Source organism: Rhizobium sp. B230/85 (genome assembly GCF_019355735.1).
Classification (GTDB): domain Bacteria; phylum Pseudomonadota; class Alphaproteobacteria; order Rhizobiales; family Rhizobiaceae; genus Rhizobium; species Rhizobium rhododendri.
Map to the genome: position 1 here is coordinate 591,895 of NZ_CP072156.1, position 56,756 is coordinate 648,650.

A 56,756-nucleotide genomic window follows, 5' to 3' on the forward strand; every position below is an offset into this window, starting at 1 on the left:
AGCGACGCGCCTGCTTCGCTCATCATCAACCGGCATGAAGCTAACGTCGATCCTGCCGGTTTCGAGGGCTTGCGTACAATCACCGGAGTTTGCAAATCCGGTGATCTCCAACGGGCTGTGCATTTGCCGGGCGAGTTCGGTGACGAGATCCACCGTAACACCCTTATATATTCGGCTAGCCTCGTCGAGTGTCACGAACAGTGCCGATGGCGCAGGTGCTGCTACGACGCCGGCCCTGAGGGTGCCGGTGGGAAGAAGTTCGCGCCTTCCGGCATCGTCGGCGCTGCCGTATGTTCTCGAGCCTTCCAAAATCTAGGACCTGATGACGCGCGATGGCGCTTGCCGGTCTTCCAGCGCCGCCTGCGCCGCCGCGTCTATCACAGCAAATTTTTCGGCCTGATAATTCCAGTATTCTGCCACGAAACTGCGCGACAGCCAGAAGCTGCTCTTGCCGGGCGCCCCGGCCCAGCCGACGCTTCCCATGCCGGCGGCCTGTTTCAGAAGGCGTTTGAGGTGCGCATTTGAAATCATGAACTGCTGGTGGATATCGCGCATGGAAATAGGGCCGATCAGGATCTGGTCCGTATCTCCCTCCATCGTCTGTATACGGGAGATCAGGTAATCCATCACCACGCCACCGGAGTTGACCCAGTTGAAGAGCGCGAAACTCGGTCCGGGATTGCGGACCGCATCGCTGTTGATGATTTGCCTGGCAATCATCGGCTGCATGACCGCAATTGCGTCCGGATTGGCCATCATCTGTTCGATCCGCGAGCCACCGTCGAGACTATCGAGGATGAAGAGGTGCGTCTGCAGCCATCGGCCGAGATAGTCGACAGCGGTTGGTGTTGGCTCCAGCAGTCGTGTCCGCCGGTCTGCGCGGTCGGGAACAGCGGCCAGAAATCGGTAGGCCAGCATCTCCTGGAGAAAGGCGACGGCGGTGTTGCGACTGGCAATCTGATGCTTCAGCACGAGATCGACATAACGCGCCGCATAGAGGCCCGATCCGGGCTCGTCACGGTATCCGTAATGAAGCGCGAAACCCGCATGGGCAAGAAGCCAGCGTTGCTGCGCAGCGAAAATAGAAGCAATGCGTGGATTTTCACGATAGATTGCAATAAGCTCGGCGGCACAGCGAAGGATTGCGGTCAGAAAATGCTGGTTAGCGCTAAGGTCTTTGGCTTTAAACGTCATGAATTTTGCCTAAGTAATAAAGTGCCGGTGCGCCGCAACCGGATGCGTTTGCCTATCGTCTCGTTGGTCCCCTGAGCTCCGACTGAACAAAGAGCTTCGAGATTCTCAGTTTATTTTTATCGTCTCGCATCCAAAAGCCTATCGATGCGTTTTAATTCTATTACAAGGAGAACGTTATGATAAATGCTTCGACAATAAAAGAACACGCAGAAGTTATTGGCGCCGATGGCGTCCACGTCGGCACCGTCGACCATGTCGTCGGCAGCCGCATCAAGCTGACCAAGAAGGACAGCGGTGAAGGTTCGCACAAAGGCCATCACCACTTCATCGACCTGAGCCTCGTTGCCGAAGTCGAAGGCGAACGCGTGCGCCTGTCGGCAAACGCCGATGTCGCTGTGACATTCGAGGAAGAAGAAGGCGGCCAGCAGGCCTGATCCTTCACAGCTTCACAATCGGAGCCCCGCTAAATGCGGGGCTTTTTTGTGAGTTATAAACTCTAGCGCCAGATCAGCAGCCGAGCGCGATGCCGTCCTTGCGATGGTCGGAACCACCGAGCAATATGCCCCGCTCATAGTCGATGAGGATTGCTTGGGCGCCGCCGATCGGCTCGTCGGCCCACTCCGTGACGTGCCCTCGTCGATCGAGATCGGCCTTGACCTCTGGCGAAATGGTCGGCTCTAGCGACAGGGTGCCACCGAAATAAAAGCTGCGCGGCTGGTCGCTGGCCTGCTGCGGATCGAGATCTCGGTCGAGGATTTGGCTCAGCAGATGCGCGTGCCCGCAGGCCTGATATTGGCCGCCCATTACGCCGAAACTCATGCGCGGCCGTCCGCTTTCCATCAGCATGCCCGGAATAATGGTATGGAAAGGTAATTTGTTCGGACCGATTGCATTCGAGTGGCCCTCCGTCAGCACGAAACCAGCACCGCGATTTTGCAGCAATACGCCGCTGCGCGGGGCGTAGATGCCGCTGCCGAAGGGGAAGAAGACAGAGTTTATCAGCGAAACCGCATTGCCGTCGCGGTCGACCACCGAGACGTAGACGGTATCCTTGTGGGTCGGCCCTTCCCACGTGGAGGCAGCAGACGCACGATCGAGACTGATCTCGCGGCGCATGGCATCCACAGAACGATCCGACAGCAGTTCGTCGATATCGAATGTCAGGTGGTCGGGGTCGCTGATCAGTTGATCGCGGCGGGCATAGCCGGCCTTCGTTGCTTCGGCGAGCAGATGGATGCGGTCGGCCTCCGTCAGCTTCGGGTCGCGCAGGTCGAAGCCGTCGAGGATGCGGGTAATCAGCAGCGCTGCCAATCCCTGGCCGTTAGGCGGGCATTCCAGCAGGTCGAGCCCCCGGTATCGGCCCGAGATTGGCTTGGTCTCGAAGGCCTTGTAGTTCGCGAAATCGCTTTCTTCATGCAGTCCGCCAAGCGATTGCAGCAGCGTGGCGATCTCCTCAGCGACAGCATCCCGGTAAAACCCGTCGCGACCGCTCTTGGCTATCGCACGAAGGGTTGCTCCGAGTGCGGGATTGGTCATCCGCTCACCGGTTCGCGGCGCCCGGCCATTGCGCAGGAAGTAAGCGGCTGAGTCTGGAAATTTGGCAACGCGATCTGCGTAGCGCGTCCAGTCCAGTTCGACCCGGGGCGTGATGACATAGCCGCCTTCTGCTGCCGCGATAGCCGGCGCCAGCACGCGATCTAACCCGAAGGCTCCGTACCGCTCGATCAACTGGCACCAGGCATCGACCGCGCCCGGAATGGTTACCGCATGCGGGCTGTCGTCGGGAATGCTTGTCAGGCCCTTCTCGAGCAGGTGGCCAAGGTTTGCCTTCTGCGGCGAGCGGCCGGATCCATTGAGGGCAACAGGCGTTCCGCCGGCAGGGCAATACAGCGCGAAGCAATCGCCGCCGATGCCCGTCATCAGCGGATCGATGACCGATTGCAGTGCGACAGCGGCAACCGCGGCATCGACGGCACTGCCGCCAGCACGCAGGATATCGACGGCAGCAAGGCTTGCCTGCGGGTGCGATGTCGCCGCCATGCCACGGTCCGAAATTGCCACCGAACGGCCTGGCTTGAAGAAATCACGGGATTGCATGCTGTTTTCCTTATGCTTTACGGCAGTTTGCTGAAAATCATCGGCTATTGATGCGCGACAAGGGCGGCGCGATCAAGCCCCGCCGCTTCCCAGCCGTGTCAGCAGCATCGCCCAGGCGGTCAGCCCGATGCGGAAGTTTGCAAGCCGGAAGAACTCGTTCGGGGCATGATAATCCTCATCCGATGTCGAGAACGAGAAGAAGATCGCTTCCCGGTCCAGATGCTTGCGGAACGAGGCGCCAATCGGGATCGTGGCGCCCATCGCAACGCGCAGGGGCTTCTGGCCCAGCAGTTCCTCGAGCACGCCCTCGGCCACCGCCAGTGCGGGCAATTCGGGATCGACGAAGAATGCTTCGCTCCCGGGCCCGTGCCGGTGAATGTCGAGGATAAAGCCCGGCGGTAGCCGCGCCTGCAGATGCCGCGATACCGCCGAGAGGACGTGGTCCGGCTTCTGCCCGGCAATCAGCCGGCAGGTGATCTTGGCGCTCGCCGATGCGGGAATGACGGTTTTCGTGCCCTGGCCCTGGTACCCTCCGGAAATTCCGTTGAATTCCAGCGTCGGCTCTAGCCACTGGCGGATCAGCAGATCCCGGCCGTCGGCGATCGGCGCCTGTCCCTGAACCCCGATGTCGCGATAATATCCGCCGGCGTCGAAGTCTGCTGCTTCGATGGCGGCGATAATCGTCGGATCAGCCGGCGTGGTGCCGTCGAGAAAGCCGTCGACGGACACTCGCCCGTCATCCCCGTGCAGCGACGCAAGCAGGATGGCGAGCGCCCGGATCGGATTGGGAGCGCTGCCTCCGTGCCGGCCGGAATGTAGATCCTTCGAGGCGCCGGTGACGGAGATATCCATGGCCACCAGACCACGACTGGCAACGGTCATCGACGGCCGGTCGGGCCGCCACATCGCACCATCGGCCGAAATGACCAGATCGCAATCGAGCCTGTCGCGGTAAGTCTGCAACGTCGCTTCGAAATTCGGACTGCCTGACTCCTCCTCGCCCTCGATCAGCACCTTGAGATTGACCGGCAGGCGGCCCGCAGTCTTCATGAAAGCTTCGGCGACAAGGATGGGGATCAGCAGAGGCCCCTTGTCGTCGGAGACGCCCCGCGCATAGAGCCGCCCGTCTCGTTCGCTCGGCTCGAAGGGCGGTGTCTGCCACTTTTCCAGCGGATCCGGCGGCTGCACGTCGTAATGGCCATAGACCAGGAATGTCGGGAGCGAGGGATCGCTGATCAGTTCTCCGTAGACTGCCGGATGGCCGCCGGTTTCGAGCAGTTCGACGGCAGCAAAGCCGGCCTGCGTCATGCGTCCGGCAACGAACCGGGCCGCCTCGGCGATACCATAGGCATAGGCCGGATCGGTGCTGACGCTCGGGATACGGCAGAAGGCCTTGAGGTCTTCCAGCGCCTCAGCAAAATGCGCGTCGAGGTAGCTCTCCATTTCGCTCATTTGCCACCATCCACGCTGATGACCTGTCCGCTAATCCAGTTGGCAAAATCCGAAGCGAAAAACATGACCATCGCGGCGATGTCATCCGGCACGCCGAGCCGTTTGAGGGCGATGTTCTGCAGGAGCTTGGCTTGCCCCTCGTCGCCCATCGCATCCCATTGTCGTTCCGTCGTCGGATTGGAGCGCACGAAGCCGGGCGCCACATTGTTGACGGTGATACCCCACGCTCCGAGCTCGTGGGCAAGCTGTCGCGTCAGGCCGATCTGGCCGGCCTTGGCGCTGGCATAGGCCTGGATACCGGTCAGCGATATGCCGAGGCCAGCACCACTGGAGATGTTGACGATCCGGCCGTAGTTCTGCCTCTTCATGCCGGGCGCCACGGCCTGTGCCATGAAGAAGGCGCCGGAGAGGTTCACGTCGAAGATCGATTGCCAGTCCTGTTCGGAAATCTCCTCGATCGGCCGTCCAGTCTGGCCACGCACGCCGCCGGCGTTGTTGACGAGGATATCCACCGTCGCACCGTCTGTTTCGATGGCGGCGATCAGCCGCTGGCAAGCACTGCGGTCGCCGACATCGAGCCGGTGGGTCCTGACGGCGTCGCTGAGCGCAGCCGTGTCCGCAAGCCCGGCTTCGTTGACATCGCATGCGTGGACGATGGCTCCCCGGCTGGCGAAGGCCAAGGCGATCGCCCGGCCAAAGCCATGGGCGGCACCCGTGACGACAACGGTCTTTCCGGCAAAGTCGATATTCACGCCACGCTCTCCAGTTCGTCGAGATTTCTCAGCGAAAGAGGACGCTTGCCATCCTCGATCTCGTGGATCATTTCCACCAGCCGCGTGGCGATCGGGGTCGGGACGCCGAGCGAGCGACCGACATCGACCACCGGCTGGACCTGTGCGTCCACCTCGGTCTTGCGCTTGCGCACCGCCAGGTCCCGCCAGATGCCGGAGTGGGACTTCAGCGAGGTGCGGTTATGCGCAACCATCTCGTCGAACGACCGCTCGGTGTCGGCAGCGGTTGCCGTCGGCGAGAAGGCGGCGGGATCGAAGCCATTGAAAGCCTCTGGCTTGATGTTGTTGGCGCTGGCGACACGGCCGACTTCCAGCGCCAGCTTGGTCAGCACGGGCCGGTAGCGCGGATTGGCCAGCACATCGACGATGCTGTCGTCAGTCAGCGCCGTGCCGAACAGCAGCGCGCCGTAGACCAGCTTGCCCCACAGGAAGCCCCAGATATTGTCGGTAAGGATAGCCTTGGAATCGAATTCGTGCAGCAGACGGTGGATTGTTTCGATTCGCTCTGTCGTCTTGCCATCGAGTTCCCCGACCACGACCGCGCCGCGCCCGCTGTAGTGCACCACGCTCGGCGACAGATAATCGGCACCGAAATTGACGAAGCAGCCGATCACCCGCTGGATGCCGACGACCGGCGCGATGACCTGTTCGTTGAGGCCGTTCTGTGCCGAAACGACGTAACCGTCGGAGGCGAGATGATCCACAAGCGCATGGCTCGCCGCCTCGGTGTGGTGGGCCTTGACGCAAAGATAGATGCGCTCGTAGACGCCCTCCAGTTGCTCCGGGAGGTAGGCCTTTGCCTTGACGGTATCCTCAAAAATCGGCCCTTCGATCGTCAAGCCCCTGTCGTTTATGGCGGACACATGGTCTGCGGCATTGTCGACGAAAATGACCTCATGGCCGGCGCGGATGAAAGCGGCGCCCAAGGTTCCCCCGATGGCGCCGGCGCCCCAGATGACAATAGGCGTGCTCATGCCCAGCCTCCTTCGAGAAGCTCACGTGTTTCCGTCACCGCCACATCCCAGATCGCCTGCATTTCCTCATCCGGCCGCTCGTAGTAGCCGCCGAAGTTGCCGTCGCCGAGCAGGGCTTTGACACCTGCGGGGTTCATCGCTCGCATGTGGGCGAGATCGACCATCGGCTTCTGTTGGGTCGATTGGACGACGCCCGGCAGGCGCGTCCAGGGAAAATTCTCCATCCACGACGCATGCGAGGCGACGGTGTCGATCTCCTGCACCTTGGCAAAGGTCTTGGGTGCGTTCCACCAGTTGTGGAACTTGACCGATGTGTCGGGATTGTCGGCCATCCATTCGACCGCCAGGCTGCCTGCCGGCTGGTTGCCGCCATGGCCGTTGACGATGAGGATGCGCCGAAAACCCTGCAAGCGCAGTCCATCGAGGATATCGCGGACGATGCGGATGTAGGTCTCCTGGCGCAGGCTGATCGTACCGGGATAGGCCAGAAAATAAGGTGTAATGCCGTAGGCAAGCACCGGAAACACCGGAATACCCAGCGGCTCGGCCGCATCGAGGGCAGTTTTCTCGGCCAGGATCGAGTCGACCGACAGCGACAGATGAGCATGCTGCTCGGTGCTGCCAAGCGGCAGGATCGCCCGGTCGTCGGTCTTCAGGTAGGCCTCGATCTGCTGCCAGTTGGTGTCGGAGATCTTCATGGTTATTCCTCTTTAGCTCTGAACGATCGGCGCCGGTGCGATGACGGGGGCTGGCGGGACTTCTGTCGGCGGCTGCGCGACGCCTGCGGTACGGATGATGGGCACGATGACCCGCTCGATATCAGCGGTATCGGGTGCATGGCGGTATTCGATTGCCTGTATGCCGCCCGGCGCGCGGCCGACGACACCCTCGGCACCAGAGGCGTAGATCACAACGCTGGAACGGCCAAGGAGCTCATCGAGCCCCGTCGTTTCCAGTGTCGCCGCAGCGATTTCTCCGACATGGGGCGCAAAGCGCTGCACGCCGCTCTTCATGATCGGCAGGAAATCGGGAAAACGGGAGACCACGGCAACCGATGCCAGCGAATCCAGCGCGGCGAGGGAGAGGCGCGTCTCCTCTGATGGCGTGAAGCTGATCGAAACCACCTTGGTGTTCGGCAAGAGGCCTGCGACTTCCCGATGTCGGTTGGCAAAGGTGATGGCGAGATCGGCAGAATTGGCGCGTGCCTTGGCACCCGTCTCCCGCTCGATGGCAGAAATGGTGAGCGGCTCGACAGTCACGCCGCGCCCCAGCCGCGCTGCGATGAAACGTGCATAGCTCGCCGTCGCCTCCGGAAAAAGCCCGACCATGACGATGCGCATCCGAGGGCCGATACTGTCTCGGTAGAAGATGCGCGAACTGATCATCGACACGAGTTCCGTCGCCCTGATGCCCAGCGAGTGGCTTTCGTCGATCAGCTGTTCGATCTGGCGATGCAGGTTGGCTGTGTCGTTGCGGCCTGCAAGACGCGACTGGCGGCTTTCAGTGACAAAGGTGCCCGAGCCCGGTCGCGCGTCGATCAGACCGGCGACCTTCAGGTCGGCGTACACCTGGCTCACCGTCATCGGCGCAACGCCGATTTTCTCTGCAAGCTCGCGCACGGACGGCAAGGTCTCTCCAGGCGTCAGCTCGCCACAGGCAATGCCATATTCGATAAGGCCGTGGAGTTGCGTCCTCAGCGGGACGGGCAACTCGCGATCGATGAAGAACTCCATGTCAAGGCACAATCTGGCTGTTATAGTGAACTATGACGATTATCCTGCTCCGGCGAAATTGCTGTGTCAACCGGCTGCTTTGCAATAGTTGAACCCTATAAGAAAGCGATTGACTCCGCAGAAAACGCATGAAATCGTTATACCCTATAAGAACACTTCATGCGTTTATCAGAGCAAGGGGAATTCAATGAAAACGATCGCCAAGGCGGCCCTCGCCGCCGGACTTCTTCTGGGCACCAGCTTGTCGGCCCATGCCGTCGAGCGCGGCGGCACCCTGAACTATGGCCGTTATGCCGACAGCCTTTTCCTGGAACCCGTGCTCAACGACGCCAATGTCGATATCTGGGTCCTGTCCAATCTCTATGACACGCTGCTGTTGCCGACCGACGACGGCAAGGGCGTTCAGGCCGGTCTTGCGTCCACCTGGAAGCTTGCCGATGACGGCCTCAGCGTCACACTGACGCTGCGCGACGGGATCAAGTTTTCCGATGGCACGCCGATCACCCCCCAGGACGTGGCCTGGTCGCTGAAGCGCGCCGCCAAGCCTGACAATGGCGAGTGGACCTTCATCGTCGGCTCCATCGGCGACGTGACGACGGAGGGCGACAAGACAGTTGTCATCAAGCTGAAGAACACCGATCCGGCGATCCTGACGGCGCTGACCGTCTTCAACACAGGCATCATGCCGCAAAAGGCATTCGAAGCCGCTGCCGGCACGACTGAGGCAGAAAAGGCGAAGGCCTTTGCCGAGCATCCGATCGGTTCCGGCCCGTTCATGCTGAAGTCCTGGGATCGCGGCTCGACCATGAAGCTGGTGCGAAACCCTTATTACTGGGGCATGGGCGAAGACGGTAAGCCGCTGCCTTATCTCGACGGCATCAACTTCGAAGTCATCCCGGACGATGCGACCCGCATCCTCAAGCTCAGCTCCGGCGAACTTGATGGCGCCGAGTTCATTCCCTATTCGCGTGTTGACGAGCTGAAGTCCGCCGGCAACCTGAACATGGAACTCTACCCTTCGACCCGCGTCGAGTACATCACGCTGAACACGCGGCCGCAGTTGAATGGTAAAGACAACCCGTTGTCGAACGCCAAGGTGCGCGAGGCAATGAACTATGCCGCCAACAAGGAAGCGATCATCCAGATCGTTACCCACGGCGTCGGCAAGCCGATGACTTCCTACATGTCATCAGCGACGCCGCTGCACACCGGCGACAAGCCGCTGTTCCCCTACGACATCGACAAGGCCAAGAGCCTGATGAAGGAAGCCGGCTTCGAAAGCGGCTTCTCGACGAGCCTGCTGGTTCTGGCCGGTAACCAGGATGAAATCGGCATCGCCACGGCCCTGCAGCAGATGTGGGCGCAGATCGGCATCAAGCTCGAGCTGCAGCAGGTCGACAATGCCAGCCGCACGGCGCAGTACCGGGCCGGCACGTTCGCCATGCGTGAATCCGCCTGGACCGACGATATCGCCGATCCGAACGAGATCACCTCCTACTTCGTCTACTCTCCGAATATTGGCGCGCTGCACACCGGCTGGAAGAGCGAAGAGGCCGACAAGCTGTTCGAGACTTCGCAGAAGGAAATCGACGTGACCAAGCGTGCGGCCGACTATGCCCGCATCCAGGCGATCTACAATGCCGAAGGTCCGATTGTGCCGCTCTACGAGACGCCTTATCCGGTGGCGCTCAGCAAGAAGGTCCATGGCTTCCTGCAGATCCCGCTGGGCAACAACATCTTCACCAAGACCTGGCTCGATAAGTGAGATTGCGATTGTCGCAGACTGCCCCGGCAGTCTGCGACATCCCTGATGTCACCTGGAATACGAGGGCGGCTCTTTGCCACTGTTCAGTTATATAGTCCGTCGCATTCTACAGATGATCCCGACCGTCGTGTTCATTCTGATCGTGACCTTCGTGTTGATCCGCCTCTTGCCCGGTGATCCCGCCAGCGCCATGCTCGGCGACCGCGCCCGGGATGCCGATGTCCTGCGCATCAATGCCAGCCTCGGCCTCGACAAGCCGGTTGTCGTTCAATTTTTCTACTTCGTCCGCCGCGTTTTCACAGGTGACCTCGGTGACTCCATCACGTTGAAGACGCCGGTGGTCGACCTGATCGCGCAGCGAATGCCCGTCACGCTGATGCTGATCGGCATGGCTGCGGTCATCGCACTGCTGCTCGCCGTACCGCTTGCCTTCGTCGCCGCCCTTCGCCGCGAGAAGACCGCCGATACCGTCATCCGCGGCACCTTCCAGGTCGGCCTCTCCATGCCGGTCTTCTATATCGGCATTCTGCTGCTGACGCTGTTTGCCGCAAATCTCAAATGGTTTCCGGTCGGCGGCTATGGCGACACGCTCAGTAGCAAGCTCTATCATCTTTTCCTGCCTGCCCTGACGCTGGCCCTGAGCTTCGCCGCCGTGCTGATGCGCAACCTGCGCACGGCGATCATCGGCGTCATCAATGCCGAGTATGTCGATTTTGCCCGCTCCAAGGGTCTAAGATCGCGCGTCATCCTCATCCGTCACGTGCTGCGCAACGCGCTGATCTCGACAATCACACTGTTCGGCCTGCAGATCGGCTCGCTGCTTGGCGGCGGCGTCATCACCGAGACGGTGTTTGCGGTTCCGGGTGCGGGACGCCTGATGATCGACAGCATCTACGGCCGCGATTATCCGGTGCTGCAAGGCCTCACCATCGCGCTCGCCGTGCTGGTGTCGCTGACCTTCCTGGTGACCGATATCGTCCAGGCCTGGCTCGATCCGAGGGTGGCCCAATGAGTGCCGTCACCGATGCCCCGCGCGCAAAGTGGCGATTGAAACCCCGCGCATGGCCGAAGACGCTGGTTTTTGGCGGCCTGATCCTGCTGATCAGCCTGCTTCTCGCATTCTTCCCATCGTGGTTCGCGCCCTACGATCCCATTGCATTCGACTACAACGCGCTGCTGAAAGGCCCGAGCTGGGCTAATCCCTTCGGCACCGACAGTTTCGGCCGCGATGTGCTGTCGCGCGTTATCCATGCCTATACGATCGACATGCAGATCGCCGTCTTTGCTACCACCGGCCCCTTCATCTTCGGGACCCTAGTCGGCGCCTTCGTAGGCTATGCCGGCGGGATAACCGAGATCATCTTCGGACGCATCGTCGATGCCGTCCTGACATTTCCGTTTCTGGTTCTGGTCATTGCCGTGGTTTCTGTCCTGGGGCCGGGGCTCGGCAACATGTATGTGGCGATCGGCGTCGTTGGCTGGGTGTTCTATGCCCGCATCGTCGCTGCCGAGGTCAAGGTTCAGAAGCGGCTGGATTACGCCGATGCCGGCCGGGTCATGGGCTACACGCCGACGCGCATCGTCTTCCGCCACCTGCTGCCGAACGCCATCACGCCGGCCATCGTCTACTGGATGACAGACATGGCGCTCGCCATCCTGCTCGGCTCCAGCCTCGGATATCTCGGTCTTGGTGCGCAGCCGCCGGCCTCCGAATGGGGCGTGCAGATCGCCGATGGCAAGAACTACATGACGACGGCCTGGTGGATCTCTGTTTTCCCGGGTGTTTCCATCGTCCTGACCGGCCTGGGATTCAGCCTCGCAGGCGATGGCGTCGCCGAACTTTTGAGGATACGCCGATGATGCCGGCAAGCGACAACAGCGGCCTGGTCGTCCGTGGACTGACCACCACATTCGACACCGCGCGTGGCACGGCAATCGCGGCAGCCGATGTCGATTTCGATGTCGCTCCCGGCGAGGTCGTCGGTCTGGTCGGCGAATCCGGCTCAGGAAAGAGCGTGACGCTCCGCTCCGTCATGCGGCTGATCCGTGAGCCGGGCAAGGTGACGGGACGCGTCGAATGGGGCGGTCGCGACCTGATGGCTATGTCCGACGAAGATCTGCGACGGGTTCGCGGCAGCGAAATTGCCATGATTTTCCAGGAGCCAATGACCGCGCTCAATCCGGTGCTGCCGGTCGGCCTGCAGATCGAGGAGAACCTGAGCGCTCATACCGGCCTCGACCGCCGCGCGCGGCGTGCCCGGGCGCTGGAGTTGATGACCATCGTCGGCATCCCAGACGCCGAACGGCGGCTGAACGAATATCCCCATCAATTCTCCGGCGGCATGCGCCAGCGAGCGATGATTGCTATTGCGCTCGCCTGTTCGCCGAAGCTGCTCCTGGCCGATGAGCCGACGACGGCGCTTGATGTGACGATCCAGGACCAGATCCTGAAACTGCTTCTCGACCTGCGCGACCGGCTCGCCATGAGCGTCGTGCTGGTTACCCACGACCTCGGCGTCGTGGCAGCCACTTGTGACCGGATGGCTGTCATGTATGCCGGACGGATCGTCGAAACCGGCACCGTTGTGGATGTGTTTGCCCAGCCGCGCCATCCCTATACCCGCGGCCTCCTCGGCTCCGTCCCACGCGGCCGTGCGGTGCGCACCATGCTGTCTTCCATCGATGGTACGCCGCCGAGCCTCACGGACCTGCCCGACGGCTGTGCCTTTCATCCACGCTGCAGCTTCGCCACGGAACAATGTCGACGCGAGCGTCCGCCTTTGGCACCGGTCGCGCCCGGCAGAATGGCCGCCTGCTTCCACCATGACCGGGTCGCAGCCTCGGAGGCCATCCTATGAACACGGCTAGGCCGATCATATCCATCGATGGCGTCACCAAGCGCTTTGCAGGCCCCCATTCGCTCGCGCGTCGACTGGCGGGCAAGCCGGCGCTTGCGGTTCATGCTCTCAGCGATGTGAACCTCGAGGTCAACAGCGGCGAGACGCTGGGGATCGTCGGCGAATCCGGCTGCGGAAAGTCGACGCTGGCGCGCTGCATGGTGCGCCTGCTCGATCCGGACGGCGGCGCTATCCGCTTCGAGGGCAAGGATATTGCTGACCTGAAACCGTCGGAACGGCGTGGTTTTAACCGCCGCGTCCAGATGATCTTTCAGGATCCCTACAGCTCCCTCAACCCGCGCATGACCGTCGCCCAGATCATCGGCGAGGCGCTCGGGGTTCACAAGATGCGGCCGAAGGCTGACATACCGGGTCGTATTGCCGAATTGCTCGAACTTGTGCGTCTACCGCAAGACGCCGCCGGGCGTTATCCGCACGAATTCTCCGGCGGACAACGCCAGCGCATCGGCATTGCCCGCGCGCTCGCGGTCGAGCCCGAGGTCATCGTTGCCGACGAGCTGGTCTCGGCTCTCGACGTCTCCGTCCAGGCGCAGGTGGTCAACCTCTTGCTGCAACTGCAGGAACAGCTGCAGCTCACCGTGGTTTTCGTGGCCCACGACCTGAGGCTTGTGCGTCACATCTCGCATCGCGTCGCCGTCATGTACCTCGGTCAGGTCATGGAGGTGAGCCCGTCTGAGGCGCTGTTCACCTCGCCTCGCCACCCCTATTCCAAGGCCTTGCTGGATGCGGCGCCCGAGCTAGACCCGACCCGCCGTACGCGTACGGCTGCCACCCGTGGCGAACTGCCGAGCCCGATGAACCTGCCTGTCGGCTGCCCCTTTGCCGGCCGCTGTCCCCATGTCTTCGAGCGCTGCCTCGTCGAGCGACCCGTGCTGACGCCTCGCGGCAACGGCCAGTATGCCGCCTGCCACCTGACCGGGTTCGGGGCTCCCCAAACGCTATCCAACGCCTAGAGGCATTCCCATGAGCTTTGCTGTCTTCGAGACCGAAATTGCCAGGATCAACGATATCCTCTGCGCCGTGAACCTGCTCACCTGGGATTCCCGCACGATGATGCCGGCCGGTGGCGTGGAAGCGCGCGGCCGGCAGATCGCCACGCTGGTTGGACTTGCGCGCGATATGGCGACAGGCGACGGTCTGCAGCGCGCCATCGAGACGGCGCGCGCGGAGCTGAGAGGTGCCTCATCCGATGACTTGCGACTCGTCGCTGTCGAGCAGGCGGCAGCCTCTATCGCCAAGCTGTCGCGCATTCCGGCAAAGCTCGTGGCTGCCTCGACGACCCTGAAGACGCAGGCCCAGGCGGCCTGGGTCAAGGCCCGTGCCGCCAACGATTTTGCAGGCTTCGCGCCCGTCCTCGAGCGCACCATGGAAATGCAACGAGAGATCGCCGGCGCCCTTGGCTACGAGGAGCATCCGTATGACGCTCTCGTCGATACCTACGAGCCCGGCATGCGCTGGTCGAAGCTGCAGACGCTTTACGGCCAGCTTCAGCAATCGCTGATACCGCTGCTGGCACAGGCGAAAGAGGCGCGGGTGCGCAGCGAAATCCTGGATAGATCCTATCCTGTCGAGACGCAGCGCCAGTTTTCGAGCATGATGGCTACGCGGCTCGGCTACGATTTCGGTCGCGGCCGGCTTGATGACGCCGTGCATCCGTTCGAAATATCCTTCACCCGCTCCGATGTCCGCATCACCGGCCGTTTCCGCGAAACCTGGCTGCCGGGCGGCCTGTTTGCGGTCTGGCACGAGGGAGGCCACGGTCTCTACGAGCAGGGCATCTCGGAGCAGTTTTCGCGCTCGACCTTCACCACGGATTTCGTCAATCTCTACGCTGTCGGCGGCGCCAGCTTCGGCATGCACGAATCCCAGTCTCGACTGCTGGAAAACCGTGTCGGCCGCTCACGCCGGTTCTGGGACCTGCATTTCCATGAACTCAAGGCCGTTTTCCCTGAGCAGCTGTCGGATGTCTCGGTCGATGATTTCTGGCGTGTGATCAATGCCGCCCGCCCGAGCCTCATCCGCGTCGAGGCCGACGAACTGACCTACGATTTCCACATTATGCTGCGCTCGGAAATTGAGGCAGGCCTGATTGCCAGCGAGACAAGGGTCGCCGATCTGCCGGAAATCTGGCGCGACAAGGTAAAGTCCTATCTCGGTCTCGATGTCTCCACGGATACGCTCGGCGTGCTGCAGGACGTGCACTGGTCATCCGGAATGGTCGGCTCCTTCCCGACCTACACAGTTGGCAACATCATGTCTTCGCAGCTGTTTTCCACGGCGCGGAAGGAGGCTGCCGTAGAAAAAGGCCTGGAAAGCGGTGACTACATGCCGCTGAAATCCTGGCTCCAGCACAATGTCCATCAACACGGGCGCTCGAAGAGCCCGGGCGATATCCTGGTGGCGGCCACCGGCTCGGACCTGTCGGCAGATGCCTATATTGCAGACCTGACCGCCAAGGTCGCCGACCTCACGGCCTGATCATCCAGAGGGGCGCCACGCATCAGGCGCTTTTCGCCAGTTCTTTGTCGAGCATGGAGAGCAGGCGCGGATCGTCCGGCGTGACATCCGGCGCAAAGCGCGCAACGACGCTACCATGCCGGCCGATCAGGAATTTCTCGAAATTCCAGAGGACGTCGCTGGCAGCGCCCGTGTCGACGCCGTAGCCCTTCAGCCTTTCGCGCATCGGGCCATCGCCGGTAGTCGGCACGGGGGAGGCTGTCAGCATTTTGTAGAGCGGGTGCTTGGCCGCACCCTTGACTGAGATCTTGGAGAAAACCGGGAATTGCACGTCGTAGGTCGATTGGCAGAAGGTCATGATCTCGGCGTCCGAACCCGGCTCCTGCTCCTTGAAATCATTGGCAGGAAAGGCCGCAATGGTAAATCCACGGTCGCGCTTCGCCTCATATAGTTTTTCCAGCGCTTCGTATTGGACGGTCAGGCCACATTTCGAAGCGACGTTGACGACCAGCAAGACCTGTCCGCGGTAGTCGTTCAGTGTTGCAGCACGGCCATCGGCTCGCTTGAGCGGGATATCGAACAGGGTTTCGGGCACTGGTCTCTCCATAAAGGATTCGTTCCGTCTTGCCCGCGATATGAGGGCGGCGACGGGGCGCTGTCAATCGCGGGCATCGATGTCCAAGAGGTCCCGCGACCTGTCGTCGGAAGCTGAAAATATGAAGTCTCCCTTGCTTTTGTCCGGCTTGCGATCTTGACTTCGAGACCAGGAAATATTCAATGCCCTACACGTTCTGGCAGGCCTGTTGACGAGGAGATTCGCCTGCCTATCCTCCTATTAAACTACCGAAAAATCCATTGTGAACGCGATGCCGTAGACAGGCTGACCGCCTTGTTCATCCGGACGTATGCGTGAGAAAGGAATGTCGATGAGCGACTTCGTCGATCCATCGAAACGGCCGCTGGTTGTCGGCGCCATCGTGCTTGCGACTTTCATGGTGGCGATCGAAGCGACCATCGTCGCCACCGCGATGCCGCGCATCGTCGGCGAGTTGGGCGGCTTCACCTACTACAGCTGGGTATTTTCGGCCTTCCTGCTCGCCCAGTCCACGACAACGATGATCTATGGCAAGCTGTCGGATATTTTTGGCCGCAAGCCGATCCTGATCGTTGGTATCCTGATCTTCCTCCTTGGCTCCGCGCTTGCCGGTTTCGCCTGGTCGATGACTTCGCTGATCGTCTTCCGGCTTGTCCAGGGTATCGGTGCCGGCGCCATCCAGCCCGTGACCACGACAGTTGTCGGCGATCTCTACAAGCTCGAGGAGCGTGCCAAGGTCCAGGGCGTGCTTGCCAGCGTCTGGGCGATCTCGGCTGTGGTCGGACCTCTTGCCGGTGGGCTCATCGTCGATCATCTCTCCTGGGCTTGGATCTTCTGGATTAACCTGCCGCTCGGCGTGCTGACAATTGCCGGGTTCGTGCTTTTCCTGAAGGAGAAGATCGAGCCTCGCGTGGTCCACATCGATTATCTCGGCACGGTGCTGTTTTCTGTTTCCATCGTTTCGTTGCTGTTTATCCTGACGGAAACCGATGCCAGCGCCGCCGTCCTCGGCGGCTTCGGCCTGCTGTTCCTTGTCTCTGGCGTGCTGTTCCTGCTCCAGGAGGGACGGGCGCCTGAGCCGTTGATTTCGATCGCCCTGTGGAGCCGGCGACTGATCGCCACCAGCAATGCCGCGACGCTGCTGGCCGGCATGGCGTTGATCGGGCTCACGACGGTGCTGCCGATATACGTCCAGGGTGTGCTCGGCCGCTCTTCACTTGAGGCAGGTTTCACGCTGACGATGCTGATCGTCGGCTGGCCCCTGGCGGTGGTGATGTCGCCAAAACTGTTTCGCGCTTTCGGTATCCGCCGCACCTTGAGAGTCGGCAGCCTGCTGTTTCCGTTCGGGGCGATATTCCTGCTGTTCCTGACCCCCGAAAGCACCCCCATACCCGCCGGTGTCGGCGCTTTTTTCATGGGCTTCGGAATGGGATTGATCAGCCTCACCAGCATCGTTCTGGTGCAGGACAGCGTCGACTGGTCGGAGCGCGGCAGTGCAACGGCCTCGATCCTGTTTTCACGCAGCCTCGGCAATACGCTTGGCGCCACCGCGCTAGGTTCGATTCTCAATCTCGGCATTGCCCACTTCGGCAGCGGAGCGCTGGCCGAGAAGCTTCATGACGTCTTGAACCAGCCAACCGGCCTCTCCGATCTTTCCTCCAATCCTGCCATCAGGGCCGTTTTCAATTCGGCGCTGCACTGGAGTTTCTGGGGGGTCTTCGTGGTCGCTGCTTTGACATTTCTAACCACCTGGCTCATTCCGGTCAGCCATCGCGCCGGTGGCGCAGCGGCGAAGGTCGATGCGAAGGAAGCGATGTCACACTGATCGGCAAAGCCGGCCCGGAGTTGTTGAATGGCAGACGTATCGACGCGGCAAAAGACCGATCTCGCAGAAGCACCGAAAGCACGGTCGCTGCTGCTTGCACTGCTGGTCGCCGGCGCGTTCTTCATGGAAAACCTCGATGGCACGGTGATCGCCACTGCCCTGCCGCAGATGGCCACGTCCTTTGGCGTACGGCCCGTCGATCTCAATATCGGCATGAGCGCCTACCTGTTGACGCTCGGCATCTTCATTCCCATCAGCGGCTGGATCAGCGACCGATTTGGCGCGCGGCTGGTGTTCTCATCCGCCGTGGTCGTCTTCACGCTGGCATCCGTTCTCTGCGGATTTGCGGAGGGCATCGGGACCTTCGTTGCCATGCGGATCCTGCAAGGTATCGGCGGTGCGATGATGGTGCCGGTGGGCCGGTTGCTCGTGCTCAATAACACGCCGAAAGAAAAGCTGATTTCGGCCATCGCGACGATTACCTGGCCTGCGCTGGTGGCCCCCGTGCTCGGCCCGCCGCTTGGCGGGTTCCTCACCGATCATGCCAGCTGGCGCTGGATCTTCTTCCTCAATCTGCCGCTCGGCATCCTTGCCTTCGTCTTTGCCTTGATTCTGATCCCCAAGGGGCAGCATCAGGAGAAGCGGCCCTTCGACTGGACCGGCTTCGTCGCCAGCGGTTTTGGCCTGGCGTCTGTGATGTATGGTCTGGAACTGATTGGACGCGCAGAGCCGGAATGGCTGTCTGCAGGCACTTATCTGGCGGTAGGACTCATTCTGCTGACCGTGGCAATTGTCCATTTCCGTCGGAGCGCCCATCCGCTGATCGATTTTTCAGGCCTGAGCAAACCGACATTTGCGGTCGCGTTGTGGGGCGGTTCTTTGTTTCGCATGGCCATCGGCGCGGTTCCGTTTCTGCTGCCGCTGATGTTCCAGGTCGGGTTCGGGCTTGGCGCCTTCGAGGCGGGGATGATGACACTTGCGGTCTTTGCCGGCAATCTCCTGATAAAGCCCGCAACGACGCCGATCCTGCGACAATACGGCTTCCGCCGTGTGCTGCTGGTCAACGGTGTGCTCAATGCGCTCTTCATCGCCGCCTGCGCGCTGTTCTCGCCGACATCGTCGTTGGTGTTTATCATCCCCGTCCTGTTTATCGGCGGGATGTGCCGCTCGATGCATTTCTCGGCTCTCAATACTATCGCCTTCGCAGATATTCCCAAGCCGCAGATGACTGGCGCCAACACGCTGTTCAGCACCGCCTTCCAGCTGACGATGGGCATGGGCATTGCACTCGGTGCCATCGGTATTCGCATCGGTCAGGTCCTGGCACCTCCGCTGGGTCTGGCCCTGCCGGCCATCGAGTTTCGCCTTGCCTTCGTCCTGCTTGGTCTCGTGGCGCTATCGGCCACCGTCGACTGCTGGCGTCTCGCTCCTGATGCCGGGGCAAATGTTTCCAGGAAACCGGCGCCGGGCAAGTGACGATCGATCTTGCACTGTCTTTGCGGGGCATAGGCAGATAATCGGATGATAATTGCTGCGCCGTCGCTCGGAACAAGCCTGCGGCAAGCTTGCGGGCGATAGGGTCCGCCACCGATCAGTTCACGCCGAAATCTCTGGACGCATGATGAAAAGCCACCACCGTCTGCTCGCCATCTTGAGCGTTGCCATCTCCTTGTCCGCCTGCGTAGATCATATCGGCAAACCCCTCCTGCTGCCGGTCGGTACCCCGGCGCAGTTTCCCGGGGTGGTGCATGTCATGTGCGTTGGCGATGCCGACGCTGCCTACGACCGGCAGAAGGAAGAATTTGCCTACCGCGCCCGCATGAATGGCCCAGGAGTGTTGCCAAGCGAGGTGCCGGCCCAGGAAAGCCAGGCAGAGGCTGCGGCACGCATGAAATATATGTCCTGCGTCTCGAGCCAGGGATACCGCGCCGTCTTTAACTGACGCCTGTGGCTGGAGGCACGCTCAGGTTCACGAGAGTGGATTTGCCGGAAAGCGCATGGTGAATGCGGTTCCGTTCGCATTCTCATAGGAAAAAGTACCATTGATCTGGGCAACGAAACCAGTGATCAGCCGGCTGCCCATGCCCTTGTGCGTCAGTTCCGGATCGATGCCGGGCCCATCGTCACGCACTGTCAGAACTGCCATACCGTCGCTTTCGCTTTCCAGTTCCACAACGAGATGCCCGTCGGAGCGGCCGATAAAGGCGTATTTGAAGGCGTTTGAGACCACCTCGTTGATGATCATGCCGATAGGGAGAGCCTGGTCACGGTCCACGGAAATTGAGGTAAGCCGTGTTTCGATCGTGACCGCCGCGTCGTAGGAGGCGGCGATCTCCCCGACCAGTCGCTCCGTATAGGGGGCGACATCGACACGGTCGAACTGGTCCGTCTGGTAGATCTGTTCGTGAACCGCAATCATGGCTGCGATCCGCCGTTCCATATCGCCGCGCGCCTCCTTGGAGATAGGCTGAAGGCGGATCAGCGCCGATACGGCCTGCAGGTTGTTCTTCACGCGATGATGAATTTCCCGGAACAGAAACTGGTTGCGCTCCAGCAGCCGCTCGAGAACGGCGTTGCGTTCGGCGAAGGCATTCAGCAAGGCGACAATCCAGATGGCGCTCGCGATGATCATCAGGATGATCGGCAGCCCGAATATGAGTTGCGTGTCGAGGCCTGACCAGAACATCTGCAACGTCTGCGCGGTATCTATACCCGCAGTGGCGATCAGCGGCCATCCATCCACATGCCAATAACCGACGATCCGCGCCACGCCATCCACCGGCGAGGCGTCGCTGCGATAATAGCCTTGCGGACTTTTCGGGAGGTGGACCATGAAAAGCGGAGTCTGGCTGAAATCCATCGGCTTGTCGAAGGTCGGGTGGCGCGCCACCAGCCATCCGTCGGAGCGGATCACGCCGACGCTCGATTTCGGTCCGAGTTCCATGGAGTTCCAGAACTCGTCAAGCTTCTCGGTCGGAATGGCAATGCTCGCCACGCCGTGGAACTGCCCGTTGCGCTCGATGCGTCTTGCAATGATGAAAACCTGCTTCCCACTCAGCCGCTCCTGCAACTGCTCGGAAATGACGACTTCCCGACCGGCCTTCAACTGCTGGAAATAGTCGCGGTCGGCCACCGTGATGCCCGTTGCCTGCCTTACGCTCGAAAGACGCAGCGCGCCGTTTTGATCGTAGACGGAATATTGAAATCCGGAGGGCAGATCACCAACCGCCTGCGAGATGTCGGAAATCGTATTGGCGTTGGACTCGATCGGTTGCTCGTCGAGCTTTGCATCGATGCGCCTCAGCGCCTGGTCGCTGGCTTCAATCATCCATTGCAGATGAGCGGCAACCACGTGGGCAGAGGATTGCGCCCGAGCTTCGCCGGCCGCTATCGTGGCCTTGTAGTTTTGCCAGATCATGAGGCCGGAGAGGCTCAGGACGGCAACAAGAAACAGGCTGACGAGCACTACGGCCGACTTTGACGTCAACCGAGCTATCCGTCGCTCAGGACCATCCACTCCGCGAAATCTCCCCGTGCAAATCGCTTGCTGGAACGTTCTAACACGCGACGTCACAGGGCTGGAAGAGCAAGTTAAGTTGAAACATGTTTGAAGTTCTGGCCGCCTTTGCCAACCTGGCGATGACGCCACGCCTTGGCAGACGCCAAGGTTAGAAAGCGGAAAATCGACCGGCGGCGGGCACCTCTTCGAAGCGCGAATGCGGCGAAGGATATCATGACGATGTACCAGCAAAGGATAATGGCAAACAGATCGAAATGCTCGTTGAGGGCGATTGCAATGCCCGCGAAGCCGACGAACCCGCAGGCGAGGAAACCGATACCAATGAACGGGAGGTTTGACAAAGTCATAATGAGCACTCCTCAAGACTGTAATAATGCAACGCTTGCATCCTGAGGTAGTTCGATGTGGTCTGCTTTCTTGGTAAGTAAAGAGTAAACAGGCGAGCATCCAAAGCTGCGTCTTTGGTTGTCAAGTTGCCACCAGAGAAGGGCCAATTTTGGATACTGGCCCTTTCTGAATCAGCGGATTCCGTGGGGCAACCTAGTTCCTCAGATACGCTTCGAGGCTGTCGTCCATGGCCTCGATCCAGGGCGTGTGGTGCTTCGGGGCCATATTTCCGGTCATCAGCGAGCGATAGCCGTTGTCACGGAAGCCCATGATGCTTTCTGCCTTGTGATGCTCCCATTCCATGAAAGTCCGGTTGACGCCCTCGATATCGAAATCGGGGTAATCTGTGGCGGCAAGCAGCTCCTTGACGTAGTCGCCCTGGAACCAGATCATCTGCTCGGCGTCCTCGAGCCCTTCCTCGCGGGCACGCCATGTGTCGAAATGCGCTTTCATCCCGTCTGCGTCCGGCAATGCGATGCGGCCGAGGATAACGTCGCGAGCGTACCAAGCCTGCGCGTCGAACATGTTGAACGTGTAGAACTGGTCCTGCATGCCTATGTAAAAGAGTTGCGGGTTCTTCTCATAGACGATGCCGTTGTAGAGATCGTCGGCCCACAGGCGGTTTGCAGTCTTCAGGCGCAGGCTGTCGGGCAGGAACGGAAAATGGTGAAGGTAGCCGGTGCATAGGATCAGCGCGTCGACTTCCTTCGTGGTGCCGTCCTTGAAATGTGCTGTCTTGCCGTCCAGCCTCTGTAGCAGCGGCCTCTCTTCGAAACGCTCCGGCCACGCAAAGCCGATGGGCTTGCTGCGATAGCTGACGGTGACCGATTTGGCGCCATATTTCCAGCACTGCGAGCCGATGTCCTCGGCCGAATAGCTGCGACCGACGATGAGGATATCCTTGTCCTTGAACTCCAGCGCATCGCGAAAGTCATGGGCGTGCATGACACGACCACCGAAGCTGGCGACGCCCTCGAAATAGGGGACGTTAGGCGTCGAGAAATGGCCCGACGCCACCACGACATAGTCGAAGACCTCGTCATACATCCGGTCGTTGACGCGGTCATGGGCTGTCACCGTGAATTTTTTACTCGCCTCGTCGAAGGTCACCATCCGCACGGGCGTGCTGAAACGCACCCAGTCGCGGACACCGGCCTTCTCGACGCGACCCTTGATATAGTCCCAGAGCACGGCGCGCGGCGGGTATGAGGCGATAGGCTTGCCGAAGTGTTCCTCGAAGGAATAATCGGCAAACTCCAGGCATTCCTTCGGGCCGTTCGACCATAGATAGCGGTACATGCTGCCGTGCACCGGTTCGCCATATTCGTCGAGCCCGGTGCGCCAGGTGTAATTCCACAAGCCGCCCCAATCCGCTTGCTTCTCGAAGCAGACGACTTCGGGGATTTCTGCGCCTTTCGCTGCGGCCGACTGGAACGCTCTCAGTTGCGCCAGTCCCGATGGTCCGGCGCCGATCACGGCAACTCTCGTCATGTCAGTTCCCTCGTTTTTATTGATCTGCTTGGTATGATCGGCCGGTCAGTCCGGAAAAATGCCGGGGCTGGTCGGCGCTCCGTCATCGTAGGTGCTGAGCCAGTCGATCATGATCGGGCGATTGCGCGTCAGACCCTTGTAGTCGATGATCTCGGGCGGCAGGCTCGCCAGCACACGCGGCAGGCGGCGTGCCCATTTAGGCACGGTGACCAGTTCATCGAGGCTGATGAGATAGCAGCGAATCACGAACAGGATTGCGTTGGAGCGGGGCAGGCGCCAGAGGCTCTGCAGCTCGACGCGAAGATGCATTTTCCAGCCGACGTTTTCCGGCGTGACCGTCAGGCGGTCAGGCCCCCATTTGTGGTAATTCTCCGGGCTGGTGTCGAGGCGCGGGTTGACCGTCATCGTCCAGTTCAGCCGCCGCGTCGGCTTGCCCTGCTGCAGGTTCAGGAGGAACTTCAGCGCCCGCTCGAAGACGCCGATCTGGTGGGCCAGCGGCACCGGGCCATGCCATTCCATGAAGTTCATGCCGATGTCGAAATCGAGCGACCAGTCGGCCTGCGTCGTGACCATGCCGGCATCCATCCAGAGATTGCCGTCGCGCTGATCGACAATGCAGAAATCGCCCTGCGCCTGGCGGGTGATATATTCCATCGGCTGATAGGGGAGGGTCGAGGCATCGCCGAAGGTGAAGCTGTCATCGATGCCGAGCGGCCGATTTATCCAGCGCCACTTGTCACCGTCTTTGGTGAGGGAGAAATGCTCCGGATAATCGGAGGCCTGGTGCTCCATGATCAGTTCCAGCGTATCCCACTGGGCCGTCATCATATGCGGCAGTGCCTGGCACCGCAGCGGATCCTCCTTCAGCACCAGCGCCCGGTCATGCATCTCGGCGACGTAATGTTCGTCGACGTCGATCAGGTTTTCAAAGACGCTATTGGCCGGCCCTCGCACGTGCGGTTCCATGTTGACCGCGTACATGTAGGCGTCCCGGTCGAAGGGAAATGGAAATCGGCGAATGTTTTCCGGGCTGTTGCGAAAGGTGAAATCGTCCCGGAATGTTTCCTGCCTGAACTTGATGGTCATCCGTCCGATCCTTCCTCGAGGCTAAAGTTGAAGCAACAGTTGCTGGCCCTTGAAGCGCGACACGCAGATCATGATTTTCCGCCCCTCGGCCTTTTCCGCGTCCGAGAGGTAGACGTCGTTGTGCTCGAGTTCGCCATCGCTGGAGAGGACGACGGTTTCGCACTGCCCGCAGGCCCCGCCGCGGCACATGTAGGGCGCCTCGCAGCCAGCAGCCTCCACCGCCTCGAGGATGCTCTGATGCTCACCGACCGTGATCGCCCGATCCGCCTTCGCCAGCATCACCTGGAACGGCAGGCCGGCAGGAGGTGCAAGAAAGCGTTCCGCATGCAGGTTTTCCTTCGGCCAGCCGGCCTCCAGCGCCGTCAGCAGCACACCGTCGATCATGCCGGAGGGTCCGCAGACATAGAGATGCGTGCCGAGAGGCTGGTTATCGACGATCGTCTCCACCGGAATGAGTCTTTTCTTGTCGTCGAAGTAGAGTTTGACCTTGCGTGGTCCGTAGCGCTCAAGCAGTTGCTGCCAGTAGGCACCGTGTTCGCGGGAGCGCATGGCATAGTGCAGTTCGAAGGCGGCGTCATCGCGCGTAAACTGCTCCATCATCGCCAGAAACGGCGTGATGCCGATGCCGCCGGCAAACAGGATATGCTTGCGGCCGCGATGATCGACGGGAAAGAGGTTGACCGGCTGGCTGATCGTGAGCTGGTCGCCTACACGAAGCCTGTCGTGGAGAAACGCCGAGCCGCCGCGCGAATTGGCTACCCGCAGCACGCTTATTTCATACCCCGATGTATCGTCCGGTGACGACATCAGCGAATAGGGATTGCGCCGCAGCTGCTCGCCGTCGTTCATCGAGACGACGATATGCGAACCGCCCGAAAACACCGGCAAAGGGGCGCCGTCGGGCCGCGCCAGTCGGAAGGTTTTGACCGCTGCCGCCACTTGGGTCACAGCCGTCACTCGGACGGTCATCTCTGTATTGATGCTCACAGGAAAATCTCCTCCGGCTCCGGCGCAGTGCCCGGCTCTTCGGCATCGACGTTGACGCCTTGGAAAGCGCCGAGCCGTCGCGAATAATGGTCGCGAACGAGAAGCTTCAGGCCGCAGTGCGAGCAGACGAAGGGTGTCGTGGTGACGTTGTCGGTCACGCCCTTGCAATGGACGCACTGCACACGCCGGGCCAGCGATCCCCGATGCTCCGTCCTCAGCGAGTTGAAGTCGACGCCGAAATCGAGGGTCACCTGGATCGCCTGGCCGATAAAGCCTTCGGTCCCGGCGATGTAGATCCGCATCCCCATGGTCGCATTGTCGAGGCAGACGCGAAGACGCCCCAGCAGCGGCTGCAGGCCGGCGGCCGTCCAGGTGATATCGGCGCCAAGTGCTGCGAGATCGGCGACGTGGCTCTGGCCAGCCGAGCCACCCGGCAGATAAAGGATTTCGGCCCTCGGTAGAAATGCGCCGCCATCGCTCCCGGCGCGATCGAGAAGAGCCAATGCGCCTTCGCCCTCAAGCACAAAGAGGTGGCGCTTCGCATGGGGGTCGATGTCGAGCCCCTTATATTCCGGTCTGCTCTTGATCCCTGCAACCAGCATCGGGCTTGCCCCTCAATCTTTCGCCGTCCGCTTCTTTTTCTCCGGATCGTCGAAGGTGATGGTGTGGGCAATCGCCGGCGCATTGACAGTCTTGCCCTTGACCTCGAGCTTGACGCCTTGCGACGCGTAAGGCACTTCGACGCGCATGATCGCCATGGATCGGTTGGTCAGCTTGGAATAGCTGGGGCAGGTTATGACCCCGACCTTGCGACCGTCGGCCCAGACCTCGTCGCCGAGATCGGTCGGGCCATCTGCATCGACCAGCAGGCCGAAAATCTTGAACCTCTCCTTGCCCTTGAGACGCGCATGCTCCTCGGCGCCTCGAAACCCCACCTTGCCGGGGCTGACGGTGAAATCGAGCCCCAGCTCCCACAGGCTGTCGCCCGGCTGCTCGTTGTCGAACGGGTACATCTGCGAATTGTCGTAGGGGAAGAACAGCAGGTAGCTTTCGACACGCAGCATGTCGAGAACACTAAAGCAGCAGGGGATGATGCCCATCTCCTTGCCCTCGTCGACGATCCGGTCCCAGATCATCCCGGCATCCTGTCCGCGAACGAAAAGCTCATAGCCCCGCTCGCCTGTATAGCCGGTGCGAGAGATCATCACGGGCGCCCCGAACAGCGTCGTCTGCATGTGGTGGAAGTATTTGAGCTCGCGGATGCCCGGCACATATTTCGACAGGTAGTCGACGGCAAGCGGCCCCTGCAGCGACAGGTCGTGGAGGTCGTCGTCGAACAGCACAGCGCAATTGCGGCCTGCGGCCTGTTTCGTGATCTCTTCGTGACCGGTTCCCGAACCGTGCACCAGCATCCAGGAGTTCGGGCCGGTGCGATAGACGATACAGTCGTCTGTGAAATGGCCGCGATCGTTGAGCATGCAGGCATAGACCGAGCGGCCCGGATAGATTTTGCTCATGTCGCGGGTGGTGATGTATTCTAGCACTGCAATCGCGTGCGGACCGACGAGGTGGACCTTCTTCAGTCCCGACACATCCATGAGGCCCGCCTTTGTGCGGATGGCGATGTGTTCCTCGTAGATATCCTTGTCGTAGGTCCAGGCGGTTCCCATGCCGCTCCAGTCCTCGAGCTTGGATCCGAGCGCCCTATGCCGGTCCGCGAGCGCAGAAAATCGCCAACTCAAAGCCATGCCAGTCCCCTTCGATATTTCACTATGTGGAAATAATTATTCCTGATTATATGTGTGTGAAGGCGAACGGCAAGCGTAATCTGGACACCGCGCGAGACAATGTTCGAGCTGTGGCGGGGAACCACCTGCTGGCGGATTGCTGTCGCGCTCAGGCGATCTCAACTTTTTTGGCTGGCATAAAGTGCTATGGAGGATTGATCGCGGATTGGATGGGAACGAGCGCATGCGCAAACTGCCGGCATTGTCCGCCATGAAGGTGTTCGAGGTCGTAGGCCAGACGCGCAGTTTCACCAAAGCGGCCGCAAGGCTCAATCTCACCCAGAGCGCCGTCAGCCGCCAGGTGCGAAACCTGGAGGACCAACTCGGCGAACCGCTCCTCATCCGGCGTCATCATGACCTGGAACTGACGCCGGCGGGCGTTGCGCTGTTTTCCACCCTGCAGCATGCCTTTCACAGCGTCGAACTGGCCGTGCGCGGCATCGTCGACAAGAGCGCCGGCAATCGTCTGCGCATCAATGTGCCACCGACCTTTGCCAAGCGTTGGCTGATGCCGCGGATGGGACGGTTGCGCGTGGCACTTCCGGACGTCGGGATCAGCATCGGCACGGAACTGCGCGACAGCCTTGCCGAGCGCAGTCTGCTCGACTGCGCGATCCGCTTCGGCGATGGCGAGTGGCCGATGCTGAATGCCCATCTCCTGATGACCGAACGCCATATCGCCGTCTGCGCACCGACATTGCTGAACGGGCGGCGCGACACGTCCCCCATGGACTTCTCCGGCCTCACCTTTCTGCACGTCCTCGCCTCCCCAGACCGGCGCTATATGACCTGGCAGCACTGGCTGGATGCCGCAGGCCTTGCGGATATCGACACGAGCGGCGGCCTCGAATTCGATTTGCTGGATCTGGTGATCGAAGCCGCCTGCAACGGCCTCGGCGTCGCCGTGGTTGATCGCTTCATGGTCGGCGAATATCTCGCAGACGGCAGGCTCGTGCAATTGTCCGATGTCGAGATCGAGGGCCATGAATCCTACTGGCTTGTCGAGAGGGCAGGCGTCGCCGGAGGCAACCATCTCAAGGCCTTCAGGCAGTGGCTGTTCGACGAACTCTCGCTGACTGGCGCCAGGGTCTGACTGTTGCCGTTGGAAGCATTCCATTTTGGAATGCTTTGCCCGACAATAACACGCTTGCGCGCGTCCTAACCTGCCGGTCGAATGGCGAGGATGGCGTCGACCTCCGACGCTTTGTCGCGATATCGGGGACTGAAGATGCAGCACTACCGCAATTTCATCGGGGGCCAATTTTGCGAGCCGGCGACGGCCTCGCGGATCGAGGTCCGCAATCCTGCCGATGGCGCCGTTTTTGCAGCTGTAGCCGAAGCCGACGAAGAGACTGTCGTCGATGCCGTTGCACAGGCAGCGGTAGCACAGAAGCTGTGGCGGGTCTTGCCGGCGATCCAGCGCGGCGACGCCCTGCGCCGTCTGGCCGATGCGATCGAGAAACACGCAAGGCAGATCGGCGAAGCCCTGGCACGCGAATCCGGCAAAAGTCTTGCCGATGCGACCGGCGAGGCGATCTACGGTGCCGAGCTTATGCGCTACCACGCCGAGTGGGCGCGCCGCGTCGAAGGCGAGATCATCGAAAGCGATACGCCCAACGAGACCCTGCTGCTGAAGCGCGAGCCGATCGGTGTCGTCGCCTGCCTTATCCCGTTCAATTTTCCGATCTACACGCTGGTGCGCAAGATAGCGCCCGCGCTGATCACCGGAAACGCCGTGGTTGTTCGCCCCAGCAACACCACGCCGACCTCCGCCTTTGCGTTTGCCGACGCGATACTTGACGCCGACCTGCCGCCCGGCCTGGTCAACATCATGGCCATGAGCCATGATGTCTGCCGGACGCTCTGCACCCAGCCTGCCGTCGGCATGATCACACTGACCGGCAGCGTCGCTGCTGGCCAGGCGGTGCTCGATTTCTGCAAGACCAATATCGCCAAACCGTCTCTGGAGCTCGGTGGCAAGACACCTGTCATCGTCGAACCTGATGCCGATCTCGACGCTGTGGCAGCTGCGATCATCGCCGCCAAGACCGCCCATTGCGGCCAGATCTGCACTGCGGCCGAGCGGCTCTATATCCATGCGTCGGTGTACGACGCACTTCTTGAAAAGCTGCGCGTGGGTTTTGCGGCCCGCAGCTTCGGCAATCGCGCCGTCGATGCCGGCTCAATCGGGCCGCTGGCGACAGCCGCCGCCCGTGAAAAACTACATGCAATGGTCGAACGGGCGCAGGTCGAGGGCGCGACGCTGGAGACGGGTGGCGTGCTGCCGGAAGGCCCGGGCTTCTTTTATCCTGCGACACTGCTGTCTGGATGCACCCAGCAAATGGAAATCGTCCGCGACGAGGTTTTCGGCCCGGTTCTGGCGGTGCTCAGATATGAGACCTTCGAACAAGCGCTTGCGTTGGCCAGCGATCACCAGTTCGGTCTTTCATCGGTATTGTTCACCGAGAACTACCGCAAGGTGATGCAGGCGGCAGGCGAGATCGAAGCCGGCGAACTTTATATCAATCGGTTCCCGGCCGATCCCTATCAGGGCTACCACGCCGGCTGGAAGAAATCCGGCCTTGGCGGCGACGACGGCAAGCACGGCATGCTCGAATTCACCCAGACCCGCCTCGTCATCCTGAAGCACTGACGCCGCGCCATCCCGGCGCTGGATCGTTGAGGAAACCGCCATGAAGATCGCCTCGCTCAAGACCCATATCGTTGCCGTACCGCCGCCCCATGTCGGCGGCATGTACTGGATTTTCGTCCGGCTCGAGACGGCGTGCGGCATCGAGGGCGTCGGCGAGATCTACGCGACGTCCTTCCACCCCTCGGCCATGGTTCCGCTGATCGACGACGTCTTCCAGCGCTATCTGCTGGATCACGATCCCCACCGTATCGAGCGTTTCTGGCGGGCGGCCTATTCCAGCGGTTTCACCCAGCGGCCGGACCCGACGATGATGGGCATCGTCTCAGGCCTCGAAATCGCCTGCTGGGATATCATCGGCAAGGCGGCGGGTCGCCCGGTGTCCGATCTACTGGGCGGCACGGTCAACGAGAAGCTGCGGGCCTATACCTATCTCTATCCGAAGAACGCCGCCGGCGAGTTCGATTTCAACGACCCCGATCTTGCTGCCGAATGCGCCGTGGACATGGTCGACCAGGGCTTCACGGCTGTCAAATTCGATCCGGCCGGCCCCTACACCAACTATTCGGGCCATCAGTTGTCCATGGGCGTCATGGCTCGTTGCGAGACTTTTTGCGCAAGGATCCGGGAAGCCGTCGGCGACAGCGCCGACATCCTGTTCGGAACCCATGGCCAGATGGTGCCATCCTCCGCCATCCGCCTTGCCCGGCGGCTGGAGAAATACGATCCGCTATGGTTCGAGGAGCCGGTGCCGCCCGGCCAGGAGGCCGCGATGGCGGAAGTGGCCCGTGCCACGTCGATCCCGATTTCGACCGGCGAGCGCTTGACCACGAAGTATGAGTTTCAGCGCGTCCTGCAGCTGGGTGCGGCCTCTATCCTGCAGATGAACGTGGCACGCGTCGGCGGATTGTTGGAAGCCAAGAAGATCGCCGGCATGGCAGAGGCCTATTACGCACAGATCGCTCCGCATCTCTACAACGGTCCCGTTGGTGCTGCCGCCAGTATCCAGCTATCGGCGGCCACCCCGAATTTCCTCATTCACGAGGCGATCATGGATTTCGGCGGCTTCCACGCCGAGGTGCTGAAGACCAAGCTGCAGTTCGATGACGGCTATCTCATTCCGTCGCGCGAGCCCGGCCTTGGCATCGAGCTCGATCTCGACGTGATCGAGCGTCATTCGCCCTACACTGGCGACCGTCTGCATTTGCAGATGGCTGCCGAACCCGCCGATATCAAAGCCTTTGCCCCCGCCCGTGGCTGATCACGATAGAGACAAACCATGATCTACGACTTCGTCATCGTCGGCGCGGGTTCGGCCGGCTGCATCCTGGCTAGCCGCCTCAGCGAAAACGGAAAGTATAGCGTGCTGCTCATCGAGGCAGGCGGCAAGGATGATTCCTTCTGGTTCAAGATCCCCGTCGGTTACGCCAAGAGCTTCTACAATCCCGATGTCAACTGGATGTATTCGACGGAACCGGAGCCCGAACTGAATGGACGCCGGATCTATGTCCCGCGCGGCAAGGTGCAAGGGGGCTCCGGCTCGATCAACGCCATGATCTTCGTGCGTGGCGCTGCAGCCGATTTCGACGACTGGCAGGCGGCAGGCAATCCCGGCTGGGGCGCAAGTGACGTGCTCCCCTATTTCCGCAAGCTGGAAACCCACGCACAGGGGGCGTCCCGGTGGCATGGAGGCGAAGGACCGATCCACGTCACGCCGATGCGCGGAATGACCCACGGGATCAGCGATGCCTTTCTCAAAGCCTGCGGCGAAGTGAATTTGCCCGCCAACCCGGATTTCAACGGCGCTTCGATCGAAGGCGCCGGTGTCTACGACATCAACACCCGCAACGGCCAGCGTTCCCACTCCAGCGCTGAATATCTGCGTCCCGCCCTGAGACGACCGAACCTGACGATCGAGCGCCATGCCTTTGCACAGCGGCTGCTCTTCGATGCCGATGGAAAGGTCGAGGGCGTCGAAGTGGTGCAGAACGGTCGGTCTCGACGTTTCATGGCCCGCCGGGAGGTGATCCTTGCGGCCGGCGCCATCGATAGCCCGAAGCTCTTGCAGATGTCGGGCGTTGGCGACGCCGCTTCCTTGACGCAACTCGGAATTCAGATGCGGCATCATCTGCCGGGGGTCGGAGCAAACCTGCAGGACCATCTCTGCGCCAGCTTCTACTATCGCGCCAACCGCCCGACGCTGAACGGCGTCTTCGGCAGTAAATTCGGCCAGGCGGCACTCGGTCTGCGCTATGTTCTGACGCGCAAAGGCCCCTTCGCCATGAGCGTCAATCAGGCGGGCGGTTTCTTTCGTGGCAGTCCGCACGAGGAGAAGCCCAACATTCAGCTCTATTTCAATCCGCTTTCTTATCGGATTCCTGCCAATTCCAAGTCTGGGCTCATGCCGGAGCCCTATCCGGGCTTCCTGATTGCCTTCAACGCCTGCCGCCCCACCAGCCGGGGGAAGGTGCAGATCGCCTCTAACGATCCCTCGAGGGCGCCTCTGATCCAGCCGAACTACCTGTCGACGGAGCGCGACGTCGCCGAAGTCCTGCAGGGCAGCCGCCTTGTGCGTCGCATAGCCTCGGCGCCGTCCTTTTCCGAGATCACCGAAACGGAAATCTCGCCGTCGGCAGCTGTCGATAGCGATGCGGATCTGCTCGCCTATTTCCGCGCCAATAGCGGCTCTATCTATCACCCCTGTGGCACCTGCGCGATGGGGCCGGATAGCGATAGATCGGTGGTCGATGCGCGTCTGCGGGTGCACGGCCTCAGGGGCCTGCGGGTTGTCGATGCCTCGATTTTCCCGACGATCACCGCCGGCAATATCAACGCGCCGACGATGATGGTGGCAGAAAAGGGAGCCGCCATGATTCTTGAGGATATCCGAGGCTAGACGCAGGCCGTCGAGAAGGCGAACACGTCGATGGGATCGCCCAGACCGCGCAGCGGATAGGAGCCGAGGTTCTCCAGCACGCCAGAGCAGCTAGCCATCTCCACGAAGGCGCGCGACAACAGGACAGGGCGTTTGATTTCCTTGGTCAGGCTTTCCAACCGCGAGGCGACGTTGACGGCTGGCCCGATCACGGTGAAATCGAGACGCCGTTTGGAGCCGATATTGCCATACATGACATCGCCGACATGGACCCCGATGCCGTAGCCAAGGGCTTCATAGCCGCGTGCCATATTGTGGACGTTGAGCGCCGTCATGGCGGATTGCGCTTCCGCAATAGCCCGCATGAGGTTGCGGCAGGCGTCGGGGTTGCTCAGCGGAAAGATTGCCAGCAGCCCGTCACCCATGAATTTGAGAATTTCGCCCCCAAACTTCTCGATGGGCTCGGACATGGCGTCGAAATAGCCATTGAGTAGCTCGATCACATCGTCGCGCGGCCAGATATCGGAGAGTTTGGTGAAATCCCTGAGATCGCAGATCATGATCGCCGCACCGACGGTGACGCCGCTGCCCCGCGTGGTGGCACCCGCCAGGATTTGCTCGCTGGCATGCGGACCGACATAGGTCTCGAGCAGCGTCCGCGCCAGGCGATTTTTCAACCGGATTTCGCTTACAAGCGCCAGCACCGGTATAAGACCTTTGAGCACGGCGATGTCGGCGTCGCTGAAGCCGCCGGGCTTTTTGGTCGCAAAGCTTGTGACGTGACGTTTTCCGTGCGTGTGGTCGATCGGCCAGGCCACGTACTCTGTGTATCCCTCCAGCTTCAGATCGTCGTAGATCGGATGCCAGACGCCCTTACCATCCTTGCCCTCCAGCAGCTGGCGCGCCTGGTCGGCACCTTCACTGATGGCATACATCGGGCTACCGAGATATTGCGTAGTCAATTCGACGCCATAGTCGAAAGTCCGGATTTCCGCTTCGGTCATGCCGGTCTCCCAGAGGATGCGGGCGCCCAGCCATTGCGGATTGCGGGTGCTGAAATGCAGGGTCGCGCGGGCCACCGGCACACCCTCCGCCACCAGCCGATCGCACATCTCGACAAAGATATTATCGATGTAGGGCTGCGTCCGGGTCTCCATAATCAGCCATTCGAGTATTTTCCCATGCGCGAGCGAAAGGTGGCCGGCCGGCGGCTTCGAATCGAGACCAGCGTTTTGCGGCGATGACATGGCGGCACTCCATTGGGTCATTGGCTTGCATGCCCACATGGAGCAAAGCCGCATCGATTTACTGTCCAGTGTGGACTTTGCACATGCAATTGAAAAGCCGGCTGAACGAAAGCGGCCCTATCCTTCTTCGCGCACAAGGGCTTCCGCTGCAAGACCGACGCCTAACAGGTGATCGTCTGTGCGCGGCATGCCCGAGAGAAGCAGCCCCACGGGCATGCCGGCATCGCCCGTCCCGCAGGGAATGGAAATGCCGCAGCCATCCAGAAAATTGCCGATCAGCGTATTGCGCAACGTCTTGCCGTTCGTCTGGAAAAACAGATCGTCGTCATTGAGAACAGATGCGATGGGTGGCGCAACATGCGGAAGCGTCGGGAAAACGAGGATATCCTTCGGTCCGACCAGAGCCGCCATTGCGGCAATCAGCCTCTCGCGGGCACTGAGCAGGTCGATATAGCCGGTCATGCTGATATTGGCACCGAGACGGGCGCGCGCAACGACGCGGCGGTCCATACGGTCGGTGTCGGCTCCCGCTAGGCGGTGACGGTGCAGTGCGAAGGCCTCCGCGGTGACTAACGGGCCATGCTGCTGCTGCAGATCGAAAATCTCCGAAAAGATCGGGAAAGCCTGGCGCCTGACGACGGCGCCCGCCTTGACCAGCCGCGCCAGTGCGGCCTCGAACGCCGCCAGAACTCCATCCTCAATGCCGTCGAAGACGACTGTTTCCGGAACGATCAACACCAGCCCGTCGATCGACCCGCGCGTGATTATAGGTGCTGTCAGACCGCGCATCGCTGCATCGATCCAGACTGCGTCCTGGACTGTGCGGCAGAGAGGGCCGAGCGAATCCAGGCTCGTTGCCAGGGGAAAGACGCCCTTCATCGAATATCGCCCGCGTGTCGCCTTGTAGCCGACGATGCCGTTGAAAGCGGCCGGAATGCGGATGGAGCCGCCAGTGTCGGTGCCTATCGCAACGGGCACGAGCCCTGCTGCTACCGCCACTGCGGAACCGGATGACGAACCTCCGGGCAGGCGCGGAACGTCTCTCGATGCCGGGTTGTAAGGAGTGCCGTAATGCGGATTGATGCCGAGGCCGGAAAAGGCAAACTCGCTCATGTTGACGCGGCCGACACTGACTATCCCGGCTGCGGCAAGTGCCGTGACGACATCGGCGTCATTAGTCTCGGGGGAAGCATCTTTCAACACGACTGAGCCAGCAGTGGTTGCAAGGCCTTCGACGGCAAACAGATCCTTCCAGGCAATAGGTACGCCGTCGAGCAGGCCGAGCGAGCGACCTTCGCGGATGCGACGCGAGGCGGCGGCGGCCTCTGCCTTGGCCCGGGCCTCGCTCAGGCTGACAAAGATCGCCTGGTCCGGGTAGGTTCGGATCGCATCGAACGTCTGCTCGACGAGTGTCTGCGGGTCAAGCACACCGGCTTGCAGCAGCGCAGACAACTGGGACACGGATTTTCCGGCAGTGGCATCGCTCATGATCTATCCTCGAGGCTGGGCTTGCCGATTGGGGCAGCAAATTGTCAGCTGTCAAACTAGAGGGGTTTTCACAGGCGGTCGAGCAGTTCGCGTTTCTTGGCGTGGAATTCCTCGTCACCCAGAATGCCTTTGGCATGAAGCGCTGCCAGGCGCTCGATCTTGGTGAATATGTCGTGCTCCGGAGAAACCGAAAGCGCATCGGTGGATTGCTGCGGGGCCGGACCAGTTGACGGTGCAGGTTCAGAAGCCGATTTCGAGACGCCTGCTTCAATCTCTCCGCCCGCGTGAACTTCCTGTAGCTCCTTGACGCTCACCGGCCCGTGTTGGGAGGTAAATGAGAGGGACTGGTCGTAGCCCTGCTGCTGGGAAAAGCCGGTAATCCGGTGATCGCCGGTGTCGTAGATCGTCACCTGACCGTCCTTGCGGATCGCAAGCCGGTTGGTTGCGGGAAATATTGCGTAACGCATATCGTTCTGCGACCCGGTCGAGCCGGCGGCGCCGAGCCCGTGCGGCCACCAATGCCCGCCGCCCGTAGATGACTGATTGCCCGCGTGGTCCGGGTGGGTCTGGCCCTGTTGCGAAACATGCGCGACGTCGGGTTGTTGAAGCCTGCCGTCGCGGCTGAGTTCGGCAAGGTCGCGGCAGACATCGGCCACCTGGGCCTTGAGGCGGTTGTTGAACATGTCGCCGATCATCGTCATGCCGCCCGTAGACCATTGCCCCATGCCGCCGAGTTCCGGATGGTTGAACTGTGCCTGATACCCTCCGCCAGACACGACCGCAGCCAACAGATGTTCGGCTGCGCCTCGGCTGATGCCATGGCGCCCGGCGATGTCGGCCAGGGCGCGGTTTCCCTCTTCGGTCAGCTTCATCAAGACGCGCCTCCTAGAGCGATGCTGCGGAGGCGTATCTCTGCTCGCGAAAGGCGCTGCCGCTGCCAGCGAGCGGCTCGGCAGCCAGACCCTTTCCGGCTTCGGCAATTATCTCGTAGGAGCGCAGGCGTGCCTTATGGTCGAAGATATCAGAGACGATCATCAGTTCATCCGCACCGGTCTCGGCCACCAGCTTCTGTAGGCCCGCGCGGACAGTTTCGGGAGAGCCGACGATCGACCGGCCCAGCATCTGCATAGCCTGCGCCTTCTCCCTCGGCGACCAGTAAGTCTCGATATCGTCGATCGGCGGTTGGCTGAGGCCACGCGTTCCGCGAAACATGTTTGTGAACGACATCTGTTGCGTTGTTGCCAGACGCTTTGCCTCGGCATCCGTCTCGGCGCCGATGATGTTCACGCCCACCATGGCGTGCGGCGTTGCAAGCTGTTCCGATGGCTTGAAGCGGGTGCGATAGATCTGCAGGGCCTGCATCAGCATGTCAGGCGCAAAATGCGAGGCGAAGGCATAGGGAAGGCCGAATTCTGCAGCGAGCATCGCGCCGAAATTGCTTGAGCCGAGAATCCACAGCGGGACGTTGGTGCCCGCCGCCGGTACTGCCTGTATCCGCTGGTTATCACCGGCGGGCGCAAGAAAGGCCTGCAGCTCGAGCACATCCTGTGGGAAGTTTTCGGACGCCTCGTTGGTGCGTCGCAGGGCGCGCAGTGTCATCTGGTCTGTGCCGGGTGCGCGCCCGAGGCCGAGGTCGATGCGGCCTGGAAACAGCCGGGCGAGCGTGCCGAATTGTTCGGCGATGACGTAGGGCGAGTGGTTGGGAAGCATGATGCCCCCGGCGCCGACCCGGATGGTCTTGCTGCCAGCAGCGATGTGGCCAATTACGACGGACGTGGCTGCACTGGCGATACCGATCATGTTGTGGTGCTCGGCAACCCAGAAGCGCTCATAGCCCCACGTCTCGGCATGCGCTGCGAGATCGCGCGCGTTGTCGAGAGCGCCGCGGGCATCTGTGTCCTCGGTGACGCGGACAAGATCGAGAATGGACAAGGCGGTCATGGCGCTGCTCCTGGTTTGAGACGCAATCCGGCGATCGTTGGCCGATCGCAAGGCAGGCTTGCTATATCACATATGGAGGCGACACCGGGTCGAGACAAGGCGCCGGATGCAGGCATTGGCCGCGCATCGTAAAATCTAGACGGCGGAGTTCTGGTTTACTTGCGGCTGATGAGAGAGACGTTTTGTGCCAGTCGTTCGCCGCCCCGCATCTTCAATAGCCTTGCCGGAACGCCGCCGTAGACGCCAAATGGCAATGTCTTGCCCTTGACCACTGCATTGGCGCCGATCACGCAACCCTTGGCGATATGGGCCCCGGCGAGAATCTTGGCACCCGCGCCGATCCATACGTCGTCTTCGATGATGACGGCCTTGTTGGTATTGCCTTGCGTCCTGATCGGGCGCGTCGGATCGTCGAAATTGTGCTCGAAAGACGTAATCAGCACCTGCGCGGCAATTCTCACATCATGGCCGATATGCACCCCACCGTGGCCAAGAACGATTGTATAGTCGTTAAAGGAGACATTGTTGCCGATCTCGATGCTGCCGTGCTGGGCATCGAGGATCACTCCGTCCCTGATGGCACTATGGGTGCCGACTGAAACCGCACCGTGTTTCCAGATGATTTTCGCAGTCCATGGCAACCGAATGTCAGCCGCCAGAAAAAGCGAACCGCGCGAGAACAGCGCCTTGAGCCTGTAGAAGAATGCCAAATTGCGCATGCGAAACCCTTTGAAACTTCCCGACAGGATTGCACTAGGGCAAGATTGTGTCGGCCTTTCGGCTCGGGGGTTTCCGAAGGTTGACCACGGAGCGTGCGGTGCAGATGGTGATCGGGTTGGCGATGCGCAAGTCTGCTGCTGGCGGGTCCGCTACCGGATCGAGAGGCTGGGATCGGCCGCAGTTACGCTTGGCCAAGTGGCAAGCGAACGTCGCTGTTCGGCTGATCCAAGCGAGGAAGACCCGTCCGGCGTGTTAACGAGGTGTGCTGTGGGATGCAGCACAGGCTCCTTGCGCCTGAGGCCGAAGGCTTTCAGCACCTCGAGATAGCTGGAATATACATAGCCGTCGTTCATCTGCCGCCATTCCTCGCGCCGTTCGCGGTAGAGGCGCGGCAATCTATACCATGCCGCCGTTGGTTGCTTGTGGTGCACCAGATGGAGGTTGTTGTTGAGGAACAGTAGCCCGAGAACGGATTTTTCGATGATCACGGTCCGGCCGTCCGGATGTTCCGACCACTGGTGCTCGCAATAGGAGCGGATGGCGAGGATCGACAGCGAGGCATAGGCCAGCAGCCCATAGAGCCAAAGCGGCATGCCGAACAGGAAATGAACAATCGTCAGAACCGGTACCAGGCCTGCCAGGTGCAGCACCCAGGCGAGACGCTGCGCCCTGCTGCCTGCCGAGAGGAGTTTGATTTCTGTCAGAGCGAAGCCGATAACCCCGATCGCGGGTCCGATCAGCACCCGGCCAAGCAGCGCGTTGTTGGCGTGGAGCATGCTCTTCAACCAGGCGGGAAATCTTTTCCACTCAGTCAGCCCCCGATAATAGCTCTCCGGATCGTCGTAGGGATCCGTCAGTCGCTCGTCTGCGTGGTGTCGCAGGTGCAGGTTCTTGTAGCGCCTGAAGGGATAGAACAGCGCGATCGGAAGGAAAACCAGGGCCTCGTTTATTAGCGCATTGCGCGTCGGGTGACCGTGAAGAGCTTCGTGCTGCAGTGACGAATGAAATGTCGCCATGACGGGAATCGCGAGGACCCCTATCCACGGCAGTGACTGGTACATCATGCCGGCAGCAAACCATATGAGGTAGCAACCTGCAATCATTCCGAGTGTCACCCACTCGATCCTAAGTCGCCGGTTTCGCCGCTTTGAACGCTCACCAGTTCTCAATTTTATGATCATGCCCTTGATCTCGCTGCGATTCGTTGCCCCCGTATCAGCTTCCGCGCAAGTTGCATTTTGTGCAACGCGATAATGGTGACGATGCGTTGACATTGCGCACGGAATTGCCATGATGGTGATAATTGTCACCAAACGGAACGATATGATGGATAAACGCAAGCTGGCAGTCCTGTTTCAGCAGCGTCTCCGCTTGCTTTTCGACCGCTCCCAGGAGAGCCAATCGGCGTTCGCGGATAATGTCGGCATCGACCGGTCGGCATTATCGCAATTGCTGTCGGGGAAAACCGCCCGGCTTCCAAGGGTGGAAACCCTGCTGAGCATCGCCGAGCGCCATCAGGTTTCGCTGGACTGGCTGCTCGGCATTTCGCAGGACGAGGGCCTGATGGGCGCGCTTCTGCCAAGCCTCGAAATTGAGACCAGCGACGACGAAGGGGCGGGGCTCCTGATCAAATGGCATGCCGAGGCCACCGGCTCTAAAATCCGCTATGTGCCGGCTCGCATTCCCGATCTCCTGCGGACACCCGAAGTTATTGCCTATGAGGCGTCGGAGGCGCACCAGAGCGCCGCGACGCAGGTGGCGGGAACGGCGTTCCGGCTGGATTACAATCGCGAGCCCGGCACCGACATGGAGTCCTGCATGCCGCTGCAGACGCTGGAGGCTTTTGCCGCTGGGCAAGGCATCTGGCAGGGGCTTCCGAAGGCTGCGCGTCAGGGGCAATTGCTGCATATGGCAGACCTTATCGACGATCTTTATCCATCATTCCGGCTGTTTCTTTTCGACGGTCGGGCCCGCTTTTCGGTGCCCTACACCGTCTTCGGCTCCCTGCGGGCAGCGGTATTCGTCGGGCGGATGTATCTCGTCCTGCACAATGTCGATTCGGTCCGCATGATGCAGCGGCATTTCGACGATCTCGTCCGCGATACCAGGATCCATGCGCATGAAGTAGCCGCCTATATCCGCTTGCTCACGGTGGTATGAGCAAGTGCTTCCCGGTGCGGTAGTGGACAGGAACATCCGCGTCTCTCTTGCGTTGTCCTCGCTCTGGTCAGACGGGTCTCTCCGGTTGTATGGAGCCGATGTCTGACTTCGGATTGGAGCCCTATGGAAAAGAAGCAGAACGACGCAAGCCGCGACAACGCAACCCTGATCACCCACGGGTCGGCGAGCCTGCCCTCGGTGACGATCGACGGCTATAATCTAGAGTTGCGCGACAAGAACGGCTTTATCGGCGACCGGGCTAGCAAGTCCGCTTTCCAGGCAAAGCTCAACGAGTGGCGCCAGCGCATCCGCAACGGTGGGGATGACCCGCTCGGCGATGTCGCAACGAAAGACATGTCGAAGAAGCAGATCGACGCATTGCTGACTGGAGACAACAAGGAAGCAGCTGCGCTGGTCATGGGCGCCGTCGAGGACTTTGCTGGCGAACTCGGCCATGTGCTCGGGAAGTTCTTGAAACAAGATAGCTGGAAGGGTACCGAGCGGATCGTCGTCGGTGGCGGCCTCAAGGAGAGCGGCTTCGGCGAACTGGCGATTGCCCGCGCCATGGTGCTGCTGAAAAGTGAGGGTTTCAAGGTCGAGCTCACCCCGATCGCCCACCACCCTGACGAAGCCGGTCTGATAGGCGCTGCGCACCTGATGCCGGGATGGATGCTCGAAGGCTATGATGCGATCCTCGCGGTCGATATCGGCGGCACCAACATCCGGGCCGGCATCGTGGAAATGCGTCTCAAGGAGCATGCGGATTTATCCAGGGCCAGTGTCTGGAAGTTCGACCTCTGGCGGCACGCCGACGAGGCACCGAAGCGCAGTGCCACGGTTGAGAGGTTGGCCCGCATGCTGGAAAGTCTCATCAGGAAGGCTGAAAAGGCCAACCTTACACTGGCGCCCGTGATTGGCATTGCGTGCCCAGGGGTTATAGAAAGTGACGGCTCCATTGCGCGTGGCGGGCAGAACCTCCCCGGCGGCAACTGGGAGAGCGAGAAATTCAATCTGGGCGAGGCCCTGACCAAGGCTATCCCGCAGATCGGCAGCCACGATACTCTGGTGGTTATCCACAACGACGCCGTCGTGCAGGGTCTTTCGCAAACGCCTTTCATGCAGGATACAAAAAAATGGGGTGTGGTGACCATCGGCACTGGGCTCGGAAATGCGCGCTTTACCAACAAGGCGCCGAAGGAAAATTCTGACAAAAGCAAGACTTGACGTTAGACAGAAGGTCAGAGAACTATCAGACTGCGGCGCCATTCTTTGGACATTGGCTTAGAGAGACATATCAATGGCGCATGATCATCATGACCACGACCACTCCCATGGTCACGCGCACGACAGCCATTCGCATGCCTCAGGCCTCGGCCACAGTCATGCGCCGGCAAACTTCGGCAAGGCATTTGCGATAGGCGTCGGCTTGAATATCGCCTTCGTGCTGGTCGAAGTAATCTACGGTATCGCCAGCAATTCTGTGTCGTTGCTGGCCGATGCCGGGCACAATCTTTCCGATGCGCTCGGGCTCTGCGTCGCCTGGGCGGCGGTTATTCTTGCCAAGCGCAATCCCACCCAGCGTTTCACATTCGGGCTCGGCGGCAGCTCCATCCTTGCCGCGCTTTTCAACGCAGTCTTCCTGCTTGTCGTGGTCGGCGGTCTCAGCTGGGAGGCGATCGGCCGTATATTCGAGCCGCAGCCTGTCGCCGGAAAGACGGTGATGATCGTCGCAGCCTGCGGAATTGCGATTAACGGCTTCTGCGCCTGGTTGTTCTCCTCCGGCGGCGGCGATCTCAATGTCCGCGGCGCCTTCATGCATATGGCAGCGGATGCCCTGGTTTCGCTCGGCGTGGTGATCGGCGGACTGCTGATCCTCCTGACCGGCTGGCACTGGATAGATCCCGTCATGAGCGTGGCGATTAATATCGTCATTATCGTCGGCACTTGGAGCCTGCTTACCGGCTCGATCACCATGACATTGAATGCCGTTCCTGCTGGCATCGACATGGTCGAGGTCCGCGCGTTCTTGAGCAAGCTGCCCGGCGTGGCTTCCGTACACGACCTGCATGTCTGGTCGCTGAGCACGACCGATACGGCGCTCACCTGCCATCTCGTCACGCCTGCCGGCCATCCCGGCGACGAGGTGCTGGAGGAGGCGGCCAAGGGCCTGCAGCGTCGCTTCGGTATTGGCCACGCGACTTTCCAGCCCGAACTTGACCGTTGTTCCCTTGAAAATACGCCGCACCAACACATCTAAAGGCGCCTGACGGTTATCATGTGGGTCCCATCGAGTGGCCCCGGCTGGCGCAATGACGCAAAAATTCGCCTCAGCTGCTTTTTTCTATGGCGAAAACGCCATGATATGATAGGACGCCGTTGGCAAAGCGATCGCGTCAGTATATGACGCGTCGTCGCCGACCTTTATTGAAAGGGCCGGCCGAGAATTACGACAGCGCAGCGGCCTTGCGAAATAGGGAATATTTCCTTTCGCATGCCGATCTGCTGCCGAATGCGAATAAACAAGCGCAGGTCACGCGCCAGCAGCGACCGCGAATGTCATCAAAAGGATAGAAGTTTGCAAGTTCTAGTTAGAGACAACAACGTCGATCAGGCTCTCCGCGTCCTCAAGAAGAGAATGCAGCGCGAAGGTCTCTTCCGCGAAATCAAGGCACGCATGGCTTACGAAAAGCCATCGGAAAAGCGCGCTCGCGAAAAGGCTGAAGGTATTGCACGTCACCGCAAGCTTGCCCGCAAGAAGCTGCAGCGCGAAGGCCTGATCCCAGGTCCTAAGAAGGCTGTATACACACGCGGCGGCGAAGCCGGCGCTGGCGCCAACAAGGCTTAATTGCCTGACGATTGGATCTCGGCCCGACTGAACGGTTTGCACCTCTGTGCAGCTATGCGTCGGGCACGAACCCAGTCGTTGACGTCCTTCTTCCTTTTGCCAATAGAATTGAGACGCTTGTCGTGCGCGCGACAAGCGTTTTTCTGCGTTTCGCTTGCCTTCGCCTTTACGAGATAGTAGGTCTTTTCCGTGGAGGAGGCGCCTCGGACAAGTCGTATTTGCTGTCGAGAAATAACCGTCGGCCTTGGCTGCGTGGGTGATCGCAGTGTCAGAGGTTTTCGACCCGCCAGACTATCCTTCCGATAGGTCACCCAGGCACAACAGACGGAGATGACGATGGCTAAAGGTCAGATGAAGAGCAATCGCGAAACGCGCAAGCCAAAGAAGGACAAGGCGGATGTCAAGTCGGCCACACCTGTCGGCTCGCAGGTCAAGCAGGCGGAAAGCAGCCTGAAGCTCGGCAAGAAAGACAAGTAACTCCGACAACACGACGTCAAGGCAAAGCGTCGGCCTGCGATCCTCGAGATAGGCAGGCCGCAGCGACGCTGATAAACACACAATATTCTGCCGGACTTCACAGCTCCCCCACACTGATCCTGTATTGTCGCAAGATAATCTGGAACACCGGCTATCAGCACTGGAAAATCTTCGGTTCATGGCCCAAAGTCAGCGTCGCGAAGACTGGTTCCAGGCATCTCCCTGGCTTACTGGCAGGGCAACGCTCCCTTTGTCGCACTTGCCCACCGAGGTTCCATGGCCCGCGTGCTCGTTCTGTTTGCTCATCCCGGCCAGCGCCATTCGAAGATCAACGTCGCAATGGCGAAGACCGCGCGGTCCATCGAAGGCATCACCTTCGTTGATCTCTATGCCGAATACCCGACCTTCAATATCGATATAGACCTGGAACAGGCGCGGCTGCTGGAGCATGATGTCCTGGTGCTGCAGTTCCCGATCTACTGGTATTCGACGCCGTCTCTTCTGAAGGAATGGCAGGATCTGGTGCTGGAATACGGTTTTGCCTATGGGCACGACGGAGATCGACTGAAGGGCAAGCGCTTCCTGGTGGCCGCAACGGCCGGCGGGGATGAACAGGCCTATCATCCGCAGGGAAGCAATCATTTCGGCTTCCGTACTCTCCTGTCTCCACTCGAGCAGACAGCCAACCTTTGCCAGATGGAGTTCGTCGCACCATTCGTGCTGTTTTCGGCGGGTAAAGGTGCCTCCGACGGGCGAGGGGTGCAGCATGTCGCGGATTACCGCGCCCTGCTGGAATCGCTACGCGATGATCGGTTCGACTACGAGGCGGCGCGCCATGTCGATGTGCTGCACCACGATACTCTTCCCATTCAAGGTGGCGCACGATGAGCGGATTTGTCTTCCAGGCGTTCGTCTATCTCCTCGCCGCCGTCGTCTCGGTGCTGGTCGCCAAGCGTCTCGGCCTTGGTTCGGTGCTGGGTTACCTCATCGCCGGCGTGCTGATCGGGCCGGTCTTTCATCTGATCGGCAACGAGACGAAGGATCTGCAGCATTTTGCGGAGTTCGGCGTCGTCATGATGCTGTTCCTCGTCGGGCTCGAGCTGCAGCCGCGCGCGCTTTGGGAAATGCGGGCAAAGCTGGTCGGCCTCGGCGGTCTTCAGGTGGTGGGTACTGCGGCGATCGTTACGGCGATCGGCATGGCGTTCGGGCAGGTCTGGAGTGTGGCACTCACTGTGGGCTTCATTTTCTCCCTGTCGTCGACCGCAATCGTATTGCAGACCCTTGGAGAAAAAGGCCTTCTGAAATCCGACGGTGGCCAGGCAAGCTTTTCCGTCCTGCTGTTCCAGGATATCGCCGTAATCCCCATGCTGGCATTCATTCCGCTGTTGGCGCTGCCTGAACTCAGTCATCATGCGCAGGATGTCGCTGCAGCCTCCGGCGGCCACGAAAGCGTCAGTCTCCTCGACGGCCTGCCGGCATGGCAGGTGGCGATCATTACCCTTGCCGCCGTTGCCTTCGTGGTCGTCGCCGGGCATTACCTGTCGCGGCCCATCTTCAGGATCATCGCTGCCGCCAGGCTGCGCGAGATTTTCACGGCGGCAGCCTTGCTGCTGGTCATCGCCATCGCCCTGCTAATGTCTGTCGTCGGCCTGTCGCCGGCGCTCGGCACTTTTCTTGCCGGCGTGGTGCTGGCCAACAGCGAATTCCGCCACGAGCTGGAGAGCGACATCGAGCCCTTCAAGGGCCTGCTGCTCGGCCTCTTCTTCATCACCGTCGGTGCCAGTATCGATTTTGCGTTGCTATGGGCTCATCTTGGCGTCGTCCTGGGCCTGACGGTGGCGCTGATGGCAGTCAAGGTCGGCGTGCTCTATGGCCTGGCGCAGTCCTTCAAGCTGCGCGGCTCCGACAAATGGCTGTTCGCGCTCGGCCTGGCGCAGGCGGGCGAGTTCGGCTTCGTGCTCTTGTCCTTCACCGTGCAGAATGCCGTTCTTCCACCGGATATCGCTGCCGTTCTGCTGTTGGTGGTCGCGCTGTCCATGATGCTGACGCCGGCGTTGTTCATCATGCTCGATAAGGTCATCCTGCCGCGCTACAATCGGCAGCAGGCGGAAGAGGCCGACGAGATCACCGAGCCTGGCTCGGTTATCATTGCCGGCGTCGGGCGTTTTGGCCAGATCATCAATCGGCTGCTGCTGGCCAATGGCTACAAGACCGTAGTTCTCGACCATCGGGCCGATGTCGTCGAAGGCGTGCGCAAGTTCGGTGTGCGGTCGTTTTTCGGAGATGCCGGGCGTCCGGATCTGCTGCACGCTGCAGGTCTGTCGAGCGCCAAGCTGCTGATCGTCGCGATCGACGATGTCGAGCGGACAATAGAGATCGTCAAGCATGCGCGCCGGGAAAATCCGCAGTTGCACATCATTGCCCGCGCCTTTGACCGCGGACACGTCTACCGTCTCTACCAGGCCGGTGCGAACGACATTGTGCGGGAAATGTTCGACAGTTCGGTGCGGGCCGGCGGTTACGCGCTATCGGCGCTCGGCATGCACGCCTACGAAGTCGAGAAGAGCAAGGCCGTCTTCGTCAAGCAGGACCGATGGGGCCTTCGCCAGCTGGCGCCCCTGTGGCGAGAGGATATCGAGGTCTTCAACAACCCCGAATACATCGCCCGGTCAAAGGAGATCGGCGAAATCCTCGATGCCGCCATGCTGGGCGACCGTAGCGCCCTGCACGACAGGACGGAGCGCGGCTGGATGCCGCCCGGCGCGCGTGAGCGGCCGGACGAAGAAGACGCGCCCGCCGCCTAGACGCGTCAATCTCAGCGGTGGTCGAGCTTGGCGACCAGACGGTCCCCGAACCACTGCATGGCGCAGACGATGACAATCAGTACGGCAACCACGGCAACCATCACACTGGTTTCGAACCGCTGGTAGCCGTAGCGGATGGCAAGGTCTCCAAGCCCGCCAGCGCCAATCGCACCGGCCATGGCCGACGCACCAATCAGCGTAACCAGCGTCACCGTGAAGCCAGCAACCAGCCCCGGCATCGCTTCCGGCACCAGCACTTCGCGCACGATTGTCCAGCGGTTTCCGCCCATCGCACGCACGGCGTCGATCAGGCCGTGATCGACCTCGCGTAGCGAAACTTCTGCAATGCGCGCGTAATACGGGATAGCCGCGATGGCGAGCGGCACGATGGCAGCCGTTGTTCCGAGTGCCGTCCCGACAATCAGCCGTGTCAGAGGTATCAGTGCCACCAGCAGGATAATGAAAGGCACAGACCGGAAGCCGTTGATGATGGCGCCGAGAATGCTGTTGATCCAGCGGTGTTCGGCAATGCCGCCTTGCCCCGTCGTCACCAGCGCCAGCCCGAGCGGCAGGCCGACGATGAGGGAAATCAGCCCCGAGGCGACAGTCATGACGATCGTCTCCCAGATGGAGCGGCCGAGCAGTTCAAGCATGATCGGTGTCATAGCCAAGCACCTCCACCCGCGCGGAGCGGGTTTTTAAAAACTGTTGTACGTCGCCGGCAAGCGCCGGATTTCGGGTCGGCACGGCAATGAAGAACCGCGCCACCGGCTGGTTCTGGATATGGTCTATCCCGCCATGCACCAGCCGGTAGGAATTCGGCAGTGCCGTCGACAGGTCGTTGAAGACGGCTCCCTGCGCTGCGGGTCCGGCAACATCGACGCTGATGATCGCTTCCGTTCCCGATGTCGGAGAAAGGCGCTGCAGGATATGATCCGGCAACTGCGGGCGAATGCCTTCGAGCAGGCTCTGGGTGATCGGCTGCTGTGGATCCGAGAAGACAGACCAGACGCGGCCCTCCTCGACGATCCGGCCGGCATCGATGACGGCCACGCGGTCGGCAACCGAGCGGACAACCTCCATCTCGTGAGTGACCAGCAGGATTGTCAGGCCGAGCTTCTGATTGATGTCCTTGAGCAGCGCCAGGATGGCCCGGGTGGTTTCCGGATCGAGCGCCGAGGTGGCCTCGTCGGAGAGAAGCAGTGCCGGCCGCGCCGCCAGCGCCCGGGCGATCCCGACCCTCTGCTTCTGTCCGCCAGAGAGCTCCGACGGATATGCCTTTGCCTTGTCCGCCAGGCCGACGAGATCCAGAAGTTCGCCGGCGCGCTTCAGGCGCTCGGTCTTCCCTATGCCTTCGATCTTCAGCGGCAGCGCGACGTTTTCCGCGACGGTCTTTGCCGAAAGCAGGTTGAAATGCTGGAAGATCATGCCGATCCGCCGGCGCATCGGCTGCAGATCCTGCTCCGCCAGTCCGGTGATGTCGCGGCCTTCGATCTCGATCCGTCCACTGTCGGCTCGCTCCAGTCCGTTCAGGCAGCGGATCAGCGTCGACTTGCCGGCGCCGCTGCGACCGATGATGCCGAGGATCTCGCCGCGATGGACGGTGAGCGAAATGCCGTCCAGCGCCGGCGTGGTGCCGAAGCGACGGGCGACATCTGTCAGCCGGACAACCTCCTCTGTGGTTGCTAGCGACTGCGCCTCGGCTGCGGTCGGAATATCGTTCATTGTCTTTTCCTTCATGCCTTCACGTCAAGGCGGCCCGGAATGACCCGGGCCGCCTTGGTCGATAGCTGTTGTCGCGCAGATATCAATAGGCGCTGATGCCGGTGCCCTTGTAGACTTTGTCGAACTCGGCCTTGACGTCAGGGTTCTGGTAGGAGTCGACTAGCGTCTTCACCCATTCCTGGTTCTCGTTGCCCTGCTTGACGGCGATGAAATTGCGGTAGGGATTGTCGGAGACAGGCTCCTGGGTAATGCGGTCATCGGCCGACAGGCCGCTCTTTAGCGCCCAGTCGGTATTGACGACAGCGGCATCGAGATCGTCGATCGAGCGGCCGACGATGCCGGCGTCGAGTTCTTTGATCTCGATTTTCTTGGGGTTCTCGGAAACGTCGGCGACGGTGGCCAGAATCCCGGTGCCGTCCTTGAGCTTGATCAGGCCGGCGGTCTGCAGCACGCGCAGGGCGCGGCCCTCGTTCGACGGATCGTTCGGCACGCCGATCACGGCGCCATTCGGGATCTCGCCGACGGACTTGTATTTCTTGGTGTAGAGACCGATCGGCCAGACGCCGGTGTAGCCGACGCGGACGATGTGGTAGCCATGCGTCTTGATCTGGTTGTCGAGATAGGGCTGGTGCTGGAAGGCATTGGCATCGATCTCGCCGCGCTCAAGCGCCTCGTTCGGCTGGGTGTAGTCGTTGAAGGCTACGGTCTCGATCTTCAGGCCCTTCTTAGCTGCCTCGGCGGTCACAACACGCCAGACGTCCTCGTCCTCGCCACTCATGATGCCGACCTTGATCGACTTGTCGGCGGCCATGCTCGACTGCGGCAAGGCCGCAAAGCCAATGATGGCTGCCGCCGACGCAATCATCACGGCAAGGCCTGCGCGACGCGACAGGCTGGAGGTCAAAAGACTGAATTTGAATGTCTTGGTCATTGTTTCGTCCCGTCAAAATCGCGGGGCTTTCCGCCCCTTCACGCCGAGACAATCGCAAATGGGAGATCCCTATGCCAAGCACGATCATCTGTTGTTGGCGCAAGGACAGGAAAACCTGTGTTGTCGTGGAGCGATCGACGCCGCATTTATTTCAGCGCCACCACCACCACCGCCGTTGGCGCGCCGATGAAGACTACCCTTCAACACCGGCGATGGACCTTGCCACGTCCAGCGCCTGCATGCGGATATCGGGCACCGCCGTAATCTCCCAGAACTGTCCTGCTGTCAGCGCGCCTATTGCAAACAGTCCGTCCTGTTGACGACCGCCCGCATCGAGCACCCGCGAATGCCGGTCGACGACGATCCCCAGCCCCAGTTCATCGGCTGCGATCATGCCTTTCTCCAACATTTCGCGGAGCAGCGGCGAATGGGCAACGCCGGCCCGCTCCATGCCCGTGCAGTTGACGACCCAGTCTGCGCGCAAGCAGGCCTCTTCCTGGCGGCCGCGTGGCCGGTAGTGAATGTCCAGTCCGACCTCCGACTGGCGGATCGCCTGCAGAAACCCTGCATGCGCTGTCACCGTCCCGTCTTTCACCAATCCATCGAACTCGCTGAACACGGCGGGCGCGATGCGGTGGCGGTGAATATTCCACCAGGCAAGTGCGTGGCGTAGAAACCGCGCCCGCTGGTCTTTGTCCAGCCTCTGCCAAAGCGACTGGGTCTGCGAGCGCAGGCCGTCCATCACGTCGCGCCAGTCCGTTCCACCGCGCACTTGCCGTCGCAGCGCGTGCAGGACGGCACTCATCGCCATCGTGTCTGTCGGGAGGTCCGGTTTCGCCGGAGAATGATGCCCGGCGCGGTGCGAATGCGGCAGCAACCCGCGCCGCGAAAGCAGATGGATCGGCCCACGATGCCCATGCGCCCGGAGCGCAAGCACCTGGTCGATCATGGTGAGGCCCGAGCCGAGAATGCAGATCTCGTCCGAAGGCGCGACCTTCGAAAGCCAGCCCAGCCGCCATGGGTTGCGCACGATCCTGGGTTTTGCAGCAGCATCGAGGCTGCCCGATCCAAGCGGCAGCTCTGCATTTCCGACGCCGAGACAGAGGACGACGTTGCGTGCGGTCATTTCCGTCTGGTTGTCGAGATGGAAGATCACGCCTGAGGTCGCACACTCGACGCAGGCCCTCGCTTTCGCCTTGATGAAATCGACACCCGCACGGTTTGGTCTGTCGCGCAACAATGCAGCCAGCCGATCGCGCAGATAACGCCCGTAATCCCCCCGCGAGGCGAAGTCGTGGGTATCGACCAGCCGGTTCTCGGCGCGTAGCCACGCCACGAAATCGTCCGGTTCGTCCGGGAACACGCTCATGCGACCCGCCGGCACATTCAGGCGGTGTAGATAGAATTCCGTTCTGTAAGCAGTCCCACGCCCGAACCCCGGATCGTCTCCTACCACGGCGATACGTGCCGATGATGGCAGCAGCCTGAGCAGATTGATCGTAACGGCTATAGCCGAAAACCCCGAGCCAACGACAGCGACATCATACGCCATATAGGCCCTCACTTGTGTTCATACGGATACCAGCTGCTATCGCAACATAGCCACATCTGGTACCGATTGCCGCGCAAGTCACTGAAATCGCGCGATAAAAATCGCAAATTTCAGTCAGATCTCGATTGTCGTCGGTTCCAAACTTACAGGAAATCGAAGCTGTGGCCAAGATGCCAGCCTCAGAACTAGCCGAGTTCGATGCCATGTCGCGCGATGAAATCGACCATTGCCCGGTCTTCGACGGCGTCTTTTTCGATTGCCTCGACGACGCCGAAGACTTTGCGCTCGTACTTCGTTCGCTCCGCATCATAGGACCACCCGCGCGTCACCTTCGCCTGAAGTTCGGCGCGTGATTTGCTGTAGTAGTGGTTGAGCTGCAAGAAACGATTGGAATAGAAGGCCGGCGACTTGCGGCCGGAGCGGGTGAATTGCTGGCCCGCATCGTTGACGGTGAGCTCTCCATGCTGGCGCGTCCTGAATTGGTGGACGCTGACTTCGACCACTTCGCAGGGATCGACGATGCATTTGAAGTTGGAAACGTTTTCCTGCCGTGTCAGCGGATCTGCACCGCGCATAGTGTAGTTGGAAAGCAGCGGTCCCTCAGGCTTTACGGCATGACCTGATGTGCCGAACATATGCCAGGGCAGAGATACATTCGGAAAGCCGCCAGCGCCTTCCAGGGCCTGCTCTACGGTTGACCCCTGTTTGGGCAACAGAAATTCATCGACATCGACGAATGCCATGCGGCTGTAAAGGCTGCCAAAGTTGAGAATAGCGTGAGCAAAAGCAATCGTCTGGCCATTCAGCAGTTGGCCACTTGCCGCGTCCGACATGCGTGCGATCCACGGAACGATCGTCAGGGCATCGGCGGCAAGGAGATCCGATAGAAGCGCCTGCGTGCCATCCGTAGAACCGTCGTCATAGATATAGAAATGGCGCACGCCAACGGCACGGTGGAAGCGGATCCACTCTTCGATATAGGCTGCCTCGTTCTTGACGCAGGCCATGATCGCGATGCCGTGGCGGCCGGAAGCAGGCGCCGGTGGTATGATCGAAAGCTTTCGTGTAAGCGGCTTTGCCGACTTGAACCAACCCATTTAGGCCTCTTTTTCTACGACTGGGACTGTCGAATCGGAGCGTAGTCGCGACAGCATATCTGCCCGTCGGGCCCTCGGGGCAAGTTGCGCTGCCTATAATGCCTGCTAACAAAGCCGATGATGCCTACCAACAAAATAGCGTCGCAATTCTGTCGACAAATGCGATCGCCGTCCTATTTCGCGTCGAAGCTGCAACTTGACTTTCGAAAGCGGGAGTTACAAGCATCAGGCCGTAGTTTTGATAACGGTGGCTACTGTACAATATCTGTTGCTTTGCGAGGTGACGGCTTTTTGGCCTAGCACCTGGCACATGGACGATAGCGGAGAGATCATGATCGATAATTTAGCGCGTATTTTCGTCGGCTTCGATTCCAAGGAAGTCGTAGCCTACCACGTTCTCACGCAGAGCATCATCGAACATTCATCCATTCCGGTGGCGTTCTCGCCGATCGTGCTGAGCAATCTCGGCGACCTCTTTACCCGCGAACGCAATGCCCTTCAGTCCACCGAGTTTTCCTTCTCGCGCTTTCTGGTCCCGCACCTTTGCAACTACGAAGGCTGGAGCATCTTCATGGATTGCGACATGCTGGCGCGTACCGACATCGCCGAGCTCTGGAACCTGCGCGACGACCGGTATGCAGCGATGTGCGTCAAGCACGATTACCAGCCCAAGGTTGAAACCAAGTTTCTCGGCCAGACCCAGACCAAGTACCAGAAGAAAAACTGGTCCAGCCTGATCATGTTCAACAACGCCAAGTGCCGCGCGCTGACGAAGGAATTCGTCAACACAGCAACTGGCCTCGAACTGCACCAGTTCAAATGGCTGGAAAGCGACGACCAGATCGGGGGACTGCCGGTAACCTGGAATTACCTGGTCAACGAATACGATCACCGCCCTGACGCGAAGATTGTCCACTTCACCGACGGCGGCCCCTATTTCGACGAATACCGCAACGACGATTACTCGGAAGAATGGTTCGCGATGCGCGACCGCGTCCTCTCCGTTCAGCAGAAATAAGCATTCGTGGAACCCGTTTCAGGCAATGAACAAGCGCCTGGCAGTTCTCTGCCAGCGGCCGGCTCTCTTTCAGGCATCACCGAGGTCAAGGATTGGCAAGCGATTTTCGCGGCCTTCTCCCATGTCGTTCTCGTTGCCAACAGCGATACGGTCGATATCGCCGGGCTTCAGAAGCAATATCCGCCCAGCACCCTCTTCGTGTTTTTCAACAAGGTCTACAAGGTGCTGGACGCGCCCTTTCAAGGCAACGCGCTGCTGATATCGCGCGGCAGCTCCAAAGGTGCCAACATTGTCTACCGGCGGGAAGTTGGCGACGTCGTCAAGTTCTTCCCTCGGGATCGTTTCCTTGGCATCATGAACATTCGGCTTAACGCCGAGGAAAAATTCAATACCGCCGCCGAATTTGAAAACACGCCTACTGGCCATCTCGATCTGAGCGGGTTCTGCAACGACTTCTATCCCGAGGACAAGGTGCCGACCAGCGGCTTTGCCATTGCCCTGTGGCTCAGCGACCTGAAATTGCCCGGCACCATTATCCTTGCCGGGTTTTCCGCGCGTCGCAGTCAGCAATGGAAGGTCGTTTCCGTCCACGACTGGAGTTTCGAGCAAGTCTTCTTGCGCCTTTTTGCGCGCATGGGGAAAATCTCTGTCCATGGCGGCGTCTCGCAAAATGCCTACGCAGCCTTGGCAAAACGTTTCCCGGATATTCCGTCGTCGGAAATTTCAATGGCGATTGCCGATGTCTTGTCCGAGCGTCTCGGCAACGCCAATGCCGAGATCGACAAGCTGATATCCCTCACCAATGTCATTCGCGACATCGATAATTTCTTCCGTCGCCTGCGGCCGCGTTTTCTAAAGCGACGCTGAGACGGTATCCCTCCCGAAAAAGATGGCTATGCCCGGCTCATTTTCCGACCTCAAAAAACTTCTTTACCGGAACATCAAATACCGGCTGACGCGCCCGTCGCCGCCGACAGTTACACCGCGCTTCGAAGGCCCCGTGCTTGTCGTCGGTTCTGCGCCGGTTTCCCATAAACCGGCCGATTTCGACGACAGGTTCCGCGTCGTGACGATCAACGGTTCGCAGGCGGTGACCGAGGCCTGGGGCATCGAGGAGCCGGATGTTACCTTCGTGCAATTCAACCAGATCGAGGGCACCAACACCAACGCTGTAGAGGTTCGTCGCGTGCTCAACGGCAAGCGGACTGGAGCTTTGTTCGTCCTGCTCTGGCGCAAGGATGAGCGCGAACGGCTCGAAAGGGGTTTGCAGGCGTTCAATTACAAGCCGCGCACGCTGACGATCGTCGATCGGTACGAGCGAATGGCTCTGCTGGACCGCGTTGTCGGCCGCAAGAGTTTCGAGATGGATACCGATTCCAAGTGTTCCAATGGTATCAACGCCGTGCTCTTTGCCCTATACAACGGCGCCACGGCAGTGATCATCACCGGCATCAACCCCAACTCGGGCGGGCACGCCTACAATCAGGTGAATTTATCGCGTCAGCATGTTCGAATGGATCAGGAGATTCTTGTGAGACTGATGCAGCAGGGTTATCCCGTTTTTACCACTGACCCATCGGTGTCGGAGTCTATCGGCCTGCCGCTGTGGCAGGGCATTGAAAATGTCCAGCATGCAGGATTGTCTGGCGAGCGGAGCAATTCATGAACCCTCTTAAACCCGTCGTTGCGCTCTGTCGTCATGTTGAGCAGCGCTTTGTGCCATGGCCATTGCTGCTCATTATCCTACTGACGATTGCCGCCTTTTTATTCGGCTATCTCGCACCCTGAAGGAGCGGTCGCATCTATGTCGCGACTGCCCTTAATTTTTGGCGTAAAAGCAAATGACGTCGCCGGCTGCGGCCTCTTATCTGCCGAAAAATGCGTTGCTCACGAGCGCGGCTTAAGCTTCTGCGGATCGTAATGGGCGAAAGGCACGATCACGGCTGGAAGGCGCTTCTGCTGGCCATCCAGCTTGCCGATCTCGACCTCGGTTCCGATCCCGGCATGCACTACGTCCATCCGCGCCAAGGCAATGGTCTTCCTCAACAGCGGCGAGCGGGTCGCACTGGTGACGACACCCACCTGCGCCCGCCCGATATGCACGGTGTCTCCATGGCCAACCGTCTCGTTGGCATCGATATCGAGGCCGACCAGCCGGTAGCGGGGATTTTCCTTGCGGGCGAGCAGTGCGGTGCGGCCGATGAAATCCTCCGTCTTCGACTTCAGTGGCACGGTAAAGCCGATGCCGGCTTCAAAGGGATCGGTCTGGTCTGAAAATTCGTAATGCGCGAAGATCAGTCCGGCCTCGATGCGCACCATATCGAGTGCCTCGAGCCCCATCGGCTTGATGCCATGCTTCTGGCCGGCCTCCCACACGGCGTCGAACACGGAGATGGCATCCTTCGGATGACAAAAAATTTCGTAGCCGAGTTCGCCGGTATAGCCGGTTCGTGACACCACCACCGGTGCGCCTTCGAAATGACCGATCCGGCCGACTGCAAAGCGGAACCAGTCGAGCTCGGAGATCGCCGGCTGCGTCGGCGCGGTCCAGACGATTTCCGCAACGATGTCCCTGCTTTTCGGTCCCTGCACGGCGATATTGTGCATCTGGTCGGTGGACGAGCGCACCCAGGCTTTGAAGCCCATCTTTTCCGCTTGCTCGCGCAGCCAGACACCGGAGAAATCGTCGCCGCCGATAAAGCGGAAATTGTTCTCCGCCAGCCGGAAGACGGTGCCGTCGTCGATCATCCCGCCGTTTTCGTAGCACATGGCGGTGTACACGACTTGGCCGGGAGACAGCTTTCTGATGTCGCGGGTCATGCAATATTGCAGCAGAGCTTCGGCATCCGGCCCGGTGATCTCGAATTTCCGCAGTGGCGACAGATCGATCACCACAGCCCGTTCGCGGCAGGCCCAGTATTCCTCGATCGGTCCGTCATTGTTGAAGCGGTTGGGTAGCCAATAGCCGCGATATTCGGCGTAATTGCGCGTCATCGCCGAAAGGCGGGGATGGAAGGCAGTTTCCTGGGTCATTTCCGGCTCTGCATCGGGAGTCATTCTGGTCGCCACGGCTCGAGAGAATTTTCGGTCAGCGGAGTAGGTACGGACATGGATATCTGTGGGGTCCCAGCCGTTGGCGGCATCGATATCGTCGGGACATGACGAGGAGACGCAAACGAGATCGGTCAGTGCCCGCATCAGCACATAGTCGCCCGGCCGAGACCAGGGCTCGTCGAGGTAGAGCTGGTTCTGGTGGTCTATGTTGGTGTTGTAGAAATAGTTGATCGCCTCCCAGCCTTTGCGGGGAGCAATGCCAAAGGGCGACAATGCATCGTTGAAATTGTCGGTGCAATTGGCATGGCCGGGATAGCCCATGTCGTCATAGTAGCGGGAATTGCAGGCGGTGGCGAAGGCGTCGTGCCTTCCGACCGTGTCCTGGACGATTTCGACAAGCGGTTCGAAGTCTCGGTCGAAACATTTTGAGGGAAGACCGGGTGTCGGATAGCTGCGGCTGAGCAGCGTCCGTGTGACCGTGGCGTCGATGGCCCGGTCGAGCCCCTTGTCGACCTTGCGGGCGGCAAAAGCCTGGAAGTCGGTACATTGGCGGCCGGCGACATCGATGATCTGGATGAATTCGCCGGCGCGGACAAAATATGCTGATGCCGATGCCGCCGCGATGCGCAGGTCCTGCAGCGGATCGGCCATAGGCTCCGGCAGCGTCTCCTCGTAGCTGCGCGACAGGCGTGCGCGCTGTACCATGATAGAGATTGCCGTCGATGTGTCCTGCCGATCGAAATCCATGGGAGCGCCGGGTGCGACGACGACCAGCAATCCATCCATTGTCATTGTCAGTGCGGCCGAAGACCCTGGTGCAGAGCCGCCACCGAAAACTGTCAGCGCAGCGGCCTTGCTGAGGTCTGCGCCGCGTCGCCTCAGCGCTGCGAGCGTTCGGCTGGCGCTATCGCCACCTTCGGAGAGGATATCCTGCAGGCCTGATGCAGTTCGCGAAAACGCCACGCCAAGTCCCGCCGCATTGAACTGGCCTGCCGCGTCGATGAACGTGATCTCGCAGAGCTGGCCGCCTTCGGTATCGGTGACGACAACTGTGTCGCCAGCGCTGACCCTGATCACGGTCGAGCCGCGCCCCTTCACGCGGTAGCGCTCGCC

General features: G+C 60.5%; 53 protein-coding genes (2 of these 53 only partly in view). 25 read left to right on the forward strand and 28 right to left on the reverse strand.

Features of this window, described 5'->3' with window-relative positions; translation table 11 throughout:
• Together J5289_RS02785 and J5289_RS02790 are read right to left on the reverse strand one after the other, a co-directional pair.
• Window positions 1-309, reverse strand: partial view of a transporter substrate-binding domain-containing protein gene (locus J5289_RS02785; RefSeq protein WP_209182396.1) — the beginning only. Its footprint begins 462 nt before the window's first position; only the first 309 of its 771 coding nucleotides appear in the window; it begins with the start codon at window positions 307-309; its stop codon lies beyond the left edge, outside the window.
• A 3-nt stretch (window positions 310-312) separates the two neighbouring features.
• Complete coding sequence (locus tag J5289_RS02790; protein WP_209182397.1) at window positions 313-1,194, reverse strand: hypothetical protein; 882 nt, start codon at window positions 1,192-1,194, stop codon at window positions 313-315.
• A gap of 176 nt (window positions 1,195-1,370) precedes the next feature.
• Between J5289_RS02790 and J5289_RS02795 the strand changes: the two genes are divergently transcribed.
• Window positions 1,371-1,628 (forward strand): DUF2171 domain-containing protein, encoded by a 258-nt coding sequence (locus J5289_RS02795; protein WP_202617168.1) that lies wholly within the window; start codon window positions 1,371-1,373, stop codon window positions 1,626-1,628.
• Between the two features lie 73 nt (window positions 1,629-1,701).
• Here the strand turns inward: J5289_RS02795 and ggt are convergent, their stop codons facing one another.
• From ggt to J5289_RS02825, 6 genes are all read right to left on the reverse strand, one after another.
• Window positions 1,702-3,291: a gamma-glutamyltransferase gene (gene ggt, locus J5289_RS02800; RefSeq protein WP_209182398.1), complete on the reverse strand. Its 1,590-nt coding sequence runs from the start codon at window positions 3,289-3,291 to the stop codon at window positions 1,702-1,704.
• 72 nt (window positions 3,292-3,363) lie between these two features.
• Window positions 3,364-4,743 carry a dipeptidase gene (locus J5289_RS02805; protein ID WP_209206847.1) on the reverse strand — a complete coding sequence of 460 codons (1,380 nt, stop codon included), beginning with the start codon at window positions 4,741-4,743 and terminating at the stop codon, window positions 3,364-3,366.
• The gene (locus J5289_RS02810) at window positions 4,740-5,495 is read right to left on the reverse strand and encodes an SDR family NAD(P)-dependent oxidoreductase (RefSeq protein ID WP_142830128.1); all 756 of its coding nucleotides are present in this window, start codon (window positions 5,493-5,495) and stop codon (window positions 4,740-4,742) included. The genes J5289_RS02805 and J5289_RS02810 overlap by 4 nt, the downstream gene beginning before the upstream one ends.
• The gene (locus tag J5289_RS02815; RefSeq protein WP_209206845.1) at window positions 5,492-6,508 is read right to left on the reverse strand and encodes a ketopantoate reductase family protein; all 1,017 of its coding nucleotides are present in this window, start codon (window positions 6,506-6,508) and stop codon (window positions 5,492-5,494) included. The genes J5289_RS02810 and J5289_RS02815 overlap by 4 nt, the downstream gene beginning before the upstream one ends.
• Entirely contained in the window at window positions 6,505-7,206 is a 702-nt protein-coding gene (locus J5289_RS02820) for a creatininase family protein (RefSeq protein ID WP_209206843.1), read from the reverse strand. Before J5289_RS02820 ends, J5289_RS02815 begins: the two co-directional genes overlap by 4 nt.
• A 12-nt stretch (window positions 7,207-7,218) precedes the next feature.
• Window positions 7,219-8,241 (reverse strand): GntR family transcriptional regulator, encoded by a 1,023-nt coding sequence (locus J5289_RS02825; RefSeq protein ID WP_209182402.1) that lies wholly within the window; start codon window positions 8,239-8,241, stop codon window positions 7,219-7,221.
• 187 nt (window positions 8,242-8,428) lie between these two features.
• Here J5289_RS02825 and J5289_RS02830 point away from each other — a divergent pair, with 187 nt between their 5' ends.
• The 6 genes from J5289_RS02830 to J5289_RS02855 all read left to right on the forward strand — a co-directional run bounded on the left by J5289_RS02830 (window position 8,429) and on the right by J5289_RS02855 (window position 15,402).
• A complete protein-coding gene (locus J5289_RS02830) occupies window positions 8,429-10,006 on the forward strand; it encodes an ABC transporter substrate-binding protein (RefSeq protein WP_209182403.1) in 1,578 nt (525 codons plus the stop codon).
• Window positions 10,007-10,118: 112 nt separating this feature from the next.
• Window positions 10,119-11,018, forward strand: a complete 900-nt coding sequence (locus J5289_RS02835; protein ID WP_247748941.1) for an ABC transporter permease — start codon at window positions 10,119-10,121, stop codon at window positions 11,016-11,018.
• A complete protein-coding gene (locus J5289_RS02840; RefSeq protein ID WP_209206842.1) occupies window positions 11,015-11,866 on the forward strand; it encodes an ABC transporter permease in 852 nt (283 codons plus the stop codon). Before J5289_RS02835 ends, J5289_RS02840 begins: the two co-directional genes overlap by 4 nt.
• A complete protein-coding gene (locus J5289_RS02845) occupies window positions 11,866-12,864 on the forward strand; it encodes an ABC transporter ATP-binding protein (protein WP_143123052.1) in 999 nt (332 codons plus the stop codon). The genes J5289_RS02840 and J5289_RS02845 overlap by 1 nt, the downstream gene beginning before the upstream one ends.
• Complete coding sequence (locus tag J5289_RS02850; protein ID WP_209182406.1) at window positions 12,861-13,877, forward strand: ABC transporter ATP-binding protein; 1,017 nt, start codon at window positions 12,861-12,863, stop codon at window positions 13,875-13,877. The genes J5289_RS02845 and J5289_RS02850 overlap by 4 nt, the downstream gene beginning before the upstream one ends.
• Window positions 13,878-13,887: 10 nt before the next feature.
• Window positions 13,888-15,402, forward strand: coding sequence for a carboxypeptidase M32 (locus J5289_RS02855; RefSeq protein WP_209187291.1), 1,515 nt, complete (start codon window positions 13,888-13,890; stop codon window positions 15,400-15,402).
• 22 nt (window positions 15,403-15,424) lie between these two features.
• On the opposite strand, the gene J5289_RS02860 is transcribed toward J5289_RS02855, so the two are convergent.
• On the reverse strand, window positions 15,425-15,988 hold the full coding sequence (locus J5289_RS02860; protein ID WP_209182408.1) for a glutathione peroxidase: 564 nt from the start codon (window positions 15,986-15,988) through the stop codon (window positions 15,425-15,427).
• Window positions 15,989-16,307: 319 nt separating this feature from the next.
• On the opposite strand from J5289_RS02860, the gene J5289_RS02865 reads away from it, so the two are divergent.
• The 3 genes from J5289_RS02865 (at window position 16,308) to J5289_RS02875 (ending at window position 19,743) form a co-directional block, all read left to right on the forward strand.
• Complete coding sequence (locus tag J5289_RS02865) at window positions 16,308-17,801, forward strand: MDR family MFS transporter (protein WP_209187292.1); 1,494 nt, start codon at window positions 16,308-16,310, stop codon at window positions 17,799-17,801.
• A 27-nt stretch (window positions 17,802-17,828) separates the two neighbouring features.
• Complete coding sequence (locus J5289_RS02870) at window positions 17,829-19,277, forward strand: MFS transporter (RefSeq protein WP_209187293.1); 1,449 nt, start codon at window positions 17,829-17,831, stop codon at window positions 19,275-19,277.
• A gap of 142 nt (window positions 19,278-19,419) precedes the next feature.
• Complete coding sequence (locus tag J5289_RS02875; RefSeq protein ID WP_111216008.1) at window positions 19,420-19,743, forward strand: hypothetical protein; 324 nt, start codon at window positions 19,420-19,422, stop codon at window positions 19,741-19,743.
• A gap of 27 nt (window positions 19,744-19,770) precedes the next feature.
• Here the strand turns inward: J5289_RS02875 and J5289_RS02880 are convergent, their stop codons facing one another.
• The 7 genes from J5289_RS02880 to J5289_RS02910 all read right to left on the reverse strand — a co-directional run bounded on the left by J5289_RS02880 (window position 19,771) and on the right by J5289_RS02910 (window position 27,020).
• Window positions 19,771-21,288: a sensor histidine kinase gene (locus J5289_RS02880; RefSeq protein ID WP_209182411.1), complete on the reverse strand. Its 1,518-nt coding sequence runs from the start codon at window positions 21,286-21,288 to the stop codon at window positions 19,771-19,773.
• Between the two features lie 104 nt (window positions 21,289-21,392).
• Entirely contained in the window at window positions 21,393-21,668 is a 276-nt protein-coding gene (locus tag J5289_RS02885) for a hypothetical protein (RefSeq protein WP_209182412.1), read from the reverse strand.
• A 193-nt stretch (window positions 21,669-21,861) separates the two neighbouring features.
• Complete coding sequence (locus J5289_RS02890) at window positions 21,862-23,199, reverse strand: NAD(P)-binding domain-containing protein (protein WP_209182413.1); 1,338 nt, start codon at window positions 23,197-23,199, stop codon at window positions 21,862-21,864.
• A 45-nt stretch (window positions 23,200-23,244) separates the two neighbouring features.
• Complete coding sequence (locus tag J5289_RS02895) at window positions 23,245-24,285, reverse strand: DUF3445 domain-containing protein (protein ID WP_209182414.1); 1,041 nt, start codon at window positions 24,283-24,285, stop codon at window positions 23,245-23,247.
• Between the two features lie 21 nt (window positions 24,286-24,306).
• Window positions 24,307-25,272, reverse strand: coding sequence for a PDR/VanB family oxidoreductase (locus J5289_RS02900; RefSeq protein WP_209206841.1), 966 nt, complete (start codon window positions 25,270-25,272; stop codon window positions 24,307-24,309).
• Window positions 25,269-25,874, reverse strand: a complete 606-nt coding sequence (locus J5289_RS02905; RefSeq protein ID WP_209182416.1) for a dimethylamine monooxygenase subunit DmmA family protein — start codon at window positions 25,872-25,874, stop codon at window positions 25,269-25,271. The genes J5289_RS02900 and J5289_RS02905 overlap by 4 nt, the downstream gene beginning before the upstream one ends.
• Window positions 25,875-25,886: 12 nt before the next feature.
• Window positions 25,887-27,020, reverse strand: coding sequence for an aminomethyltransferase family protein (locus J5289_RS02910; protein WP_142830165.1), 1,134 nt, complete (start codon window positions 27,018-27,020; stop codon window positions 25,887-25,889).
• A 223-nt stretch (window positions 27,021-27,243) separates the two neighbouring features.
• Here J5289_RS02910 and J5289_RS02915 point away from each other — a divergent pair, with 223 nt between their 5' ends.
• The 4 genes from J5289_RS02915 to J5289_RS02930 all read left to right on the forward strand — a co-directional run bounded on the left by J5289_RS02915 (window position 27,244) and on the right by J5289_RS02930 (window position 32,605).
• The gene (locus J5289_RS02915; RefSeq protein ID WP_142830167.1) at window positions 27,244-28,152 is read left to right on the forward strand and encodes a LysR substrate-binding domain-containing protein; all 909 of its coding nucleotides are present in this window, start codon (window positions 27,244-27,246) and stop codon (window positions 28,150-28,152) included.
• Window positions 28,153-28,287: 135 nt separating this feature from the next.
• Window positions 28,288-29,712: an aldehyde dehydrogenase family protein gene (locus J5289_RS02920; RefSeq protein ID WP_209182450.1), complete on the forward strand. Its 1,425-nt coding sequence runs from the start codon at window positions 28,288-28,290 to the stop codon at window positions 29,710-29,712.
• A gap of 40 nt (window positions 29,713-29,752) precedes the next feature.
• Complete coding sequence (locus tag J5289_RS02925) at window positions 29,753-30,970, forward strand: mandelate racemase/muconate lactonizing enzyme family protein (RefSeq protein ID WP_142830171.1); 1,218 nt, start codon at window positions 29,753-29,755, stop codon at window positions 30,968-30,970.
• A gap of 18 nt (window positions 30,971-30,988) precedes the next feature.
• Complete coding sequence (locus J5289_RS02930) at window positions 30,989-32,605, forward strand: GMC family oxidoreductase (protein ID WP_209182417.1); 1,617 nt, start codon at window positions 30,989-30,991, stop codon at window positions 32,603-32,605.
• Here J5289_RS02930 and J5289_RS02935 read toward each other — a convergent pair.
• From J5289_RS02935 to J5289_RS02960, 6 genes are all read right to left on the reverse strand, one after another.
• A complete protein-coding gene (locus tag J5289_RS02935) occupies window positions 32,602-33,831 on the reverse strand; it encodes an adenylate/guanylate cyclase domain-containing protein (RefSeq protein ID WP_374108569.1) in 1,230 nt (409 codons plus the stop codon). The genes J5289_RS02930 and J5289_RS02935 overlap by 4 nt on opposite strands.
• A gap of 117 nt (window positions 33,832-33,948) precedes the next feature.
• On the reverse strand, window positions 33,949-35,319 hold the full coding sequence (locus J5289_RS02940) for an amidase (RefSeq protein ID WP_209206839.1): 1,371 nt from the start codon (window positions 35,317-35,319) through the stop codon (window positions 33,949-33,951).
• Window positions 35,320-35,387: 68 nt separating this feature from the next.
• Window positions 35,388-36,191 carry an SHOCT domain-containing protein gene (locus J5289_RS02945; protein WP_143123042.1) on the reverse strand — a complete coding sequence of 268 codons (804 nt, stop codon included), beginning with the start codon at window positions 36,189-36,191 and terminating at the stop codon, window positions 35,388-35,390.
• A gap of 13 nt (window positions 36,192-36,204) precedes the next feature.
• Window positions 36,205-37,260, reverse strand: coding sequence for an LLM class flavin-dependent oxidoreductase (locus J5289_RS02950; RefSeq protein ID WP_209182419.1), 1,056 nt, complete (start codon window positions 37,258-37,260; stop codon window positions 36,205-36,207).
• A 155-nt stretch (window positions 37,261-37,415) separates the two neighbouring features.
• Entirely contained in the window at window positions 37,416-37,979 is a 564-nt protein-coding gene (locus tag J5289_RS02955; protein WP_142830180.1) for a DapH/DapD/GlmU-related protein, read from the reverse strand.
• Window positions 37,980-38,129: 150 nt separating this feature from the next.
• Window positions 38,130-39,095 (reverse strand): fatty acid desaturase, encoded by a 966-nt coding sequence (locus J5289_RS02960; RefSeq protein WP_224128625.1) that lies wholly within the window; start codon window positions 39,093-39,095, stop codon window positions 38,130-38,132.
• Window positions 39,096-39,306: 211 nt separating this feature from the next.
• Here J5289_RS02960 and J5289_RS02965 point away from each other — a divergent pair, with 211 nt between their 5' ends.
• The 7 genes from J5289_RS02965 (at window position 39,307) to J5289_RS02995 (ending at window position 46,266) form a co-directional block, all read left to right on the forward strand.
• Window positions 39,307-40,140: a helix-turn-helix domain-containing protein gene (locus tag J5289_RS02965; protein WP_142830184.1), complete on the forward strand. Its 834-nt coding sequence runs from the start codon at window positions 39,307-39,309 to the stop codon at window positions 40,138-40,140.
• A 123-nt stretch (window positions 40,141-40,263) separates the two neighbouring features.
• Window positions 40,264-41,364, forward strand: coding sequence for an ROK family protein (locus J5289_RS02970; RefSeq protein WP_209182420.1), 1,101 nt, complete (start codon window positions 40,264-40,266; stop codon window positions 41,362-41,364).
• Between the two features lie 73 nt (window positions 41,365-41,437).
• Window positions 41,438-42,397, forward strand: coding sequence for a cation diffusion facilitator family transporter (locus J5289_RS02975; protein ID WP_209182421.1), 960 nt, complete (start codon window positions 41,438-41,440; stop codon window positions 42,395-42,397).
• Window positions 42,398-42,715: 318 nt separating this feature from the next.
• Complete coding sequence (gene rpsU / locus J5289_RS02980; RefSeq protein WP_142830190.1) at window positions 42,716-42,985, forward strand: 30S ribosomal protein S21; 270 nt, start codon at window positions 42,716-42,718, stop codon at window positions 42,983-42,985.
• A gap of 336 nt (window positions 42,986-43,321) precedes the next feature.
• Entirely contained in the window at window positions 43,322-43,462 is a 141-nt protein-coding gene (locus J5289_RS02985) for a hypothetical protein (protein ID WP_162854774.1), read from the forward strand.
• Window positions 43,463-43,738: 276 nt separating this feature from the next.
• Complete coding sequence (locus J5289_RS02990; RefSeq protein WP_209182422.1) at window positions 43,739-44,350, forward strand: NAD(P)H-dependent oxidoreductase; 612 nt, start codon at window positions 43,739-43,741, stop codon at window positions 44,348-44,350.
• A complete protein-coding gene (locus J5289_RS02995; protein WP_143123041.1) occupies window positions 44,347-46,266 on the forward strand; it encodes a monovalent cation:proton antiporter-2 (CPA2) family protein in 1,920 nt (639 codons plus the stop codon). The genes J5289_RS02990 and J5289_RS02995 overlap by 4 nt, the downstream gene beginning before the upstream one ends.
• Window positions 46,267-46,277: 11 nt before the next feature.
• On the opposite strand, the gene J5289_RS03000 is transcribed toward J5289_RS02995, so the two are convergent.
• The 5 genes from J5289_RS03000 to J5289_RS03020 form a co-directional block, all read right to left on the reverse strand.
• Complete coding sequence (locus tag J5289_RS03000; RefSeq protein WP_142830196.1) at window positions 46,278-46,931, reverse strand: methionine ABC transporter permease; 654 nt, start codon at window positions 46,929-46,931, stop codon at window positions 46,278-46,280.
• Window positions 46,912-47,991, reverse strand: a complete 1,080-nt coding sequence (locus J5289_RS03005; protein WP_209182423.1) for a methionine ABC transporter ATP-binding protein — start codon at window positions 47,989-47,991, stop codon at window positions 46,912-46,914. Before J5289_RS03005 ends, J5289_RS03000 begins: the two co-directional genes overlap by 20 nt.
• A gap of 82 nt (window positions 47,992-48,073) precedes the next feature.
• Complete coding sequence (locus J5289_RS03010; protein ID WP_209182424.1) at window positions 48,074-48,922, reverse strand: MetQ/NlpA family lipoprotein; 849 nt, start codon at window positions 48,920-48,922, stop codon at window positions 48,074-48,076.
• A 193-nt stretch (window positions 48,923-49,115) separates the two neighbouring features.
• On the reverse strand, window positions 49,116-50,474 hold the full coding sequence (locus J5289_RS03015; RefSeq protein WP_209182425.1) for an FAD/NAD(P)-binding protein: 1,359 nt from the start codon (window positions 50,472-50,474) through the stop codon (window positions 49,116-49,118).
• Window positions 50,475-50,659: 185 nt separating this feature from the next.
• Window positions 50,660-51,571, reverse strand: a complete 912-nt coding sequence (locus J5289_RS03020; protein ID WP_209206837.1) for a glycosyltransferase family 92 protein — start codon at window positions 51,569-51,571, stop codon at window positions 50,660-50,662.
• A 331-nt stretch (window positions 51,572-51,902) separates the two neighbouring features.
• Here J5289_RS03020 and J5289_RS03025 point away from each other — a divergent pair, with 331 nt between their 5' ends.
• The 4 genes from J5289_RS03025 to J5289_RS29145 are packed head-to-tail and all read left to right on the forward strand — an operon-like array spanning window position 51,903 to window position 54,377.
• A complete protein-coding gene (locus J5289_RS03025) occupies window positions 51,903-52,589 on the forward strand; it encodes a glycosyltransferase (RefSeq protein WP_247748943.1) in 687 nt (228 codons plus the stop codon).
• 6 nt (window positions 52,590-52,595) lie between these two features.
• A complete protein-coding gene (locus tag J5289_RS03030; RefSeq protein ID WP_257623379.1) occupies window positions 52,596-53,456 on the forward strand; it encodes a 3-deoxy-manno-octulosonate cytidylyltransferase in 861 nt (286 codons plus the stop codon).
• Between the two features lie 28 nt (window positions 53,457-53,484).
• Window positions 53,485-54,255 (forward strand): membrane-anchored protein, encoded by a 771-nt coding sequence (locus tag J5289_RS03035; protein WP_209206835.1) that lies wholly within the window; start codon window positions 53,485-53,487, stop codon window positions 54,253-54,255.
• Window positions 54,252-54,377, forward strand: a complete 126-nt coding sequence (locus J5289_RS29145) for a hypothetical protein (RefSeq protein WP_257623378.1) — start codon at window positions 54,252-54,254, stop codon at window positions 54,375-54,377. Before J5289_RS03035 ends, J5289_RS29145 begins: the two co-directional genes overlap by 4 nt.
• A 99-nt stretch (window positions 54,378-54,476) precedes the next feature.
• On the opposite strand, the gene J5289_RS03040 is transcribed toward J5289_RS29145, so the two are convergent.
• A protein-coding gene (locus J5289_RS03040) for a DUF1989 domain-containing protein (RefSeq protein WP_209182428.1) crosses the window boundary here: on the reverse strand, window positions 54,477-56,756 show its 3' portion. The gene runs 81 nt beyond the window's last position; 2,280 of the gene's 2,361 nt are visible here — the last part of the coding sequence; its start codon lies beyond the right edge, outside the window; its stop codon occupies window positions 54,477-54,479.

Bases quoted from the DNA above. Each gene is read 5' to 3' on its own strand.
- J5289_RS02790 (WP_209182397.1), bottom strand. From the start codon at position 1,194: ATGACGTTTAAAGCCAAAGACCTTAGCGCTAACCAGCATTTTCTGACC.
- J5289_RS02795 (WP_202617168.1), top strand. From the start codon at position 1,371: ATGATAAATGCTTCGACAATAAAAGAACACGCAGAAGTTATTGGCGCC.
- ggt (WP_209182398.1), bottom strand. From the start codon at position 3,291: ATGCAATCCCGTGATTTCTTCAAGCCAGGCCGTTCGGTGGCAATTTCG.
- J5289_RS02805 (WP_209206847.1), bottom strand. From the start codon at position 4,743: ATGAGCGAAATGGAGAGCTACCTCGACGCGCATTTTGCTGAGGCGCTG.
- J5289_RS02815 (WP_209206845.1), bottom strand. From the start codon at position 6,508: ATGAGCACGCCTATTGTCATCTGGGGCGCCGGCGCCATCGGGGGAACC.
- J5289_RS02820 (WP_209206843.1), bottom strand. From the start codon at position 7,206: ATGAAGATCTCCGACACCAACTGGCAGCAGATCGAGGCCTACCTGAAG.
- J5289_RS02825 (WP_209182402.1), bottom strand. From the start codon at position 8,241: ATGGAGTTCTTCATCGATCGCGAGTTGCCCGTCCCGCTGAGGACGCAA.
- J5289_RS02830 (WP_209182403.1), top strand. From the start codon at position 8,429: ATGAAAACGATCGCCAAGGCGGCCCTCGCCGCCGGACTTCTTCTGGGC.
- J5289_RS02835 (WP_247748941.1), top strand. From the start codon at position 10,119: ATGATCCCGACCGTCGTGTTCATTCTGATCGTGACCTTCGTGTTGATC.
- J5289_RS02840 (WP_209206842.1), top strand. From the start codon at position 11,015: ATGAGTGCCGTCACCGATGCCCCGCGCGCAAAGTGGCGATTGAAACCC.
- J5289_RS02845 (WP_143123052.1), top strand. From the start codon at position 11,866: ATGCCGGCAAGCGACAACAGCGGCCTGGTCGTCCGTGGACTGACCACC.
- J5289_RS02850 (WP_209182406.1), top strand. From the start codon at position 12,861: ATGAACACGGCTAGGCCGATCATATCCATCGATGGCGTCACCAAGCGC.
- J5289_RS02855 (WP_209187291.1), top strand. From the start codon at position 13,888: ATGAGCTTTGCTGTCTTCGAGACCGAAATTGCCAGGATCAACGATATC.
- J5289_RS02860 (WP_209182408.1), bottom strand. From the start codon at position 15,988: ATGGAGAGACCAGTGCCCGAAACCCTGTTCGATATCCCGCTCAAGCGA.
- J5289_RS02865 (WP_209187292.1), top strand. From the start codon at position 16,308: ATGAGCGACTTCGTCGATCCATCGAAACGGCCGCTGGTTGTCGGCGCC.
- J5289_RS02870 (WP_209187293.1), top strand. From the start codon at position 17,829: ATGGCAGACGTATCGACGCGGCAAAAGACCGATCTCGCAGAAGCACCG.
- J5289_RS02875 (WP_111216008.1), top strand. From the start codon at position 19,420: ATGATGAAAAGCCACCACCGTCTGCTCGCCATCTTGAGCGTTGCCATC.
- J5289_RS02885 (WP_209182412.1), bottom strand. From the start codon at position 21,668: ATGACTTTGTCAAACCTCCCGTTCATTGGTATCGGTTTCCTCGCCTGC.
- J5289_RS02890 (WP_209182413.1), bottom strand. From the start codon at position 23,199: ATGACGAGAGTTGCCGTGATCGGCGCCGGACCATCGGGACTGGCGCAA.
- J5289_RS02895 (WP_209182414.1), bottom strand. From the start codon at position 24,285: ATGACCATCAAGTTCAGGCAGGAAACATTCCGGGACGATTTCACCTTT.
- J5289_RS02905 (WP_209182416.1), bottom strand. From the start codon at position 25,874: ATGCTGGTTGCAGGGATCAAGAGCAGACCGGAATATAAGGGGCTCGAC.
- J5289_RS02910 (WP_142830165.1), bottom strand. From the start codon at position 27,020: ATGGCTTTGAGTTGGCGATTTTCTGCGCTCGCGGACCGGCATAGGGCG.
- J5289_RS02915 (WP_142830167.1), top strand. From the start codon at position 27,244: ATGCGCAAACTGCCGGCATTGTCCGCCATGAAGGTGTTCGAGGTCGTA.
- J5289_RS02920 (WP_209182450.1), top strand. From the start codon at position 28,288: ATGCAGCACTACCGCAATTTCATCGGGGGCCAATTTTGCGAGCCGGCG.
- J5289_RS02925 (WP_142830171.1), top strand. From the start codon at position 29,753: ATGAAGATCGCCTCGCTCAAGACCCATATCGTTGCCGTACCGCCGCCC.
- J5289_RS02930 (WP_209182417.1), top strand. From the start codon at position 30,989: ATGATCTACGACTTCGTCATCGTCGGCGCGGGTTCGGCCGGCTGCATC.
- J5289_RS02935 (WP_374108569.1), bottom strand. From the start codon at position 33,831: ATGTCATCGCCGCAAAACGCTGGTCTCGATTCGAAGCCGCCGGCCGGC.
- J5289_RS02940 (WP_209206839.1), bottom strand. From the start codon at position 35,319: ATGAGCGATGCCACTGCCGGAAAATCCGTGTCCCAGTTGTCTGCGCTG.
- J5289_RS02945 (WP_143123042.1), bottom strand. From the start codon at position 36,191: ATGAAGCTGACCGAAGAGGGAAACCGCGCCCTGGCCGACATCGCCGGG.
- J5289_RS02950 (WP_209182419.1), bottom strand. From the start codon at position 37,260: ATGACCGCCTTGTCCATTCTCGATCTTGTCCGCGTCACCGAGGACACA.
- J5289_RS02955 (WP_142830180.1), bottom strand. From the start codon at position 37,979: ATGCGCAATTTGGCATTCTTCTACAGGCTCAAGGCGCTGTTCTCGCGC.
- J5289_RS02965 (WP_142830184.1), top strand. From the start codon at position 39,307: ATGGATAAACGCAAGCTGGCAGTCCTGTTTCAGCAGCGTCTCCGCTTG.
- J5289_RS02970 (WP_209182420.1), top strand. From the start codon at position 40,264: ATGGAAAAGAAGCAGAACGACGCAAGCCGCGACAACGCAACCCTGATC.
- J5289_RS02975 (WP_209182421.1), top strand. From the start codon at position 41,438: ATGGCGCATGATCATCATGACCACGACCACTCCCATGGTCACGCGCAC.
- J5289_RS02985 (WP_162854774.1), top strand. From the start codon at position 43,322: ATGGCTAAAGGTCAGATGAAGAGCAATCGCGAAACGCGCAAGCCAAAG.
- J5289_RS02990 (WP_209182422.1), top strand. From the start codon at position 43,739: ATGGCCCGCGTGCTCGTTCTGTTTGCTCATCCCGGCCAGCGCCATTCG.
- J5289_RS02995 (WP_143123041.1), top strand. From the start codon at position 44,347: ATGAGCGGATTTGTCTTCCAGGCGTTCGTCTATCTCCTCGCCGCCGTC.
- J5289_RS03000 (WP_142830196.1), bottom strand. From the start codon at position 46,931: ATGACACCGATCATGCTTGAACTGCTCGGCCGCTCCATCTGGGAGACG.
- J5289_RS03005 (WP_209182423.1), bottom strand. From the start codon at position 47,991: ATGAACGATATTCCGACCGCAGCCGAGGCGCAGTCGCTAGCAACCACA.
- J5289_RS03010 (WP_209182424.1), bottom strand. From the start codon at position 48,922: ATGACCAAGACATTCAAATTCAGTCTTTTGACCTCCAGCCTGTCGCGT.
- J5289_RS03015 (WP_209182425.1), bottom strand. From the start codon at position 50,474: ATGGCGTATGATGTCGCTGTCGTTGGCTCGGGGTTTTCGGCTATAGCC.
- J5289_RS03020 (WP_209206837.1), bottom strand. From the start codon at position 51,571: ATGGGTTGGTTCAAGTCGGCAAAGCCGCTTACACGAAAGCTTTCGATC.
- J5289_RS03025 (WP_247748943.1), top strand. From the start codon at position 51,903: ATGATCGATAATTTAGCGCGTATTTTCGTCGGCTTCGATTCCAAGGAA.
- J5289_RS03035 (WP_209206835.1), top strand. From the start codon at position 53,485: ATGCCCGGCTCATTTTCCGACCTCAAAAAACTTCTTTACCGGAACATC.
- J5289_RS29145 (WP_257623378.1), top strand. From the start codon at position 54,252: ATGAACCCTCTTAAACCCGTCGTTGCGCTCTGTCGTCATGTTGAGCAG.